This window comes from Variovorax nivicola (genome assembly GCF_051216475.1).
In the GTDB taxonomy this organism is placed as follows: Bacteria; Pseudomonadota; Gammaproteobacteria; order Burkholderiales; family Burkholderiaceae_C; genus Variovorax.
Genome location: NZ_JBPJZK010000001.1, coordinates 839,098 through 894,037, shown reverse-complemented (window position 1 = coordinate 894,037; position 54,940 = coordinate 839,098). Strand labels below are relative to the sequence as shown.

Genomic DNA, 54,940 nt, shown 5'->3' with positions numbered 1-54,940 from the left:
CGACGCGCTTTCGCGATCGCGCGGGGTCGCTGCGCAATGTGGCGGACATCATCGGCGCGCAGTTCGAGCGCCTGCCGGGCAACTACCTGGCTTTCTTCAGCAGCTTCGACTACCTCGAAAAAGCCTGCGCCGCGTTTTCGCTGCGACACCCCAGCGTGCCCGTGTGGACGCAGACGCGTGGCATGCGAGAGGCCGACCGCCACGGCTTCATTGCGCGCTTCGAAGAGGGCGGGCAGGGCATCGGCTTCGCGGTGCTCGGCGGCGCGTTCGGCGAGGGCATCGACCTGCCGGGCAGCCGACTGATCGGCGCCTTCGTCGCCAGCCTGGGCCTGCCGCAGTACAACGAACTCAACGAGATCACGCGCGAGCGCATGCAGACGCGCTTCGGCAAGGGCTATGAGTACACATACCTCTACCCCGGCCTGCAGAAGGTGGTGCAGGCGGCCGGCCGCGTGATTCGCACCGAGGAAGACCGCGGCGTGCTGCACCTGCTCGACGACCGCTTTGCGCGCGCCGAGATCCGTGAGCTGCTGCCGCGCTGGTGGCATGTGCAACTGGCAGGAGGCGAAGAGGATGCGCACCGTTAGACGCCTCGAACACGCGGGGCAGCCCGACTTGTTCGGCGAGGCACCCGTGGCAGCCATAGAGGGCTTGCGCTACGAGCGCGACTTCCTGTCAGCCGAGGAAGAAGCCGGCCTGCTGCACATCGTGCAGGGCTTGCCGCTCAAGGAGATGCGCTACAAGGAATACACGGCGCGGCGGCGCGGCACCAGCTTCGGCGGCAGCTACGACTTCGAGAACAACCGCCTTAAGCCCGGCGCGCCGCTGCCCGAAGTGCTGCACCCGCTACGCGCAAAGGCAGCCGCCTGGGCCGGCATCGGGCCCGAAGAGCTCACCCACATGCTGATTGCCGAATACCGGCCTGGCACTCCGCTGGGCTGGCACCGCGACGTGCCGGACTTCGAGAACATCATCGGTGTCTCGCTGCACGGCGATGCGGTGATGCAGTTCAGGCCGTACGTGCCCGGTGCGGCGGCTTCGGAGCCGGCCACGCTCGAATTCCTGGTCGAGCCGCGCTCGGTGTACCTGCTGCGCGGCCCGGCGCGCTGGGCATGGCAACATGCCATTGCACCGACCGAAGCCTTGCGCTATTCCATCACCTTGCGCACACGGAGAATCCGCGCCCCATGAACCGCACCACCTTTCTCAAGCTCCTCACGCAAAAACTCTTCCCCGTGCTGAAGGCCGAAGGCTTCGAGGGTTTGGGCCAGACGCTGCGGCGCATCGACGGGCCGTTGATCCATGTGTTCAACGTACAGGGCGCAAGCGGCGGGAAGGCGTGCTACCTGAACCTCGGCGCGCATCTCGACTTCCTGCCGACCGAAGGCGGCGCCCAGGTGGCGCCGGATGCGCTGGAAGAATCGCATTGCGTGTTTCGCGACCGGATGGAGCCCCCGCCCGGCGCCGCCTTCGGATGGGCCTATGGCGCGGCGAAAGAGCAGGCGGAAGAGAACGTCGAGTTCATCGTGAGCGAGTGGACGGGCCCGGGGCGTGCCTTCTTTGCACGGCATGGCAGCTACCCGCAAAGCTTCGAGCAGATGCTGCGCGAGACCGATCCGAACCAGATCCATGCGCGAACGGCCTTGCATCTCGCACGGATCGCGGTGCACCTGGGCGACCTCGCACGGGCGCGGGCCCTGGTCGATGCGGGGCTCGCGCGCGCGCCGGAGCGGGCCACGTCTTTGAAAGCGGACCTCGCGAAGGTCCTGACGGCTTAGCGCTCGGCTAGCTGCGCGCAGCAGTAGCTGAAACACCCCACATGCGCGGCTTGCCTTCCCACACCGCAAACCCGCTGATGCGCTTGCGCACGGCCCATGCGTCGAGGCCGTTGAACAGCATCACCATCGGCACCTGCTGGATCATCAGCGCGTGGATCTGGTCGAACAGGGCCTGGCGCTTCTTCGGGTCAGACTCGGCGAAGCTGTCGTCGATCAGCTTCAGCGCCTGCGGGTCTTCCCACACCTTGCGCGCCTGCTTGTCCTTCGGGCCGGCGAACTGTTCGTAGCTCAGCGCCGGGTCGAGCCGCGACGAATAGCTGAACGAGCTCATCTGGTAGTTGCCGCTGTTGTAGCGGTCGAGCTGCGTGGCCCATTCGAGCACTTCGATCTGCGCGTTGATGCCCACCGACTGCATCATGGCCTGCGCCAGCACCGCCACCGTGTAGCTGGGCACGTGCGCGCGTTTGTTGGTCTGGATGGTGATCTTCTCGCCCTTGTAGCCGGCCTCGCGCAGCAGCTTGGCGGCTTGCGCCGGGTCGTAGTGCCAGCCTTTCTTCTGCGCGGCGCTGTAGAAGGCCGAGCCCTTGTGGATGGCCGAGTTGTTGACCGAGCCCAGCCCTTCGGAGGCGGCCGCCACGATCTGCTCGATGTCGAGCGAGGCCGCGATGGCCTGGCGCAACTTCTCGTTCTTCAGCTGCGGGTCGCGCGTCTGGATCAGCAGCACGTTCTTGATGGCCTCGGGCGGCGCCTGCACAGTGAGGTTGCGATCGTTCTTGAGCTCCTGCGCATCGCTCGAAGTGATCTGGCCCGCGTCGATGGCGCCCGACTTCAGCCCGGCCGCCGCGGTGGCTGCGTCGGGCACGACGAGAAATTTCACCGTGTCCACCAGCGGCGCCTTCAGGCCGGTGTAGCCGTCTGACTTGGTGGCGCCGGCCGGTGAGGTGTAGCCCTTGAAGGCCGTCACCGTGACGTATTCGCCGCGCTTCCACTCGCCGAACTTGAAGGGGCCGGTGCCCACGGGCTTGTCCCAGCTGCCGTCGGCCTTCACCGAGCTCTTGTGCAGGATGGCCGTCATGCCGCAGTCGGTGCGCGCGAGTGTGTCGAGGAACACGGCCGAGGGCTTGTTGATCTTCATCACGAAGGTGCTGTCGTCGGGCGTGGCGGTCTCGACCACCTTCAGGCCGTTGCGGCCGTCGTACTCGCCGGTGCAGCGCCAGTCGGTCTTCGGGTCCATGTAGCGCTTCCAGTTCCATGCCACATCGGCCGAGGTCATCGGTGTGTCGTTGTGGAACTTCACGCCCTTGCGCAGCTTGAAGGTGTAGGTCATGCCGTCCTTCGACACGTCGATCGACTGCGCCAGCAGCGGGCCCACGCTGCCGTCCATGCGGTAGCCGACCAGCCCCTCGACGATGTTCAGCACCACGCCGTCGGTGGTGTTGTCGCGGTTCACGCCAGGGTTGGTGGAGCGGATGTCGGCAGGCTGGGCCACGGTGACGGTGGTCTGGGCGAAGGCGCCCGAGGCGGCCAGGCAGGCAGCGGCGATGGCGGCGTGGCGAAGGGTGAAGCGGGGCATGAAGAACTCCTGCGGTGCGATTACAAAAAGATCAGGCAAAGGCCGGGACTGGCGTTTCGGCCCCGAAGCGCCAGCGCAGCCGCACACCGCCACCGGCGGTCGGCTCCAGTGCCGGAATGGCCGACAGCAGCTTGCGCGTGTAGTCCTGCTGCGGCGCATCGAACACGGTGTCGCGCGAGCCCTGCTCGACGATGCGGCCGTCCTGCATGACGATCACGCGGTCGGCGACCTGCTCGACCACGCCGAGGTCGTGGCTGATGAAAAGGCACGAGAAGCCGTGGCGCTTCTGCAGCTCGGCGAACAGCTCCAGCACCTGCGCGCGCACCGTGACGTCGAGCGCGGACACGGGCTCGTCGGCAATCACGAACGCCGGCCGGCGCACGATGGCGCGGGCGATCGCCACGCGCTGGCGCTGGCCGCCCGACAGCTCGTGCGCATAGCGCGTCGCAAACGATGTGCCCAGCCCGACCTCGTCGAGCACTTCCTGCACGCGGCGCACCTTGTCGGCCGTAGACATGCCCTTGATAAGCCGCAGCCCTTCGCCCACCAGCTGGTCGATGGTCATGCGCGGATCGAGCGAGGCATACGGGTCCTGGAACACCATCTGGCATTGCAGCCGGTAGTCCGACCAGCCGGCATCGGAGCGCAGGATGGGCCGGCCGCGGAACAGGATGTCGCCGCCGCTGGGCTTCAGCAGCCCGGCGATGGTGCGGCCCAGCGTGGTCTTGCCCGAGCCCGAGCCGCCGACCACCGCGACCACTTCGCGCGGCCGCACCACCAGGTCGATGCCGTGCAGCGCGCGCTTGGGCGTTGCCTTCGTGAACAGGCGGCGGTGGCCCGCATAGTCGACCACCAGGTTGCGCACCTCGACCACGGGCGCTTCGTCGGTCACCTGCCGTGCGGGCAGGCGGCGCGGCATGGCCTGCAGCAGCTCGCGCGTGTATTCGTGCTTCGGCTGTTCGAGCATGTCGTCTGTGCGGCCGGTTTCCTTCACCTCGCCGTGCCGCATCACCACCATGCGCTGCGTGAAGCGCGCCACCATCGGCAGGTCGTGGCTGATCATCAGCACGGCCGTGTTGTGCTCGCGCGTAAGGCCGACCATGAGTTCCAGCACGTCGCGCTGCACCACGGCGTCGAGCGCGGTGGTGGGCTCGTCGGCAATCAGCAATGCAGGCTCCAGCAGCATCACCGAGGCCAGCATCATCCGCTGGCGCATGCCGCCAGAGAACTCGTGCGGCCAGGCGTCGAGCGCGCCTTTGGGGTCGCGGATGCCGACGCGCGCCAGCATGTCGAGAATGCGCGCCTGCCGCGCGGCCGGAGCCAGGTCACGCCGGTGCAGCGCCAGCGCCTCGCCGAGCTGCTTGCCGATGGTCATCGACGGGTTGAGCGAGGTCATCGGCTCCTGGAACACCATGCCCACGCGCGCGCCGCGCAGTTCGCGCAGCCGCGCCGGTTTTGCCAGTGCCAAGTCTTCACCCTCGAACAGGATGCGCCCGGCCGTGCGCACCAGCGGTGGCGGCGTGAGGCCCATGATGGCGCGCGCTGCCTGCGTCTTGCCGCTGCCCGATTCGCCGACGATGCCGACCATTTCGCCCGGCGCGATGTCGAAGGACACGTTGCGCACGATCTCCCGGCCGCCCATGCCGACGGCAAGCGTCAGGCCTTCCACGCTGACCAGTGGGGTGTTCGTCGTGGTGGTCGTCATTGCACGCCCTTCATGCGCGGGTCGAGCCAGTCGCGCACCGCGTCGCCCAGCAGGTTGATGCCCAGCAGCGTCAGCGCGATGCACAGGCCCGGAAGAATCGAGAGATAGCTGGCCTGCGCCATGAACGGACGGGCCGACGCGAGCATGTTGCCCCAGGTAGGCGCCGGTGGCGGCACACCCAGGCCGAGGAACGACAGCGCGCTCTCGGCCAATATGACCCAGCCGAACATCGAAGTGGCCAGCACCGTCAGCGGGGCGGTGCAGTTGGGCAGCACGTGGCGCACCATGGTGTAGAGCTCGGAGTTGCCCAGCACGCGCGAGGATTCGATGAACTCCTTTTCGCGCAGCGACAGCACCGTGCCGCGCACGATGCGCGTCACCGATGGCGTGTAGGCCAGCCCGAGCGCCAGGATGATCCCGTACTGGTTCGCGCCCACCACCGCGAGCAGGCCCAGCGCCAGCAGCAGGCCGGGGAAGGCCAGCAGCGCGTTGTTGAAGGCCATCACGATGCGGTCGGTCCAGCCGCGCAGGAAGCCCGTCAGCACGCCGACGATGCTGCCCACGACGATCGAGAAGCCGACAGTCAGCACCGCGATCCACACGCTGGTGGCGGCGCCGGCCATGAGGCGCGAGAGCTCGTCGCGGCCGAATTCGTCAGTGCCCAGCAGGAAGGCGCCGCCGGGCAGCTTGAGCCGCGAGCCGAAATTGATGCGCAGCGGATCGTGCGGCGTCCACACGAGGCTGATGAGAGCCGCGGCCACGATCAAACCGACGATGACGATGCCGATCAGGGCGTTGAGGGGAATGCGCTTCTTGCGTTTCATCGTGCTCATTCGACGGCGACTCTCGGGTCGAAGAAGGGATAACAGAGATCGATGACGAGATTCACCACCACGTAGATCACCGCCACGAACAGCAGGCAGCCCTGTATCACCGGGTAGTCACGCGCGAAGATCGCATCGACCAGCAGCCGGCCCAGTCCGGGAATGGTGAACACCGTTTCCACCACCGCGATGCCGCCGAGCAGGTTGCCCAGCACCAGGCCGATGAGCGTCCACGTTGGCCCGAAGGCATTCTTGAAGGCGTGGCGCATCAGCACCGCGCGCTCCGACAGGCCCTTGGCGCGCGCATGCGTGATGTAGTCCAGCCGCAGCACTTCGAGCGTGCTGGCGCGCGCCATGCGCATCAGCACGCCGATCTCGTGCAGGAACAGCGTGAGCACCGGCAGCACCAGGTAGAGCAGGCCGTTCTTCCAGTCTTCGGCGATGCCCACGTAGCCCACCACTGGCAGCCAGCCCAGCTTCAGGCCGAACAGCAGCAGCAACAGCAGGCCGAGCCAGAAGGTCGGAATGGACACCAGCAGCGTTGCCGCGCCGACCAGCAGCAGGTCGGGCGCGCGGTTCTGCTTCCACGCGGCGATCATGCCGGCGGGCACCGCCACCATCGCGGCCAGCGCCACGGCCACCAGCACGATGCGGCCGCTGATCAAAAAGCGGTCGGTCACGAGCGAGAGCACGTCCTGCCCGCTGTTGATAGAGGTGCCCAGGTCGCCCTGCAGCACGTGGCCGAACCAGATGCCGAACTGCGCCGGCAGCGAGCGGTCGAGCCCGAGGCGGGCACGCAGCTCGGCCAGGCTGGCGGGCGTGGCGAGATCGCCCAGCAGGAGCTGCGCGGGGTCGCCGGGAATCAGCCGTATCAGCACGAACACCGACACCGCCACGATGAGCAGTGTGGGTATCGCCATCGCGATGCGGGACGCTGCGAAACGGAACATAGGCCGTCTTCCTCGTTGTTGCTTGCGGTGGGCGTCAGGCCGAAGACGACACGGCGCGCGGCTCGCGCAGCGCATACAGCGCGTCGGCGAAGAAGTCTTGCACGTGCCCGACACAGGCCATGCCGTTGTGCGGCACGTTGTCGAGCAGGTCGAAGGTGACTTTGACGCCCGCTGCCTCGAAGGAACGGCGCAGCGTTTCGAGCCGCTCGGGCCGGGTGCGGCCGGCATCGTTGGCGCCGGGCATGTAGTACTTGCCGCCTTCGCGGTGCGTGATCTCCCAGGTCTCGATGTCGGCCTTGCCGGCGATCATGTGGACCGGCACGCGGCGCAGGGCCTCGAGGTTCATCGGCTTGCCGAAGCGGCCGGCAAAGTCTTTCGTGCCGACCCACCAGCCCTGCTCGGGGTCGATCAGCGTGACCGAGCCGGGCGCGCCTATCGACACGGCCCACAGGCGTTCGGGGTGCAGCATCGCGAAGCGGTTGGCGAACTGGCCGCCGCCCGAATAGCCGAAGAGCGCGAACTGGCTGAAGTCGCAGCCGAACTTCTCGCCCACCTCGGCCACCATGTCGAGCAGGATGCGGTCGTAGTGGATGTCGGCTTCGATCAGGTGCTTGAAGCCGTCGCGGTTGCCGTCGCCGCGCACGCCAGCCGGGAACAGCGGGCACAGCACGATGCAGTCGTTCCACTTGGCAAAGCCGCTGAAGGCCTCGCGGTAGTTGACGAAGCCGCGGCCGGTGCCGTGCATCACCACCACCAGCTGCATCGGCCGGGCGCCGGGCTTGCCGATGTGTTCGGGCACGTAGGTGCAGTAAGAAAAGCGCGGGTCGCTGCGCGAGGCGTAGATGGTGCTGGGGCCCAGGTCGTAGATGGCGCGGGCGCGCTGGTCGGCCAGGGCGGTGGGAGCTTCGGTGGAAGTGTTCTGGGTCATGGGAGCGGGGCGATTAAAGCGTGTATTCCTGGAAATTGCGGGCCTCGTAGGGCTTGCGCGCGACCCACATCACGCGGTTGGCCGCGTCCATGAGCGTGGTGGCCACGGTGGCCGAGATGCTGCTGAAGTCGGCCGGCTTCGGGGTGCGCAGCACGCCGTCGGGCTTGCCGAATTCGTCGGCGAGCGCGGCCTTCACGTCGGTCCAGTCGATACGGTCCTCGACGCGGCGCAGGGCGTTTTCCACGCGGTGCTGGCGGTAGATGCTGTCGGGTCGCTGCGGCAGGCCGGGGTCGCGCAGCTTGACGATGGCCGAGGGCGACATCCAGTGGTTGGCATGCACCAGCAGGTCGGTCTCGGGCAGCGTCCAGAAGATTTCGCCGGGCGAGGTCTCGAGGCTGATGCCCGAGCCGTCGTTGCCGCTGGACTGCGCCAGGATCATGTTGTTGGCGCAGTAGCGTTTCGAGGCCCAAATGGTCTTCATCGCCTGCGCGAGGTTGGTGGCTTCCAGCACGCGGCGGCGCAGCAGCACCAGCGGCACGCCGGCGCCTTTCTGGAAGTCTTCATGGCAGGTCAGCGAATTGCCGGTAAGCGACACGCCGTTGCTGTTGAAGCCGTGCCGTGCCAGCGCGCCGGCTTCGGTGAAGGTGAGCATGTCGGGGCCGTCCGCGTTGCGGATGCGCAGCACGATGCCGGTGTCCACGCATTCCTGGCGCCAGTCCCAGTTGTGGGCGTGCATCAGGCGGCCGGTGGCCGAGCGCGCGGGCAGCACGACGAGGCCGGTGCAGTCGCCGTCTTCGGAGGGTGCCGCGTCGGCCGAAGCCTGGGCGGGGCGCTTCATGTCGGCATAGCCGAAGAGCATCTCGGTGCGGCAGTTGATCATCACGATGTCTTCGAGCGGCACGCCGGCGCCTTCGGCGATGCCGCGCATCTCCTCGAGATAGCTCGCGTCGTAGGCCTCGATCAGCGGCAGCATCGACTGCGCCAGGTGGCGGATGGTGGCGTCGTCCAGGCCGCGGCGGCCGAGCTGGGCGCGGTAGAGCGCCACGCCGCCGGCCACGCGCTCAGGCACGGCACGGCCGTGCTGCAGGCCGCGCGCATGGGGCGTGCCGGAAACATCGACGAGGGGAAAGTATTCAGGGGTGGTCATGAGGTGAGTGGGCTGGGTGTTCCTGTCATCGGCCTGCCGCCTGAAGGCGCTAGGGCGATGACCATGGCCCGCATTCTTTTGCAGGTACAGGAAAAAATAAATTTAAAAATTATTTAGAATTAGTAAATAAATTCTTTTCCTTTGGCCTTGGCATGAGCAGCATCCGCTTTCTTCGCACTTTCGTGGCCGCGGCCCGTGGCGGCTCCTTTGCCGCGGCGGCCGACCAGGTTGCGCTGACGCAGGCGGCAGTGGGCCAGCAGATGCGCGCGCTCGAAGCGGAAATGAAGAAAACGCTGTTCGACAAGACCGGCCGCACCATGGTGCTGAGCCCCGCGGGCCATCTGCTGTTGCCGCGCGCCGAGGAACTGCTGGCGCAATACGAGTCGATGCGGCGCGACCTGCAAGACCAGCGGCAGATCGCCGGCACCATCAAGCTCGGCTCGCTGATCTCGGCCATGGGCTTGCTGTCGAGCACGCTGGCGCAGCTCAAGTCGCTGCATCCGAACCTCGAAGTCGAGCTGCGCGTGCGCGAGCAGACGCAACTGATGCAGGACGTGGTGAGCGGCGAGCTCGACGCGGCCGTGGTCGTCGAGCGGCAATGGCCCGAGGTGCCGGGCCTGCTGTGGACGCCGTGCTACGACGAGACGCTCACCGTCATCGCCAACTCGGGCATTGCCGCGCCCGACACGAGCATTGCGAGCCTGTTCGCCAGCCAGCCCTTCATCCGCTTCGATCGGCGCACACCGACTGGTGCGCGCATCGATCGCATCCTGCGGCGGCTGCAGCTGGTGCCGAAGGAATTCCTGGAGCTGAATTCGCTGCTGGCCATTGCCGAGCTGGTGCGCAAGAACGTGGGCTTCACCATGGCGCCGCTGCTGAAGAACTTCGACTGGGAAAGCGACCCCGCGCTGTGCGTGCTGCAACTGCCGGGTCGGCCAATAGCGCGGCGGCTGGGCATGCTGGAGAACGGGCGGCGCAGCCACATCACGGGCGTAGTCCGCGAGGAGATGCTGGCGCACCTGCGCCGCATGAAGCCCGGCTCCTGACACGCACGACAGACAAGGCTGACGCGCAGCGCTCGCGTCTTCCGACCCACGGCGCGCCTCGCGCGCCCAGCATGGAGGCTTCTCATCGAGCAGGAGCAATGCCATGCCAAGAGGCGACAAGTCGTCCTATACGGACAAGCAGAAGCGACAGGCCGAACACATCGAGAAGGGCTACGAGCACCGTGGCGTGGGCGAGGGCGAAGCCGAGCGTCGCGCCTGGGCCACGGTGAATGCCGAGACCGGCGGCGGCAAGAAGTCGGGCTCCGGTCGTGGCAAGGCCGAGAACCATGCGCCGGCGCGCAAGGGCGGCCGCCTTGGCGGTGCCGCCGCTGCGCATCGCCCCGCCGCCCAGCGCTCAGCCTCCGCGATGAAGGCCGCCGCCACGCGCAAGCGCAACGCCGAGAAGCGCGGCTGAGCGCGGAGGCAGCCGATGCACATCATTCTGGGAGCGACGGGCCACGTCGGCTCGGCGCTTGCGCAAGACTTGCTCGGGCGCAGCGAGCCGGTCACCGTGGTCACGCGCGATGCGCACAAGGCCGAAGCCCTGCGGACCAAGGGCGCGCACGTGGCCGTGGTCGACGTGTTCGACACGCATGCGCTGCACCGCGTGTTCATGGCCGGCCATCGGTTGTTCGTGTTGAACCCGCCGGCGGCACCCTCGACCGACACGGTGGCCGAAGAGCACAGGAGCCTGCGCGCCATTCTCTCGGCGCTCGAAGGCTGCAGGCTCGAGAAGATCGTCGCCGAGTCGACCTACGGCGCGCAGCCCGGCGAGGGCCTGGGCGACCTGGGCGTGCTGTACGACATGGAGCAGGCGTTGCGCGCCGGCCCGACGCCTTTCAGCGCCATTCGCGCCGCCTACTACATGAGCAACTGGGACGCCTCGCTGAAGACCGCGCGTGAAGAGGGCAAGGTGCACAGCATGTACCCCGCCGACTTCAGGCTGCCGATGGTGGCGCCGCACGATCTCGGCCAGTTCGCCGCCAGGTTGATGCTGGGCTCGCCCGAGTCCTCGGGACCGCATCACGTCGAAGGGCCTGAGCGCTATTCGGCGGGGGACGTGGCGCAGGCCTTCTCGCAAGCGCTGGGGCGGCCGGTGGAAGTGGTCGAAACACCGCGAGAGCAGTGGGAGCAGGCGTTCAGGTCGCTGGGCTTTTCCGATGCCGGAGCCAGGTCGTACGCGGCCATGACGCGCGTCACACTGGACCAGCACTACGAGCCGCCCGACAAGCCGGAGCGGGGCGTGATTTCGTTGGGCGAGTACATCTCCGCGCTGGTGAAGAAGAGTCCGGACTGCTGAAACCCGCCAATACGCTGTCCGATATCCGGGTCTCAGGCCGCGAAGCCGCTAAAACCGGACATTCGTGACCTGTTTCTGGCGGTAGCCGGACAACTTGCGTTTTCCCGGCATGGCGGCCCGGGTGCGAGAAGCCGTCTTGTTCCGTGACGTTGCTCTGAACGCGGCTTCTACGCCTGCAAACGTCGCTGATTTGTCCGTCATTTCGCAGGCCGTCTGGCGGTTTGCCGCATGGTGAGCGCGTCGATACGATCCCGCGCCTTGCCCTCACGAAAGGAATGCGCGGGTGCTTTCTACGACTGCTTCTTCCTCATCTTCCAATGCCGCCTTGCAGCAACGCAGCCGGCGCCATGTCTGGCATCCGTGCACGCAGAGCATCCGCCTCGAAGCGGTGCCGCCGTTGCCCATCGCGCGAGGCGAGGGCGTCTGGCTTTTCGATGCCGAAGGCCGCCGCTACATGGACGCCACCAGCTCGTGGTGGGTCAACCTCTTCGGCCACGCGCACCCCGCACTCAACGCTGCGCTGAAGGACCAGCTCGACAAGCTGTCGCACGTGATGCTTGCGGGCTGTACGCATGCCCCGGCCGTGGAACTGGCCGAGCGACTGTCTGCGCTGACGGGACACGCGCTGGGCCATTGCTTCTATGCCTCCGACGGCGCCTCGGCGGTGGAGATCGCGCTGAAGATGAGCTTCCACGCCTGGCGCAACGCGGGACGTGGCGGCAAGCAGCGCTTCGTGGCGCTGAAGCAGGGCTACCACGGCGAAACGCTCGGCGCTTTGCACGTGACCGACGTGCCAGTGTTCCGCGACGCCTACGCGCCCTTGCTCGCGAACGCGCACCTCGTTGCCTCGCCCGACGCTCGCAATGCCCGGCCGGGCGAAGACGCAACCGCCGTCGCCCGCCGCGCCGCCGCTGAGCTCGAAGTGCTGCTGGCCGAACAGCACGACACCATCGCCGCCGTGATCGTCGAGCCGCTGGTGCAATGCGCTACCGGCATGGCGATGCACGACCCCGAGTACCTGCGGCTCGTGCGCGCCCTGTGCGACCGCTACGGCGTACACCTCATCGCCGACGAGATCGCAGTGGGCTGCGGCCGCACCGGCAGCTTCTTCGCGTGCGAGCAGGCTGGCGTCTGGCCCGACTTCCTTTGTCTCTCGAAGGGCATCAGCGGCGGCTACCTGCCGCTGGCGCTGGTGATGACGCGCGACGCCATCTACGAAGGCTTTGTCGATGACGACGTGGCGCGCAGCTTTCTGCATTCGCATTCGTACACCGGCAATGCGCTGGCTTGTCGCGCGGCGGTGGCCACGCTGGATCTGTTCAAGAGCGAAGACGCGTTGCAGCGCAACCGCGGCCGGGCGGCGCGCCTGCTGCAGCGATTGCACGACGGGCTCGAAGGCCAGCCGGTCGATCACCTCCGCCAGCGCGGGATGATCACCGCCTTCGACGTGCGCGAGCCCGGTGCGCGCTTTGCTGAGCGTTTCCACATGGCGGCGCGCGCGCAAGGGCTGCTGATGCGGCCCATCGGCAACACCGTCTACCTCATGCCGCCGTATGCGATCAACGACGGCGAGATCGACCAGTTGGTCGAAGGCACGCTGGCCACGCTGAAAGCCACCATGGCCACGAGTTCAAAGGAAGGAGCCCGCGATGTCGCGCTTGCTTGACCGCCTGCAGGGCGAGATCCACGCGCTCGACGCCCAGTCGCTGCGCCGCCGCCGGCAGATCGCCGAGACTGCCTGCGCGCCCGAACAGAGCCTGACGCTGGCCGGCGCCACCGCACCGCGCACCATGCTCGGCTTCAGCAGCAACGACTATCTCGGCCTTGCCGCACATCCTGCCCTGGCGGATGCGTGGGCCGAAGGCGCGGCGCTGTATGGCACGGGCAGCGGCGGTTCGCACCTGATCCTCGGCCACTCGCGCGCCCACGCACTGCTCGAAGAACGGCTGGCCGGCTGGATGGCACCTTTCATTCCCGAGGCGCAGAGCCTGTTCTTCTGCACCGGCTACATGGCCAACCTCGCGGTGCTGTCGGCGCTCGGCGGAGCCGAGGCGGTCATCTTCTCGGAGTCGCTCAACCACGCCTCGCTGATCGACGGCGCGCGGCTGGCCAAGGCGCGCGTCGAGCGCTATCCGCATTGCGACGTGGCTGCGCTCGACGCGCAGCTCGCCGCTTGCGATGCACCGGTGAAGATCATCGTGAGCGACGCGGTGTTCAGCATGGACGGCCACATCGCGCCGGTGGCCGGGCTGCTCGCGCTGGCCGAGCGGCACGACGCCTGGCTGGTGATCGACGATGCGCACGGCTTCGGCGTGCTTGGCGCCACGGGGCGCGGCGTGCTACAGGCTCTGAGCCTGCGCTCGGAGCGCCTGGTGCTGGTCGGCACGCTGGGCAAGGCGGCGGGCGTGTCGGGCGCCTTCGTGGCGGCGCACCGCACCGTCGTTGACTACCTCGTGCAGCGCGCCAGGCCGTACATCTTCACCACGGCCGCGCCGCCGGCCGTCGCGCATGCGCTGCTCGCGAGCCTGGCGCTGATCGAGGGCGAGGAGGGCGCCGAACGCCGTGCGCGGCTGCGGGCCCGCATCGCGCAGCTGCGCCGGGGGCTGAAGGCCGTTCTGCCGGCGGACGGCAGCGCATGGCTGGCCGAGTCGCCCACCGCGATCCAGCCGCTGATCGTGGGCGACAACGCGCGTGCGATGCGGATGATGGCGCAGCTCGATGTGCGCGGCCTGCGCGTCGGCGCGATCCGCCCGCCGACCGTGCCCGCCGGCACGGCGCGGTTGCGCATCGCGCTGTCGGCCAGCCACAGCGAGGCCGATGTCGCACGGCTGGTCGATGCGCTAGGCGAAGCCCTCGCGCCGCCGGTGAAGGAAGCCGCATGACGCGCAAGGCCTGGTTCGTGACCGGCACCGACACGGGCATCGGCAAGACGCTGGTCAGCAGCGCCATGCTGAGCCTGCTGGCCGGCTCTGGCCTGCGCGCGGTCGGCATGAAGCCGGTGGCCGCGGGGCTGGAAGACATCGGCGGCGAATGGCGCAACGAAGACGTGGAGCAGCTGCACGCGGCCGGTAACGTCGATGCGCCGCTGGCGCTGCGCTGCCCATACCTGCTGCGCGCGCCGATGTCGCCGCATCTGGCGGCAAGGCAGGAGGACGTGCGCATCGAGTTGCAGCCGATGCTCTCGGCCTTCGCTGAGCTGTCGGCGCGTGCCGATGCGGTGGTCGTCGAAGGCGTGGGCGGCTTCTGCGTGCCGTTCGGCGATGACCTCGACAGTGCCGATCTGGCTGTGGCGCTGGGCCTGCCCGTGATCCTCGTGGTCGGCCTGCGGCTGGGCTGCCTCAACCATGCGCTGCTGAGCGCCGAGGCGATCCGCGCGCGTGGCCTCGTGCTGGCGGGCTGGGTGGCGAGCATGGTCGATCCGTCGATGCTCGCGCCGCAGGCCAACCTGCAGACGCTGCGTGCGCGGCTCGGTGCGCCCTTGCTCGGCATCGTGCCGCACCTCGAACATCCCGATGCGGCCAGCGCGGCCCGCCACATCGACCTGCGCGCACTGCGCGCGACGGCAGCCCATGCCGCACGCCGCGCTACTGCTTCGGAAGTGATCTCAGCCGCGCTGGCCTGATTCCGCCAGCCGCTTGCCCCGCACGCCGCCCTGGCGTTCCAGCATCCAGCCGGGGTACTCGGCTGGCAGCGCGCTCACCTTGTCCAGCGTGGCGAGCTCGTCGGCCGTGAGCTTGATGTTCGTGGCGGCGATGTTGTCGTCCAGCTGCTCGGCGCGCTTGGCGCCGATGATCACGCTGGTCACCACCTGCTGGTGCAGCAGCCATGCCAGCGCGATCTGCGCGACCGACACCTTGCGCGCCTCGGCCAGCTGGCGCATCACGTCGATGCAGTCGTAGGCGCGTTCGACGTTCACCGGCGGAAAGTCGAAGGTGGTGCGGCGGCTGCCTTTTTCCGCTTCGACGTTGCGGCCGAACTTGCCGCTCAGCAGGCCACCCGCGAGCGGGCTCCACACCATCAGCCCGACGTTCTCGCTGCGCAGCATGGGCGCCAGCTCGCGCTCCAGGTCGCGCCCGGCGATGGTGTAGTAGGCCTGCAGCGACTCGAAGCGCGCCAGCCGGTCGCGCTCCGCGATGCCCAGCGCCTTCGCGATCTGCCAGGCCGCCCAGTTCGACACGCCCACGTAGCGCACATGGCCCTGGCGCACGAGGTTGTCCAGCGCGTGCACGGTTTCCTCGATGGGCGTGGCCGGGTCGAAACCGTGGATCTGGTACAGGTCGATGTGGTCCAGCTGCAGGCGCTGCAGGCTGGCCTTGACGCCATCCATGATGTGAAAACGCGAGGCGCCGGCCGAGTTGACGCCCTTGCTGCCGGTTTCGCCCAGCACCTTGGTGGCCAGCACGAAGCTGTCGCGCGGCGCCTTGAGGTTCTTCAGCGCCTGGCCGGTGATGATTTCTGACTGGCCGTCGGAATACACGTCAGCCGTGTCGATGAAGTTGATGCCGGCGTCCATCGCCCTGCCGATCAGCCCTTCGGCCTCGGATTGCTGCAGGTTGCCGATCTGGCCCCAGATGCCGGAGGAGCCGCCGAAAGTCATGGTGCCGAGGCACAGCTCGGAAACGAAAAGGCCGGTGCGGCCGAATTTGCGGTATTGCATGGAGAAATTCCTTTGCGTGAATGGCGCCCGAAGGGGCCGGTTGGCCCCGGGCGACTGCAAAAAGTATCCTGCCGCGGCCCCCGGCGTGGCGAGCGCGTTCCTGCAAAGTATTTGCCTGATTCTCCAGACCTCCCTGCCGGCAGGTGCGAATCTGCGAGAGGCGCGCTAAGCTGTAAAACCGCTTATTCCTCCATGGTGGCCATCCTGGCCTCCAACCGCGACAAGGCCCCGAACATGTCCGACGAAACACCCGAAATCGCTGCCGTCATCGCACAGCCGATGCCGCTGGAACCCGAACTCGACGAAGCCCGCAAGGAACTGGTGGCGCTGATCGAGCACATCACCCAGGGGCAGGACGGCACCGTCATCACCGCCGTGCCCGGCCTGCAGGTGTTCTGCATCAGCAAGCCCGAAGGCCCCAAGCACGGCTTTGCATCCCCGGCGCTGGGCCTCATCGCACAGGGCTCCAAGCGGATCATCGTGGGCGACGACATCTACGTGTACGACCCCATGCACTACCTCGTCACCTCGGTCGACCTGCCGGTGTGCGGCCAGGTGTGCGTCACGAGCGAGAAGGAGCCGTACCTCGGCGTGCGGCTGGAGCTGGCCCTCGACGAAATCGGCGACCTCATCGGCGACGAGAAGCTGCCGGCCAAGGCCAATGCGCCGGCCTCGCGCGGCATGTACGTCAACCGCATCGCCATGCCGGTGCTGGAACCGGTGCTGCGCCTGCTGCGACTGCTCGACACGCCGGAAGACGTGCCGATCATGGCGCCGATGATCAAGCGCGAGATCATGTACCGCCTGCTGGTGAACGGCGAGGGCGCGCGGCTGCGGCAGATTGCCCTGCAGGACAGCCACACCCAGCGCATCGCCAAAGCCATCAGCGCGCTGCGCATGAACTACGCGCAGTCGCTGCGGGTGGAAGACATGGCGCGGGCAGTGCACATGAGCGTGTCGTCGTTCCACCATCACTTCAAGGCCGTCACCGCGATGAGCCCGCTGCAATACCAGAAGCAGCTGCGCCTGCAGGAGGCGCGCCGGCAGATGCTGATTGCCGGCGCCGACGTGGCGAGTGCCGCGCACAACGTGGGGTACGAAAGCCCGTCGCAGTTCGCGCGCGAGTACGGCCGCATGTTCGGCGCGCCGCCGCTGCGCGACAAGCGCCGGTGGCTCGGCGAGGCGGGCAACGATGCGATGGGCGCGGAGTCGATGGAAGCGGCATGAGCCGCATGAGCCCGCCGGAGCGCACGGTCGGCGCGTCGCATGGCTGAATCGAAGATCGCCATCTACGGCGCCATTGGTGCCAACGTGGCGATCGCGGTCACCAAGTTCATCGTCGCGGGCGTTACCGGCAGCTCGGCGATGCTGTCGGAAGGCATCCACTCGGCGGTCGACACCTTCAACGGCGTGCTGCTGCTGGTGGGGCTGCGCCTGAGCAAGCGGCCCGCGACGGTCGAGCATCCGTTCGGGCACGGCAAGGAGCTGTACTTCTGGAGCCTCATCGTCGCAGTGCTCATCTTCGGGCTGGGCGGTGGCATCTCGTTCTACGAAGGCATCCAGCACATCCGCCAGCCGGAGCCGATGCGCGACCCGACGTGGAACTACGTCGTGCTCGCGGCAGCGGCGCTGTTCGAGGGCACGAGCTTCCTCATCGCGCTGAAGCAGTTCCGCGCGCAGGCCCGTGGCCAGCCGTTCTGGCAGGCGCTCGACCGCAGCAAGGACCCGACCACCTATACCGTGCTGGCCGAAGACTCGGCCGCGCTGGTGGGCCTGGCGGTGGCCGCGCTCGGCATCTACCTCAGCCACGCGCTGGACATGCCGGCCCTCGACGGCGTGGCCTCGGTGGTCATCGGATTGCTTCTTGCGGGCGTGGCCGTTCTGCTCATCGCGCAGTCGCGCGGGCTGCTGATCGGGGAGGGCATCCGCCCAGAGACCGCACGCGCCATTCGCGCGCTGGCCATGGAGCAGCCCGGCGTGGAAGACGTGGGCCATGTGCTGTCGATGTACATCGGCCCGGAAGACGTGCTGGTGATCGTCGACGTCAACTTCAAGGACGACACGCCCACCGGCGACGCGGCCGAGGCCATCGCGGCCATCGAGAAGCAGGTGCGCGCGCGGTTCCCGATGATCAAGCGGATCTTCATCGAGGCGAGCGATGCGCCGTCGGCCAATGCCGGGGACGTGGGCGCCGAAGGAAAGAGCGGCGCAGCCTTGTAGCACTTGCTGCGATTTCTTGCGCTGACGTGACCATGCACGTTTTACGAAACTTCGCTATTGTTTTGTTCGCTGCAGCAGCCCGTTCATGTGATCGGGAGAACCAAACAACACGGAGAAATGCATGCTTTGGGAAAAGAAGCTGGCGCAGTGGAGCGCCGCCGTTCGCGCACGCGCCAACCTGCCTGCGCGGCTCACCTTGTGGGACGGCCAGTCGTATGACTTCGGCACCTTCAGCGGGCCTTCGGTCACGCTGCACGTGAAGTCGCCCGCGGCGCTGTCGCTGATGCTGCAGCCCACGCTCGACAACCTGGGCGAGGCCTACGTCAAGAGCAAGATCGACATCGAAGGCAAGCTCAGCGACGTCATCGACATCGCCTACGGCCTCGCCAAGACATCGATGGACAAGCCCGGTGGGGCGCTGCGGCACATGGCGCGCTACTTCGCGCACACCAAGTCGTCGGACAAGAAGTCCATCGAGTACCACTACGACGTCTCCAACGATTTCTACCGGCTGTGGCTCGACCCGAACATGGTCTATTCGTGCGCCTACTTCGAGAACGGCGACGAAGACCTCGCCACCGCGCAGCTGAAGAAGATCGACCACATCCTCACCAAGATCGAGCTGAAGCCGGGCCAGACCCTGCTCGACATCGGCTGCGGCTGGGGCGCGCTGGTGATCCGCGCGGCGCAGAAGTTCGGCGCGCGCTGCGTGGGCGTGACGCTGTCGCAGAACCAGTTCGACCTGGCGACCGAACGCGTGAAGGCCGCCGGCCTGCAAGACCGCATCGAGATCCGCCTGCAGGACTACCGCGACGTGACCGGCCAGTTCGACCGCATCACCAGCGTCGGCATGTTCGAGCACGTGGGCCGAAAGAACCTGCCCGCGTACTTCAAGCGCGTGCAAGAGCTGCTGGCCGACGACGGCGTGGTGATGAACCACGGCATTACCTCGTCCGACCCCGAGGGCGGCGGTGTGTCTTACGGCGGCGGCGACTTCATCGACCGCTACGTGTTTCCCAACGGCGAACTGCCGCACATCAGCCTGGCGCTGCAGGCCATGCAGCAGGGCGGACTCGAAGCATTCGACGTTGAAAACCTGCGCCGCCACTACGCGCAAACGCTGCGCTGCTGGAGCGACGCCTACGAAGCCAACAGCGAGAAGGCGCACGCCTTCGTCGACGAGGAGAAGTTCCGCATCTGGCGCATCTACCTCGCGGGCTGTGCCTATGCCTTTGAGAACGACGACGTGGCCATCTACCAGATCGTCGGGCGCAAGGCGGGGAGGTCGGCGAAGACGCTGCCGTGGTCGCGCCGCTATATCTACGACGGCACTTCGGCGTTGAACGCCGGCTGACTGACGGTGAAGCCGCTTCAGTAGCCCAGAAGACCGTCCCAGATGGCGAGTTGCGCCAGCTTGGGCACCGTGCCGACGACCACGCTTCCGCTGACGCCTTCGCCCATGCGCACCGCATTCGCCAAGGGGCCTGTGTAGCGCGGCCACGCAGTGCCGGCGCCGAATGCCGTGGCCTGCGGCTCGCGCGCGAAAGACACCAGCGCCGCTGCCATGCTCGCCGACAGCTGCGCTTCCGCGGCGCCGTTGCCGACCTTGTCCTTGTAGTAGTCCAGCCCGTAGGTGCCGAAGAGCAATGGCAGGTCGGCGCAGTGCGGCACGCCGTGTCCCGGTGCCTTGAGGGCGTGCGCATAGGTGCCGAAGCGCACGTCCTTGCCTTCGCTGGCGAGCCTGCCGGCGTAGTGCACCGAATGGACGCGAATGGCGTAGTCGCCATAGATCTCCACCAACAGGTCGCCGGCGCCCGTCGGCCGTCCCTCATCGGCCGCGGCCTGGCGGTAGTTTGCGAGCACCTGGCTGCTTGCCGTGGCCGAATTGGTCAGCGATGTGATGTATGCCAGCAGTTGCGTGTCGTTCTGCGGCAGAGGCGCCGTCAGCGCCTTGCCGGTGGCGGGGTCGATCAGGTCGACGAAGAAGCTGCCTTCGGTCAGCGTGGTCGTGATGATCACTGGCAGGTTGGCCGGCCATGCGGCGCGCGTCCAGTCCGCGAGGCAGAACTGCGCATCCACGACCGGAACGAACTTCGAACTGCGTCCGGTCGTGATGGTGGCTGGCAACGGCTGCGCGTTGAGCGCTATCTCCGCCGCATGGAGCGTGGCGGCCGGCACGTCGCGCAGGCCCCGCGGCGTGGTGTTCAGGCGGGCGGCCAGCAGCTCGGTGTACGCCGCCGCGTCCTTCAGGCTGAAGTTGTTCGGCGCCGCGTTGCTGCCCGGGCTCAGCAGCACGACTTTGCGAAGGAACTTCCGGGAGGCGGGGTTCTGCGCAATGACCGCCGCGCTGGTGCCACCGGCCGATTGCCCCATCAGGCAGATGTTGTCCGGGTCGCCCCCGAAAGCGGCGGCGTTCTGGTGCACCCATTGCAGCGCGGCCATCTGGTCTTGCAACTGCCAGTTGGCGACGCTGCCGGTGTCGGCATCGACAAGGTCCGGGTGCGAAAGGCCGCCCAGCGCGCCCAGCCGGAAGTTGACCGTGACCACCACCACGCCGAGTGCCGCGAGTGCTGCGCCGTTCATCAGCGGCATGCTGGTGGCGCCGGTGCGCCAGGCGCCGCCGTGCAGCCACACGATCACCGGCGCCTTGGCGGCGTCGGCGGCATTCGCGGGTGCCCACACGTTGACCGTCAGGCAGTCTTCGCTCTGCTGCGCCGGCACGGGATAAATCCATGTGACGTACGGCGGCAGCGTCTGCAGGCTGGCAGCGCCGAACTTGTCGGCATTCACCACGTCGGACGCGGGCTTGAACGGCTTCGGCGACTGAAAGCGCAGCGCGGCGACGGGCGGCTGGGCATATGGAATGCCGAGGTACGACGCAACGCTGCCGCTGACTTGTCCCTTGAACCGCCCCGAGGTGGTGTCGGCGACCGGCGCGGCGGCCTGTTGTCCGGTGCCTGTGCCATTGCCGGCAAAAGGTGTCGAGAAGCCGCCACCGCCTCCGCCGCCGCAACCGGCCAGCGGCAGCGCGATCAACGCGCCGGCCGCCTGGATGAACTGCCGCCGGCCTTCGGGCCAGATAGAGACAGGGAAAGAACTCTTCTTCTCGTGATGCGCCATCGTCGTCCTCGGGTGGCCGGTTCCACAGCGGACCCGACTTGCGGCCGATGCTAGGAGCGATGACCGTGCGATGACACCCGGGCGAATGAAACGCAGCTTTCTGAATATGCAGTTTCGAACGACGCTACCGCACCGTTTTCGAATAGGGCTCGGTGGCCTCCACCAGCATCGCAAGAAACTGCCGCCCCGCCAGCGTGAGGTCGCGGCGCGAGGGATACAGCGCGTGGATCGAGATGGTCGGCGGTGCCCACCCCGGCGCCACCACGCGCAGGCGACCCTGTTCCAGGTCTTTGGCGCACAGGCTGAGCGGCAGCCGCGCAATGCCGATGCCCGCGAGCGCCGCCTGGTGGATCTGCAGCAGGCTGTCGCTGGTGAAACGTGGATGCACATTCAGCTCGACCTCGGCATCGCCGGGCCCGCGCAGCAGCCAGCGCGAGGGATGCGGGCCGAAGGTCCAGCCGATGGCGGGGCAGTCGTCCAGCGCGGCAAGCGCTTGCGGCGTGGCCGGCTCGCCCAGCGATTCGAACAGCGCCGGCGCGGCTGCAAGCAGGTACGGAAAATCGCCGAGCTTGCGCGACACCATGCTCGAATCGGGCAGCGTGTCGATGATCGGGCGAATCAGCAGGTCGGCGGCCTCGCTCCAAGGGGAGGGGCGCCCGTCGGTGGAGTCCAGCGTCAGCGTCACCTTCGGATGCCGCTTGACGAACTCCACGCACAGCCGCCCGACCAAGCCCGTGGCCATGGCAACGGGGCACGACACCCGCAAATGGCCCGACGGCTCGTTGAGCGTGTCCTGCGCCACGGCGAGCGCGTTGCGGGTTTCGGCGCGAATCGCCAGGCCGTGCTGGTACAGGCGTTCGCCGATCTCCGTCACCTTGAAGCGCCGGGAGCTGCGCACCAGCAGGCTCACGCCCAGGCGCTTTTCGAGGCCCGCGATGCGGCGGCTCAACCGGGACACGGGAATGTTGTGGCGCGTGCTCGCGGCGTTGAACCCGCCGGCTTCCACCACCAGCACGAGCGCGATCAGGTCGTCGACGACGCCGTTGAGTTCATCCATTCGCAGCTTTCTGAAGCGCCGGGCGTCTGGATGACGCCGGCCGGCAGCACCGGACTGTAGCCAACGAACGGCGCCGAGAGCTTGAGCTGAGGACAGGGGCTCATGCCGTCTATAGCATGCACGGCTCATGACCTCTCCCAATAGAACAACAAACCGCCCGCTGGTCATCGCCTCCATCATGGCCTCCATGGCGATGGTGGCCATCGAAGCCACCATCGTCTCCACCGTGATGCCGCAGATCGCCTCGGAGCTGGGCGGCCTGCATCTCTACAGCTGGGTGTTCGCCTCCTTCCTACTCGCGCAGACCGCGATGACGGTGGTGTTCGGCAAGCTCTCCGACCTGTACGGCCGCAAGCCCATCATGTTCGTGGGCATCGCCGTCTTCGTCATCGGCTCGGTGCTGGCGGGCTTCTCGTGGTCGATGCCGGCCATGATCTGCTTCCGTCTGATCCAGGGCATTGGCGCGGGCGCCATCCAGCCCGTGTCGCTCACCATCGTGGGCGACCTCTATCCGGTGCGCGAGCGCGGCAAGGTGCAGGGCTGGCTCGCAAGCGTGTGGGCCGTGTCGGCGGTGGTGGGGCCGATGATCGGCGCGCTGATCGTGCAGAAGCTGTCGTGGGCCTGGATCTTCTGGGTCAACGTGCCCATCGGGCTGGCCGCGGCTGCAGGCTTCTGGTTCTTTCTGCACGAGGCGCCTACGGTGCGGCGCTCGTCCATCGACATGGTGGGTGCGGTGCTGTTCACCATCGGCATCGCGGCGCTGATGATTGCGCTGACCGAGTTCGGCGTTGGCAATTCGGGCGTGGCGCTCGCGTGGGCCGGGTTGTTCGTCGTCACGCTCGTGCTGTTCATCGCACAGGAGCGCCGTGTGGCCGACCCTATGGTATCGCTGCGCCTGTGGGGCGCGCGGATGATCGCCACCGTGAACGGCGCGGCCATGCTCGCCGGCATGGTGCTGATCGGCATCACGACCTTCCTGCCGATGTACGTGCAGGTGGTGCTCGAGCGTTCTTCGGTCACGGCCGGCCTCACGCTCACGATGGTGATGCTCGGCTGGCCCATTGGCGCCACGCTGACCTCGCGCACCTTCCATCGCATCGGGCTTTGGCGCATGGTGGTGGCAGGTGCGGCGCTGATTCCGGTGGGCACATCGACCTTCGCCTTGCTGGGGGCCGGCAGCTCGCCGGTGTTGCCGGCCGTGGGCTCTTTCATCATCGGCCTCGGTATGGGCGTGATGAGCCTGAGCTCGCTGATCCTGATCCAGGAGGGCGTGGAGCTTTCGCAGCGCGGCGTCGCCACGGCATCGAATGTGTTTTCGCGCAACCTCGGCAGTGCGCTGGGCGCTGCCTTCTTCGGTGCGGTCTTCAACTTCGGGTTGACGCGCGGGGACGGCACGATGATGTTCACCGACGACCAACTGCGCCTGCTGCTGCAGGGCGTGCACGGCTCCGTCGCGGGGGATGCGGGCATCAGGCTGGCGCTGGGCGGCTCGCTGCATCTCACCTTCATGGCGATGCTCGTCGTGAGCCTGGGCGTGATCGCGCTGGCGTTGCTGCTGCCCAAGGAAGGGCTGGAGAGTCATGCGGTGGGAGCGGGCGAGGCCGCGCCGAAGTAGCCGGTTTCAGGGCCCCAGCAGAGACTTCTTCATGTACGCCAGGTAGAAGCCGGGCGAGTAGTCGTCGATGCGGGCGTACTCCTCGTAGCCGTGCTTCAGGTAGAACGCCCGCGCCTGCCATTCGAAGGTGTCGAGCTTCGCGTTCTTAGCGCCCAATGCAATGGCCTGCCGCTCGGCTTCGACGAGCAGGCGGCTGCCGAGGCCCGCGCCTCGCGCGTCTTCTTCGACGAAGAGCACTTCGACGTTGAGCCAGTACAGGAACACGAAGCTGCGAAGTCCGCCGAGCAGTCGCCCGTTTTCGTCCCGTGCGTCGAGGCGGATGTACTGCTGCTCGGGGTACTCGCCGACGAAGCCGTAGTTGTAGTGGCGCAGCTTGAGGCCGAGCTCGCCAGAGCGGACTTCTTCGGGCGTGGGGGTCGAAATGGTGATGCTTGTCATGGCGTGTGGGCTGGGCAAGGACCGGGCAACTGTACCGGCCCCGAACCGCCACCCACTCAGGAATGACAGACGAACCCATCCTTGAGCAGCGTGATCTCGAACTGCAGGTTGCCTGCGCGCGCACCGCGTGCCTGTGCCAGCGTGCCGTCCGCGCGCCATTGGCGCAACGCGGCGGCCAGGTAGTCGCGCGAGGCGGCATCGCCCTGTGGCAGGCGGATGGCGGCGTCTGACGGCGGGCGCAGGCCGCTTGCCAGTGGCTTGTAGAAACGCCATTCGTCGTTCTTCAACAGGCGTTCCAGCACTTCGGCGTCTTCGGCCAGCGCCGCGCATTCGCCAGCCATGAAGGCCGACACGGCATGCACGGAAGACGGATAGCTGCGCGGCTCGGCCCCGTAGCGCAGCGACACCGCACCGGCATAGCCCGAGCCTTCGCCCACGCAGACCGGTGCGCCGCGCAGTGCCTCCGCATCCTGCACGCGGCCCTTGCGCAGCGCGACCACGAGGCCGCTGCCGGTGTCGTAGCTGCCGGGAGCCGCGTCGATGCCTTTCGGCGCGGCGGCAGACGGCACTCCCGCGATCAGCAGATCGACGCGGCCTTCGCGCAGCGCTGCATCTTGCGCGGCAGCGTCCAGCCCTACCAGTTCCAGCGTCACGCCCAGTGAGCGGGCCAGTTCGCGCGCCAGTGCGGCGTCGAAGCCATCGGGCTCCGGTGGCGTGGGTGCTTCGGGCGGCGCAGGGCGCGGATAGCGGCGCACGCCGACGACCAGCGTGCCACGCTCGATGGCCTTGGCCAGCACCGGCCCCTTGGGCAGTGCGCTCAGGCGGCTACCCGAAGCCCACGATGCGCCCAGGCCGGCCAGCGCAGCGGCTGCGACGAGCGAAGCGCCGGCCAGTGCAAGCCGGCGAGGGCGCGAAGCCGCAGGGGAAGCCGCGTCACTCATCGAGGCTCAACCCCCTTCGCCAGCGCAGCAACCGCCGCTCAAGCAGCGCAAGCAGGTAGTTGAGCACCAGCCCCAGCACCGCCAGCAGCAGGATGCCCGCATACATGGTCGGTATCTGGAAGGTCTCCTGCGAATTCAGCGTGAGAAAGCCCAGCCCCGAATGCGCGCCGATCATCTCGGCCGCCACCAGCGCGGTGATGCTGTACGCCCCCGCCAGCCGCACGCCGGTGAAGATCGACGGCAGCGAAGCCGGCAGCACCACCTTGAAGAAGATGAAGCGCTGCGACGCGCCCATCGACAGCGCCGAGTTCACGAGCAGCCGGTCGACCTGCTTCACACCGCTCACCGTGCTCAGCAGCACAGGCCAGAACGAAGCCCAGAAGATGATCGCCACCTTCGACAACTCGCCGATGCCCAGGAACAGGATGAACACCGGGAACAGCGCGAAGGCCGAAGTCTGCCGAAAGAGCTGCAGCACCGGATCGACGATGGCCGCCAGCCGCCTTGAACTGCCGATCAGCAGGCCCAGCACCACGCCGAAGAAGCTCGCAAGCACCAGCCCCCACAGCGAGCGCTGCAGGCTGGCCGTCATGTGCTTCCAGAGCTGGCCGGTGTCGACGAGCTGGGCAATGCTCGCGATCACGGCGGAAGGCGGGCTCAGGTAGGCATCGCTCACGGTGCCCAGGCGCGGCAGGGCCTCCCACAGCGCCAGGAAGATCACGATGCCGATGCCGCGTTCGGCCACCCGGCCGAGGCCGCGAGCGAACTTCCTGAAGAAGCTGCCCGGCTGGCGAGCTACAGGCGCGTCGAGCACGGCGCTCATGACACGACTCCTTCAAGCGACCTGGGCCGCAGGCCGATCTGCACTTCGTCCTTCAGCACCTCCCACGCCCGCTGGCGCAGCGCGGCGAACTCGGCCGAGTGACGAAGCTCCGCCGAGCGCGGGCGCGCGAGCGGGATGTCGATGATGTCCTTGATGCGGCCGGGCCGCTGCGTCATCACCGCCACGCGGTCCGACAGGTACACCGCTTCTTCCAGGCTGTGCGTGATGAAGACGATGGTCTTGCGGTACTGCTCCCAGATGCGCAGCAGCTCGCCCTGAAGAATCTCGCGCGTCTGCGCATCGAGCGCGGCGAAGGGTTCGTCCATCAGCAGCACGTCGGGCTTGTAGGCGAGCGAGCGCGCAATGGCGACGCGCTGCTTCATGCCGCCCGAAATCTCGTGCGGATAGCGGTCCGCAAAGCCATGCAGGCCGACCAGCTCGAGGTATTCGTGCGCGGTGCGACGGCGCTCGGCCTTGCCGATACCGCGTATCTCGAGCCCGACCGCGATGTTGTCGAGCACCGAGAGCCACGGAAACAGCGCGTAGCCCTGGAACACCACGCCCTGGTTGCGGTTGATGCCCGCGAGCGGCTGGCCGTTGATGGCGATGCGCCCGCCGGTGCGCTCGGTCAGCCCCGCCAGGATGCCGAGAAAGGTCGACTTGCCGCAACCCGACGGGCCGAGCACCGAGAGGAATTCGCCCTCGCGCACGTCGAGGTCGAAGCCTTCGAGCACGCGCACGCGCTCGCTCGCACCGCGTGCCGCGTAGTCCATCCGCACATCGCGGGCAGAGATCTTGATGGTCATCGGCGCGTGCTCAGGTCTTCGCGGCGATCTTGGCGGCAAAGGGGTTGAACTCGTTCGTGTACACGTCCTTCACCGCCACCTTGCCGGCGGCGAGCTTGCCTTCGGACTGCAGGATGTCGATGTAGTACTGGATCGGCGGCTCGGTCACCACCAGGTCGTCGACGTAGGCATAGCGGTCGACGTTCTTCAGATCCATGTTGATGCGCTTGGCCACCAGCTTGCGCGCTTCCTCGGTGTTGGCGTTGACCCAGTTGCCGGCCTTGGCCAGCGCAACGACCACGTCGCGCACCGCCTCGGGGTGCTGGCGGATGAACTGGCCGTGCGCGCTGTAGGGCGCCATGCCGCCGAGGCCGCCGTCGAGGTCGAAGTCGCTCCACAGCCGCACGAGCTGGTCGGCGTTGTCGGCGCGGCCGGAGAAGGGCGCGTGGATGATCGCCAGGTCGGTGTTGCGCGTTACCAGCGTCTGCTCGGCCTGCTCGTCGGGAATGACGACGAAGTTGATCTTGTTCACGTCCACGCCATGCTGGCGCAGGTACTTCTTGGTGACGAATTCGGCGCAGGCGCCGAAGCTGTTGAAGCCGATGGTCTTGCCTTCGAGGTCCTTCGGTTCGCGGATGCCCGAGTCCTTGCGAACGAAGTACTTCATGTGCGGCGCTTCCTGCAGCGTCTTGCCGCCTGCTGCCACCACCTTGAGGTCGGCGCCCGAGGCAATGGCCGAGATCACCAGGGGCACCATGCGGCTGCCGAAGTCGATCTCGCCCGTGCCCACCAGCGGAATGATCTGCGGCGCGGCGATCTTGCCGACGTACTCGGGGCGCGTGTTCGTGCCCTCGAAGTAGCCGAGCTCGTCGGCCAGGTAGATCAGGTCGAACGAAGGGTTGTTCGGGTACTTGAAGGCAACCTTCTCGCCCGTCTTCTTCACCACCGCCGGTGCGCCGCCGGCCGATGCGGTCTTGCCTTCTTCACGCGAGCAGCCCGCCAGCAGCAAGCCGCCGAGGCCGCCGGCCGCGGTCAGCGAGGCAAAGGTCTTGAGCGCAAGGCGGCGTGAAGGGAGGGAGGTGGCTTCGATGGACATGGCGGCGCGCTCCGGCAGGGGAGCGGTCTGGGAGTTGGCGGAGCGCCGATGCTAGAAAGCGCCTCGCGCCGCGCCAACGAAGAAAACCGCCTATGCATATGCGGCGACGGATAAGCGCGACAGCGGCGTGGAAATGCTTGCCGCGCCGCATCTGCGGGGGCATCCTCGACGGCTCTTTTCCCGTTCTTCATCCACCGTCAAGACAAGACACACCCATGACCTATCACGCCGACTCCAAGCGCTACGACGCCATTCCTTATCGCCGCGTCGGGCGCAGCGGGCTCGTGCTGCCCGCCATCTCGCTCGGGCTCTGGCACAACTTCGGGGACACCACCTCCATCGCCACGCAGCGCCAGCTGCTGCGCACGGCCTTCGACCTGGGCATCAACCACTTCGACCTGGCCAACAACTACGGCCCGCCGTACGGCAGCGCCGAAACCAACTTCGGCCGGCTGCTGCGCGAAGACTTCAAGTCATACCGCGACGAACTCATCATCTCCAGCAAGGCCGGCTGGGACATGTGGCCGGGCCCGTACGGGCAGGGCGGCGGCTCGCGCAAATACGTGCTCGCGAGCCTCGACCAGAGCCTGCAGCGCCTGGGCGTGGACTACGTCGACATCTTCTATTCGCACCGCTTCGACCCGCACACCTCGCTGGAAGAAACCGCCTCCGCGCTGGCCCAGGCCGTGCAGCAGGGCAAGGCGCTGTACATCGGCATTTCGTCTTACTCGGCCGGCAAGACGCGCGAGATCGCCGCGCTGCTACGCGAGTGGAAGGTGCCGCTCCTGATTCATCAGCCGGCCTACAACCTGTTCAACCGCTGGATCGAGAAAGACCTGTTGAACGCGACCGATGAACTGGGCGCCGGCGTCATCGCCTTCACGCCGCTCGCGCAGGGATTGCTGACCGACAAGTATCTGAAGGGCATTCCGGCCGATGCGCGCATCAACCGACCCGGCGGCGGCTCGCTCAAGCAGGAGCACCTGTCCGAAGCCAACGTGGAGCGTGCCCGTGCGCTCAACGAGATCGCCAAGCGCCGCGGCCAGACGCTGGCTCAGCTCGCGCTGACGTGGACGCTGCGCGACCCGCGCGTCAGCTCTGCGCTGATCGGTGCGAGCCGGCCCGAGCAGATCGTCGACAACGTCGCGGCGCTGTCGCATGCACCCTTGAGCACGGAGGAGCTGGCCGAGATCGACAAGTACGCGGTGGAAGGCGGCGTCAATCTGTGGGAGAAGCCTTCGACCGATTTCGCCTGAGGGCCCGCGATTCACGAACCGCATCAGGAAACTTGGAATCCGTCTTTGGCAAAGGCGGTGGTGCTCAGCAGAATCGGCGAAAGAAAGCATTTCCCGATTCATTGCCATGCAACTGCGCACCCACTACGTTTCTCCGGCCGCCCAGGCGCGCCATGTGCTCGACCTGACGGCGAAGGCATGGCGCATTCCCCAGAGTTCGCCGCATGCCCTGGCACGCCGCGCGCCGCACGGCTATGTGCCGCTGAGGGTGCTGCGGCGGCTGCAGGCGGCGGCGATGCTGACCCTGCTGCCGCACTCGTGGTGAGCCGGCCCGTTCAGAACGACCAGTTCAGGCTGACCTTGAGCCCGTGGTCCTGGAGCCCGTCGCCGAACTGGCCAGAGTAGGAGGCGTTCAGCGAGAGGTTCGGACGAAGTTGGGTCTCCATGCCGGCTTCAAGCACCGCGACGTTTTTCGCCAATGGCACCCCAGCCAGCGTGAACGGCAGGCTGCCTGCGAATGCGAGCGTGCTCTTCGGCGCTGTGTCGCCGAACGCATGGCGCCAGCCCAGCACGCCGCGCAGGCGTGTGCTGTCGCTCAGCTGCATGCCGGCCCGCAGGCCAATGGTGGAGAAGGTGGTCTCGATGCTGCCGCCGAAGCCGTACAGCGCGGCGGCACCGCCTTGCTCGAGGAACGCATCGCTGCGCAGCCGCACATGGGCCAGGCCCGCGAACGGCTCCAGAGTGGTGCTTCCCAGATCGATCCGCTGGCCGACTTCGCCGAACACCTGCGAGGTGGTGCTGTCGTACTTGCTGGCCATGTTGCCGGCAAAGCCCGCGAAGGCGACGGAGCGGTTGGTGTCGTTCTTGTTCCAGCTCTGGCTGGCGCCAAGGCGCAGTGCCGTCGCTCCCCACTGCGTGCCGCCATAAATGCCGAGGTGGTAGCTGTCGGTCTTGCTGCTGCTGTTGTTCGAGCTGGTGTCCGCGCTTGCACGGCTGTAGCCGCCGAGCGCGCCGACGCGCCAGCCGCCGCCAATGCCGGTGTCGAAGCCGGCCATGAAGCCGCCGATGTCGCGCTTGAGCTTTGCCGCGTTGCCGTCGCTGTCGATGTGCCCCCAGGAGCCGAACACCTGGGCCCAGCCGGCGCGTGCCTGGCTGTCTTCGGGCGTGCACTCTGCCTGCGACTGTTGCGGCATCGGCATCGGCATCGGCTTCACGCTGCCCGGCGCGCACGCCGCGCTGCGCAGCCGGTCGATGGCGGCCTCGCGCACGAACCGGCTGTCTTCCAGCGCCGCAGTCTTCGAGGAGGCATGGATGTCCGCCGACAACTGGTTCAGCGCGTCGCGCGCCGCGAAGTCGTTGGGCAGCCAGGCCATCGCGGTGACAAGGCTGTTGTTGTTGGGCATGGTGTCGAGCGCCGCGCCAACCGCCACCTGGTTGGGCGTGCCGCCCGCTTCGACAAAGCCGCGCACCTTCTCGGCGGTCAGGTAGACGTGGTTCGCGTCGTAGCTGTCGGCCAGGCGCACGAAGGCGCTCTGGATGTCGCCCGTCAGGCTGTAGGTGCCGGTGATGCCGCCATCCGCGCTCAGCACGGTATATCGGGTGCCCAGGCCGTAGGCAGCGCTGCCGGTGCGCACCACCTGCAGGTTCGAACCGCTGCCGATGCTCGCGGTGCCGCTCACGCGGATAAGGTCGGAGGCGCTGGAGGCGGGATCGACCTCCACCTGGTACGTGGAGCCCGAGGACTGGGCGAAGTTGCCGTTGATGCTGAGGGTGCCGATCGAGTTGCCGGGCGCGATGATGCCCGCGACTGTCGTACTGCCCACCGTGCCCGATCCCTGCAGTCGCCCGAGGGCCAGCACGTTCACGCTGCCGTTGAGCGTGCCGTTGACCGCGAGCGTGCCGCCTTCGACGGATGTCATGCCCACGATGGCTGCGCTGCCGCCGAGAACGAGCGTGCCGCCTTTGACGTTCAGGGTGTTCGCTGCAACGCTGCCGTTGAGTTGCGCATTGCCCGAGTTCATGACGATGGAATCCATCCCGCTGATCGTGTAGGGCGCGCCGTGGATGAAGCTGTTCGCACCGAGGTTGAAGTTCAGCGCGTCGACGCCATCGCCCGTGATGTTGCCGTTGATCGTGCCGCCGGTGACAGTCACCGTGTCGGTGCCCGTGCCGAGCACGATCGAGCCGTTGATGCGGCCAGCAGTGGTGATGGCGACATTGCCGCCGGTCTCGTCGGTGCCGTCGCGGTTGGCATCGCCGTCCCTGATCGCGACGCCGGAAGCGCCTGCATTGATGACCGCGCCCGCGCCGATGTTGACAGTACCGCCGGCCGCAGCCGAAGTGTGGATCGCGGCGCCGAAGCTGTCGCCCCCGGTCACGGTGCCACCAGACACATCCACTGCGAAAGTACCGCCGCTGCTCGCAGCGAAGATGCCGTCGCCGTTGGTCCCGCTGGCAGTGACCGTGCCCCCGGTCATCTGCAGCTGGGCCAACCCTTTGCCGCTCTGTTGCACCCACAAACCGATCGGCCCCGTGGACAGAACAGAACCACCACTCATGGTGATGCTTGCCGTACCAGTGTGGTTGGGGCCCGTGATCTGCGACCTGACGGCTGCACCGGATGCCTGGACCGTGCCGCCAGTTATCACGACGGTCGCGTTGCCTGTTCCGTTGACGCCGGCCGTCGACGCGATGATCCCGTTCCCTGTCCCGGTGTTCAAGACCTGTCCGCCGGTCAGCGTCACCTGGGCACCTCTGCTGGAACTGGCGCCCGCGTTCGCTGATACGGTGGCGGCCGTGCCAGTCGAAGTGAGCGTTCCGGCGCCGATGTTCACGGAAGCGAGCCCGCCAGTTGCGCTGTTGTTCACCGTCACTGCCGAACCCGTAGCCGTGATCGACTGGACATCGGTCACATTGACGGTGAGTTCAGGGTTCACCGGGCCGAGAATCGACTGAAGCGATACGCCTTGCGTGCCCGAAATCACCATGCCCGGGTTGGCGAGGTTGATCGTCAATCCGTTGGACCCGGCGTAGGAAATCCCTGTCGCATAGCTCGCGGCAGAGCAGGTGACGGTGTCGTTCCCCGCTCCATCTGCTCCGCACTCGTTGGCAGCACGCGCGCGCTCGGGTGCTGCGGCAAACAGCGCCACCGCCAGCGCGATCGTCGTTGCAGGGAACGTACGGACGTTGACCGCGGCAGATCCTTTGCAAAACGCAGGCGCCACGTTCTGGGGTTGGGCGAGCAAGCGCTTCTGCGACGCACGGCTGGTGCACGATTTCATTTGACATTCCGTCACGAATTGAAACGTCTTGCATCATCCTCGTCGATGTGCATTCGTACAACTCGGCGCATACGACGAAATCATTCAGTGCGCTGAATTTCTTGCAATCGTTGGTGGACCGCGACGTGCCGCGAACGGTCGAGCGCGAGCACTCAGCAGATATCGATATAGAAATTCGGCGCAAACGGTGCGCGCGATGCCCAAGAGAATTTGACGCAATTCTTTCAAGGGCGCTTGGCGCCTTACACCGTGTCCTATCCGCGGTCCCTACTACGCAGGCTCGGCGCCCGAAGTGCTGGCTACGAACATCGAGAAGGAAACGAGAGGAAGCAGGAGTCAGGAGTTGAGTTCGAGGTGAGTCGGAGTCGGGTTGCGTTTTTTTGTGCAATTCGATGGACGACTTTGGGCGGGCCCTTGGGCCCGTTTTTTTTTAGCCTCGCGCTGTGGACGCACCGAGCAGGAAGTCCGTGACCTCATCGGAGAACACATAGCGCTGCCCGCCGATGAGCACGCTGTCCGGGCTCGCGGGGTCCGGCCGCGCTGTGGGCATGCCGTGCGCGACCAGCGCTTCGGCACAGCCGAGCCAGTCTCCTTCGCCCTCCGGCTCATTGCATGAAGCCCACGAGAGGCCGCCGCAGGCGCTGTCGTCGAAGCCGTGCCGTTCTTCCCAGCTTGCGCCGTGCGCCAGCAGGAATCGGACGAGCCCGGCATCGCCGCGGAACACGGCCTTGTTCAGCGCCGAGGCATCCCAGTCGCCGCCGCGAGTCGCGATGGGCCAGCCGAGTTCGACCATCAGCTTCACTGCATCGCTGCAGCCCTGCGCCGCGAGCTCCGGCAGCAGGCGCAGCTGCGCTTCGGAGAGCGAGGCGACAAGGCCCGGGTGCGCCGCGTGGATTCGGCGGGCCGTGGCTTCGTCGCCTTGTGCGCAGGCGGTGATGAAGGCTTCGTCCACGGGAAGCGGGGTGCCACCTCCTGCAGCCTGCAGCAAGCGCGCAACCTCCGGCTGCCCGAACCGCAGGGCGACGGTGTACGCGCTCGTGCCATCGCGCGTAGTGGTCGAGGGATCGGCACCCGCTGTCAGCAAGGCTTCGATGTGCGCAGGCGACCTGCGACGCCGAATGGCCCACAGCAGCAGCGAACCCCAGTCGGACGTGGGAGGGCCCATGGGCGGCTCGTTCGCGTTGCCGCCGTGCGCGAGCAGGAGGCGCAGCGTTTCCACGTCGTCGAGATCGAGCACGCGATAGAGCGCATTCGTGCCCGCGATGCGCGCGCCGGCGCTGAGCAACAGCCGCGTGCAGGCCGGGTTCTCGAGCGAGTGATAGAGCGATTCACCGTCGTTCGGATTGGCACCTGCGTCCAGCAGCAGTTTCGTGAGTTCGGGGTCGCGGTTCTGGCCGGCGGCGCCGTAGAGGGCGGACAGCCGCTCGGTGTCGGAGGGCGTATCGACAGACACCGGAGGCCAGCGGTTGCCGACTGACTGATCGGGATCAGCACCGGCATCGAGCAGCAGCTTCGCGCAGGCATGCAGGCGTTCACGGAATTCGGGCAATTGCATCAGGCCGGAATGGGCCAAGGCAACAAGCGGCGGGAGAGCGAGCGGGCCTCCCGCGCGGTGCACCCAGCCCGGGTCTTGCTCGATCGTGCGGCGCAGCAGCGCTTCGTTGCCGACCGCACAGGCAAGGATGGGGTCGTCACCCAGCAGGCCGGGGCTTTCGTCGAGCAGGCGCAGGGCCACCGATGGCCGCGCGCGGTTCGTTCCACCGGCGATGTCGCCCGCGTAGACAAGGCGCAGCCAGTAGAGGACGGACTTTGCCGGGTCGTCGGCCTGCGACCGTCGCGCGAGAACAAAACCCTGCAGGTCGGCCCAGGATGCGAAGCCGTATTCGCGCGCCACGCACGACTGCGCGTCGTGCAGGCGCAGGTCAAGGGCTGCGATCACAGGGTCGCTCTTGCCGGCAGCGGCCGGCAAGGCTTCGCGGAACCGGGCGGTGGCGGTGGGGTCGTTGCTTCGGTAGAGAGCAAGCAGCTCCTTGGCTTGCTTCTTCAGATGGCCCAGGTCGGGCCGGGCGGGCATGCGCTTCATGTGAACCTCCGTGCATCAGACGCCGATGACCCGCAAATCCGGCTGCACAAAAGGCGTGTGGATCGGCAAATGAAGGCAAGTGGGTTCAACCCTTCCCGCGGGTCCGGGCGCGGCTTGCACCGCGGGCGGGATGTTAGGGCACGATGCGCGCGCCGGTCAACGGACAGACAGCGAGCGGCTACAGTGGCGCGCACATCCATCTTCCCGATATCCGACGCAAACCATGCTGCCCCGATTCATCCAGCGGCTCGCCGCACGCCTTGGTGGTTCGACCTCGACGCCCGACTCTCCGATAGAGGGCCGGCTCGCGGTAAAGCCGGGCGATTTGCTGACCCGGCGCGACCGGCGAGCTTGGCGGGCTGTCTGGATTCTCGAGGTCGACCCGTGGCCCGATGGAACGTCGGCCGCCCACTGCCTGAACTACAAGCCGATGGACGCGAAGCCCACGGCCGATTCTCTGAAGCAGACTGAGGTGTCGATATGGCATGCCCCCATCGACGCGGGCAGCTTCGGCGAAGGCTGGGAGCTGATCGGCAACCGGCCGCCCACCGAAGAAGACCTGATCGGCTTTGCTGAGTACTTGAGGCTCACCGACTTTCCGCGCTACCTCGAAGTGACCGGCAAGGGCAGCAAGGAGATCGTCCACGAGGCCAACGCGCACTACCTGCGCGGGAACGAACTCTGCGAACAGGGAAAGAAGCAGGAGGGCATCGCCGAATACGACGCGGCGGTGGAGCTGTTTCCGCTGTTCTTCGAAGCCATCGACAACCGGGCGTTCACCCACATGGAGCTCGGGAATTTCCGTGAAGCGCTGAACGACTTCGAGCAGTCGCTGCAGGTGAATCCCGATGGGCCTGCCGCTTTCTTCTCGAAGGGCGAGTGCCTCATGCGGCTGGGTGAGCTGGCCGCCGCAGAGGCCGTTTTCACGGAAGGAGTGGAACGGTTTCCCGAGAAGAAGGCGCTCTTCCAGGACTTCCTGAAGCGCGTGCGGGCGCAACGCTCGGCAAAAGGATAGCCGTGGTCAGCGCGGCGGCTGCGAACGCAGCTGCTCCCTGAGAATCCGCCGAATCTCCAGAATCGCCAGCGGGTTCTCCTGCACGCTATGCGCCGACGGAATCACCAGCTCCGACGCCGCGCCGTCCAGGTGCGAGCTTGCATACGGCACGATGCCGTCGCTCGACAGTGCCTGCGCCACGCCGGGCGTGTCGTTGCCGATGATCGAATGAAAGCGCACGCGTGGATTCATCGGCAGCCCCGACGACAGCCGCACGAACGGGTCGCGGTCGCTCAGGTTGTCGATGCTGTTGGGAATGCGCAGCGGCTCCTGGCCCTGCGTGCTGGGCGCGATGCGGATCAGCTCGCGCGAGATGTCGCCCAGCTGCCCCAGCATTGCCACCGGCAGCGTGATGAGGTTGGCCACCCAGCGCGAGACGCGGTTGTTGGCAAAGTCGGTGCCGCGGTGCGGCGAGGCGATGAAGATTGCGTCGCTCACCTGCGGCAGCGGCTCGAAGCGCAGATAGGGCGCGAGCTTTTCCTCCATGCGCTGCTGTTGCGCGCCCTGCATCGGGTAGCTGGCGAGCAGCGCGTCCCAGAGCTTGTCTTCCGACGACGACACCATCAGCCGTGACAGCACGCCGCCCATGCTGTGGCCGATCAGCGTGATGTTGTTCGAAGCCTCGGCCTTGCCGGTGGGGTCAAAGTGCGCCAGCGTCTGCGTGACGGCTTCGCGGATCGCGAAGTTGTTGATCGGCAGCGGTGCGTTGGTGGGGTAATACACCTGCCAGATCTGGTAGCGGCGGCGCAGCGTTTCGTCGCCGAGCACTTCGTTGGCCACGTTGATCCACGCCTCGGGGCTGCTCGCGAGGCCGTGCAGCATGATGACCGTGCGTCGGTTCGGGTCGTAGGGCTGCATCAGGTAGATGCGCGGCTGCGTGAGCCCGTCGCGGCCGCCGAACAGGCTGCGCAGGGCCTGCAGCGCGAAGTCGGAGCGCGCGAGCCACAGGCCGTAGCCGGAGGTGAAGTTGGCGGCCAGCGGCACCTCCTGCCCGGCCAGTTGCACGTTGGCGGTGCGGTACGGGTCGTAGGCCGCGATGCGCAGCGTATGCGTGCTCAGGATCTCGCCGAGATTGGCGCCGTCGAACAGCAGCAGCGCGGTGACGGCGGGGAACGGCATCTCGCGGTAGGGCGGCCGGGGCGGGCGCTTGTCGTCGGCTGGGGCGGACATTGCCTCCTCATCCGTGCGCTTGGCGTTCGCCGCCACCAGTTCCGCGCCGAAGCCGTCGCGCCGGTAGGTGTTGCGCAGGCCCGAGAAGGTCAGCGAGGCGGCGGGAATCAGCTCGTCCGGCAGCGGCGCGCTGGCGGGCAGGCGCAGGGCCGACACATCGGTTTCGATGTGCCAGTCGCCCACCTGCGGCACCTCCGGAGGCGCCGTGTCCGATGGCGAACCGGTGCGCCGATACGTCTTGAAGAGGCCGGTAATGGCCTGCTGCACCGCGTAGTTGTAGTAGTCGCGAACCTGCGTCTGCCGGTCTTCGAAGGCTCGATCGCGCGGCTTGCGAGCGGTGTAGAACAGGTAGGCGTAGGCATGGCGCGCGGTTTCGAGCCAGGCTTCGATGGCCGTGGTGGACGACGCGGCCGGCTCCGCGGCGGTGCCGCCTTTCTCCGCCGCGAGCGCCACCTGGAGCCACACCTCCGACAGTGCGGACAGCCGCTGTTCGTCGCTCAGGCCCGACGAGTCGGCCAGCGCGTTGCGGCAGGCCTGGCCGTCCTTGCGGCACAGATCGGCGTCGGAGCCGATCACGCGCAGCACTTCCTGCGCGGAGGTGCTGAGCTTGCCGGTGGTCAGCACGTCGCCGCGGCGCTGCGCGAGGTACTCGGCCGGCGAGATCGAACCGACCTTCACGCCCGCGCAACCGACCATCAGTGCAGCGGTGCACAGAAGGGAAAGAAGGCGCACGCGCATCACGGCTTCGCCTTGGGTGCCTTGGACTCCTCGAGGCCCGGCAGGCCTTGCCGGATCGCCTGCGAGAAGTTCGCGCCTGGCGCTTTGTCTGCGGCGATGGCGCGGTCGGTGATGCGGCCCGCCGCGCGCAGCGCTTCCATGCTGTAGCCAGGCGTGAGGCCGCCCACGTCGTAGAGGTAGTCGGGCAGGTAGCCCGAGGCCAGCAGCCGCCAGTCCATCGGCAGGCCGGGCACGATGCGCTTGGCCAGGGCGTACACGATGGTGGTGCAGTTGGCGGTGAGCGTGTTGTAGTAGCTCGGCGCGCGCACCAGCGCCGCTCCTTCGCCGAGGTAGGCCATGAACAGCGAGCGCATTTCCTGCTGCGGCAGGCGCACGCGGTACATGTAGACGTCTTCGCCGCGTACGTTGGTGCGCACGCGCATGATGTCGTGCTCGTCGGCCGCAATGAGGCTGGTCTCGAACTGCTTGAAGAAGCCGCCGACAGATGAAAAACTCTCGCCGCGTTCCTTGCGGATCTCGATGGAGAAGGTAACGAACTGCCCGTCGTCGAACCCGAAGGACACCAGCGTGTGCGCGATGGCCGGGCCGCTCCAGTACGACAGCGCCACGTCGACAGAGCGCAGGCGGTCGAGGTCGTAGCTGCGCGTTTCCCAGCGCTGGGTGTAGTCGGTGTCGCTGCGCCATTCGAAGTTGCGCACGTTGTCCATCGTCACGATGTTGCCGTCTACGTGGGCGCGTAACTGGCGTGCCACGTCGTCGGCCCACACGCGGTTCTGCGAGGGCAGGATGCTGCTCCACCAGACCATGAACACGGCAAAGCCCACGACATAGGAGAGCAGGGCGCGCGCGGCACGACCGCGCCACAGCAGCGCGATGGCCGCGAGGCCGAAAGCGCCCCACAGAACGCCTGCGCCGATCTTGACGGCGGCCGGCCCGGGAAACTGGTACCAGAGGGCAAGGCAGGCCCACATCGCCGAGAGCAATACGACGAGCGATGCCGCGAGGCGGCCGAGGAAGCGCAGGATCATTCAGGTCAACGGAGAGTGAGGCGCGATTATCTCCGCCCGACCTGGGCGCCCCGGGGCGTCTACAACATGTAGGTCACGAGCTTGAAGTCCGGGTCTTCGGGGAAGGGCTTCACGGTGAAGCCCAGCCGGCGCACCAGCTTCAGCATGTCGGGGTTGTTGGCCAGCACCAGTCCGTCGATCTCGGCCAGGCCCTTGTCGCGCGCCACGTCGATGATGCTTTCCATCAGCCGCGAGCCGATGCCCTTGCCGCTGAATTCGTCGGCCACCACCAGCGAGAACTCGCAGCTGGTCTGGTCGGGGTTGGTGATGTAGCGCGACACGCCCACGATGTGCTCGCTTTCGAGCACGGTGCCGTCGGGCGACACGCTGCGCTCCATCACCACCGCCACCAGCGCCATCTCGCGGTCGTAGTCGATCAGCGTGAAGCGCGACAGCATCGACGGTGGCAGCTCGTGGAAGCGCGAGACGAAGCGGAACCAGCGACTTTCGGGCGACAGGCCCTGCACCAGCGCCTGCAGCATCTGCGCGTCGTTGGGGTGCACCGGCCGCACGATGTACGTGCCGCCACCAGGCAGCGGCCATTCGCGCCGGTAGCGCGCCGGGTACGGCATGATGGCCAGGTGCTGGTAGCCGTTGACCGCATTGCCGACGTGGGCCGCCACCGCCTGCGTGGTGCTGCCGACCACGATGCGCGCATCGACCGAAATGGCGCCGTTCTCGTCCACGATGATGGGGTTGATGTCCATCTCGCGCAGCTCGGGCAGCTCGCACACCATTTCCGACACGCGCAGCAGCACGTCTTCGAGTGCTTCCATGTTCACCGCGTGGGCGCCGCGCCATTCGCCCAGCGTCTCGGCCACGCGCGAGCGCTCGATGAGCCGATGCGCAAGAAACTGGTTGAGCGGCGGCAGCTCCATGGCGCGGTCGTTCAGCAACTCGATCATGGTGCCGCCCGCGCCGAACACGATGACGGGGCCGAAGGGCTCGTCGGTGACCATGCCCACGTAAATCTCGCGCCCGCGCCGCGCGCGCACCATCTTCTGTACGGTCACGCCGTTGATGCGGGCCTCGGGCGCGAGGCGGGCCACGCGCTCCATCATCTCGACGTAGGTGTCGCGCGCGGCGGTGCCGTTCAGCACGTTGAGCGCCACGCCTTCCACGTCGGACTTGTGCGCGATGTCGGGCGAATCGATCTTCAGCGCCACCGGAAAGCCCAGCTGCGTCGCGATCATCATGGCCTCGCTGGCGCTGCGCGCGAGCAGCGTGCGCGTGATCGGAATGTGGAAGGACGACAGCAGCGACTTCGACTCCATCTCCGTCAGCACATGCCGCCGCTCGGCCAGCACGCTTTCGATGATCAGGCGCGCGCCCTCGATGTCGGGCTTGGCCAGCGCCGACAGCGGCGGCGGCGTCTGCTGCAGCAACTGCTGGTTCTGATAGAAGGCCGCGATGTTGCCGAAGGCGCCCACCGCAGCTTCGGGCGTGCGAAAGCTCGGAATGGTCGCGTCAGCCAGCACCGAGCGCGCCTTGCCTACAGACGAGTCGCCCATCCAGCAGGCCAGCAGCGGCTTGTTCATCGGCCGCGGAATGTCGGCCAGCGCTTTCGCTGTGGCGGCCGCATCGGCACCGGCCTTGGGCGAGAAGATGGCGAGCACGCCGTCGACCTGGCTGTCGGCCGAGGCCGCTTCGATGGCGGCGCGGTAGTGCGCGGGCAGTGCCTCTTCGGAAAGGTCGATCAGGTCGGCCAGCGACGCGAGCGGGGGCAGGGTGGGCTGCAGCAGCTTCTGCGCGGGCGGGGAAAGCTTGCCCAGGTGCAGCCCGATCTCATTGATCCAGTCGGCCGCCAGCACGCCGGGGCCGCCGCCGTTGGTGACCACGGCCAGGCGCTTGCCCACCGGCCGGTAGCGCGAGGCCAGGCACTTGGCGGCAGAGAACAGCTCGACGAAGGAGCGAACCCGCACCGCGCCCGCGCGACGCAACGCGGCGTCGAATACGTCGTCGCTGCCGACGATGGCGGCGCTGTGCGTCTGCGCGGCCTCGTTGCCCGCCGGCTTGCGCCCGGCCTTGAGCACCACCACCGGCTTGGCATGCGAGGCCGAGCGCAGCGCGCTCATGAAGCGGCGCGCATCGGCAATGCCTTCGAGGTACACGATGATGCTGTGCGTGGCCTGGTCGTTGGCGAGGAAGTCGAGCACTTGCGGAATGTCGACCGAGGTGTGCGGGCCCAGCGACACCACGCTCGAAAAGCCGACGCCGTTCTGGCGTGCCCAGTCGAGCATCGAGGCCGTGAGCGCGCCGGACTGCGCCACCAGCGCGAGCGGCCCCGGCCTGGCCAGCGGGCCGGCCACGCTCGCATTCAGATGCAGCAGCGGCCGCTGGAAGCCCAGCGAGTTCGGCCCCAGCAGGTGCACGCCTTCGCGGCGCGCGATCTTGCGCCATTGCGCTGCCTCATCGGCGCCGATGCCGCTCGAAAGAACCACTGCCGCCTTGCAGCCGATGCGCCCCGCGATTTCAAGGGCGGCAGCTACGTCGCGCGGCGCCAGGGCGATCAGCGCGAGGTCGGCATGGGTCTGGGCCAACTCTTCGAGCGTGCCCTTGGTGCGCACGTCCAGAAAGCGCAAGGTGCCGTCGAAGCGGTCGGCGCGAAAGGCCTCGCGCAGCGTACGGCCAGCAGGGGTCTGGCCGCCCGGGTCGTCGGCGTGGCCGACGAAGGCCACGATGGAGGCGGGCGCGAAAAGCGGGGTCAGGAAATGCTTGTCCATGCCCCCAAGTCTGCACCGTTCCGCACCTTTCGGGGGCGGCTGGACAGAGTGTTGACCTAAGTCATGACGTGGTCAGCGCGCTTGGCTATATTCAAGGCTCCATGCAAAAACGTATTGGCGTGATCTTCGTCTCACGACGAAATTCATTGCGCAGCATCCTGGCCGAAGCGTGCCTCGCGCACCTGGACCCCAAGCGGTTCTCGGTATCTTCCTGCGGTCAACCCGGGCACATTGCCCGTGAGCTCCATCCCGCGGCCATTGCCGCATTGAAGAGCGCCAGCATTCCCCCTCCCCAACGGCCGCCGCGCAGCTGGGACGAACTGGTGCGCGCCAATGCCTCCCCGGCGGATTTCGTCATCACGCTGGACGCGGCCAACGAATCCCGCCAGCCGTCATGGCCCGGCCAGCCCGACGCGGCGCTGTGGGCCTACCCCGACATAGCCGACGGCGACGACCTGGAGAAGACCGCGCACGACGCCATCCAGATGCTGTTCTCGCTGCGTCGCCGGCTCGAACTTCTGGTGAGCCTGCCGATGCAGGGAGCAGACCGCTCGGCCGTTCGCTCCGACGTGCGGGACTTAGGGTATCTGCGGTAGGTGCAAAAGTGGATACTCCGGCCCACCATCAAACAGACTTCTAACTACCAGATGACCAAGGAAGAGATCTCCAAAGCATTTGAGAATGACGTGCGAGAGATTGCAAGGCGGTTGATCGCTGCATTCGATCTTGCACATGCTGAAGCCAATGCAACAAGTCTTGACGACCCGCTAATTCGATGGCTCGATTTCCGGCTCCGTTACATCGAGCCTAAGGTGCGTAGGATTGAGCGATCAAATCGGTTTCCCGTGCAGCTCCCCGCCGAAATGGAAAAAGCCTTGCGGGATATGGAGCAAAGAGTCTTGCAAGGAGAGGACCTGAATCCTTACCAGAGTAAGACTATCGCCAAGAACGATACAAGCGGCCTCAAGCGCCAGCAGCGTACCGACGGCCTTTGGGCAGACTGGGGCATTCATCACCTTCATTTGGCCGAGACGTCCGCGGCTCCTGACGAAAGATTCTCTGTCCGCTCGGGCTGGCTTCTGTTTGTGATGGTCTACGACGATGTTCTCGCATTTGTCGACGTGCGGGATCACGGCGAAGCAAGCCTCTGGACGCAAGAGGATCTGGTCAAGACGTTCATCGACAGCTGGCCCGAACAAGCGGAGCGCTTCAGGTTGCGCGGGGTAATCGCCTCTACCGGGAGTCACACTCCTGAGGAGCTTGCCAAGCTTCGGGGAGCCGGAATCAACCGCTTCATTACCCATGCCGGGGCTACCTATATGGGCATGGGACAAGGCGTGAGTTCAGCTTCGACCGCGACGAAAGCGACACTCTTCAGCAACAAGATTCTTGCAAACGTACGGCGTCTGGCCGAATGGGCTGCAGATCACAGTGGACCGATCATGACCGACCTCAGGCACGCCGGCATCACTCAACCGAAGCTTTCGCTTTTCGTACATCCTCAAGGACTAATGTTCTTTGAGGAAGGAGCGCAGATGGGCTGGCCTCTTAGACGGGAAACCGAACATGCGGACGGCGTTCTGCACGACGCATTGCTACCGCCATGGGCAGTGGCGCCGCTCGTACGACATTGGGGAGCGAACCCTTAGCAGCAGGCTAACTCCGGCTTTCGTGCCTCTAAACGAGTGCAGGTGAGGCGCTTGTGCCAGCTCACTCCAGCGTGAAGCCGATCTTCAGCGTCACCTGCCAGTGCGCGACCTTGCCCTCCACCACGTGCCCACGCGTCTCGGTGACGGTGAACCACTGGATGTTGCGCAGCGTCTCGTGTGCCTTTGCGATGGCGGTCTGCACGGCGTCTTCGATGCTGGTCGGGGAGGAGCCCGTCAGCTCCAGCGATTTGTAGACGTGGTTGGACATGGGTTTGTCTCCTTTGGTTGGTTGAACGGGCAGCGGCGAGGCGCCCGGAAAACATCGTAGTCCTGTTGTGGGCGTCAGTGGACGAATCCGCCCTTCACGAAGCGCACAGGTTCGGCGTCCATGCGCGCGATGAGTGCTCCGAGGCCATCTGGCGCCAGCGGCCGCGTGCCAGCCGATGCAGGCTGTTCGGTGCGGCACAGCAGGTCGTCATCGCTCCATGCGCCCTTGCCGGGTTCGCCGCGCGCGCGCAGCCAGCCGTCGCGGTCGACGATCAGCTGCGTGCCCGCGAGCTGCGAGGTCGCGGCGACGAGCGAGAAGGCGGCCCATGCGGCGGGCGATGCGGCGATGCAGTCGCCAGTCTGCGATGCGGCTGCCGTGGCATCCGGTGCGAGAAACACAGTGACGAGGCGCGGGTCGTCGAGCAGCGGCGGCGCGCTTGCACCCGCAGCCACGATCCGCAAGCGCTGCCCGCGCCAACTGCTCAGACTGCGTGGCGGCTTGCCCTTGCATTGCACAGCCACATCGGGCGGTGCGATGGGCTGCGTCCATAGCCCGGCCGCGCGCAGGCTTTCACCCGCGCCCTGCGCTTTCATGAAGTCGATCAGCGCCCATGCATCCGCGTCGCGCAGCACATCGCCGAAGCCGGGCATCGTCGGGGCGCCGCGCCGGTCGCGCATGCCGTTCATCACATGCCAGAGCACATCGCCGTCGGCGCGCCGCCACAGCAGCGGCCCGCCGAGATTGGGCGGCCACACGGGTTGTGAAGCGGCCAGCGGCCCTTGTCCGCGTCCATCGGTGCCGTGGCACGCCATGCACTGAGCCGCATACAGCACGCGCCCGCGCTCGATGCTGTCGGCGGTAAAGCCCGTGGATGATGTCTGGAAGCTCGTCGGGTACGCGGGCACCAGCACCACGTTGGCTTCGGGCCAGGGTGCAACCACCACCAGCAGCACGGCCGCCGCAACGAGCCACACGCGGCGGCGACGCCAGAACAGGGCGAGCACCAGGGTCAGCAGCACCACCGCAAGCACGACCACCGTGAGCCCGAGCCGTCGCGCCTGGCCAAGATCGATCAGCAGGTTCTCGCCCGACAGCCGCAGTGCCCACGGCCATGCCGGCTGGCCGTGCGCTTGCGAGACCAGCCCCAGCGCATCGAGCAGGCGCAGCAGCTGCAGTTGCGCGCCCTGCAGCAGGCCGATCAGCAGATTGAGCCAACCGGCCTCGGGTGGACCGCTCATGTCACCACGTGGCGTCGAGTCCCAGGTGCTTGAGCGCTTCGTGCCGCAGTTCGGCCAGCCGCGGGTCGCCGCGATGGCGCGGGTAGGGCAGGTCGACCACCAGCTCCGCCGCAATGCGCGCCGGCCGGTCGCTCAGCACGATCACGCGGTTGGCGAGGAACAGCGCCTCTTCCACGTCGTGCGTCACCAGCAGCGCCGAGAAGCCGGCGCGCTGCCACAGGTTGACCAGCTCGCTCTGCATCGCAATGCGCGTGAGCGAGTCGAGCTTGCCCAGCGGCTCGTCGAGCACCAGCAGCTGCGGGTCGTTGACCAGCGCGCGCGCCAGCGCCACGCGCTGCGCCATGCCGCCGGAGAGATGGTGCGGAAAGGCCTTCGCGAATTCGGTGAGGCCCACGAGCTTGAGTGCTTCATCGACGCGGGCGCGCTGTTCCTTCAGCACGCCGCGCGCCTGCAGGCCCAGCGCCACGTTGTCCCACACGCTGCGCCACGGGTAGAGCGTCGGGTCCTGGAACACGACGATGCGCGACGGATCGGGCCGCGTGATGGTTTCGCCGTTCTGCGTGATGGCGCCGGCGGTTGCGGGTTCGAGCCCGGCCACCAGTCGCAGCAGGGTCGACTTGCCGCAGCCGCTGGGCCCCAGCAGCGCGACGAATTCGCCGGGGCGCACCTGCAGGTCGATGCCGTCGAGCACCTGCAGCACGCCGCCGGACACCTCAAACCAGTGGCTGACGCCGCGGATGTCGATGTGGGCGCCGCCGGTGGTCTTGGCCGGCGCGGGCGCGCGAGGAAGCACTGCATTCACCATTTGACGGTTCCTTTCTGCCACGACAGCACGCGGTCGCGCACCTTGAACAGCAGCGTGATGAGGCCCGAGCACAGCGCGGCCATGACGAACAGCGCCGCGTACATGTTGGCGTAGGCGGCCCAGCCCTGGGCCCACTGCAGGTACCAGCCGAGCCCGGCCTTCACGCCCATCATCTCGGCCGTGATCAGCACCGAGAACGAGGCGCCCAGCCCCATGAACAGGCCGACGAACACCTGCGGCAGGGCTGCCGGAATCGCCACGCGCAACACCAGGAAGCGCTCCGACGCACCCAGCGTGCGCGCCACGTCGTAGTAGCTCTTGTGGACCGAGGCCACACCCGACCACGTGAGCACCGCCACCGGGAAGAAAGTGGCCAGCCCCACGAGAAACACGGCGGCCGAATAGCTCGACGGTGCAAAGAAGAAGGCCAAAGGCAGCAGTGCCGACGCCGGCACCGGCCCCAGGAAGCGCAGCAGCGGATGCACCCAGTACCCCGCGATGCGCGACCAGCCGATCGACACACCAGTGACGAAACCGATCAGCGCGCCCAGCACGAAGCCGTTGGCCAGCAGGCGCAGCGAATACGCGGTCGACAGGCCCAGCCGTTGCCAGTCTTCATGCACCACGTCGATCAGGCTTTGCGGCGGCGCGAAGAAGGGCGAGGGCAGCACGCCGAGCTTGGCGGTGCTGATCTCCCACAGTGCGAGCACCACGGCCAGCGCGACCAGCCATTGCCCGGCCGGCCGCAACGTTCGCGCCAGCTTGCCCGCGCGGTGGCCCAGCAGCGAAATGGCGAAGAGCAGGGCGGCGACCACCAGCGTGGCAATGCCGAACTCGCGGGTGAAAGCCCAGTCATTGAAGCCGACTTCCTTGTTCGGCCACAGCAGCGTGAGCAGGCCCAGGGCGAACCAAGCGGCAGTGGCGAGCAGGCCGGTGGGCCAGATGCCGGTGGGGGCGGGAGGGCGCAGCGCTACTGTCTGCGAGGTTTTCTGCCGCGGTGTGTGAGGTGTGGGCGCATTGCCCGGCAAGCCGAGCGGCGCGTCGAGGATCTGTTCGGCCGTGGTCATGCGAGAACGTCCAGCGACACGTGGTTGGCGAAGCGCGCCACGTCGGTGCTCTTCTTCAGGATGCCCGCGTTGCGGAAGTCGGTGGCGAAGACCTCCACCTCGTTGCGCAGCGCCTTGCCGGCCGGGTGGTGCTTGTAGGTGAGCTCGGCCAGCAGCTTCTGCAGGTCTTCCAGCGGCACCTTGGGTGCGTACTTCGAATAGGTCCTGGCGGCTTCGTTCGGGTTTTCCGACACGTAGTCGGAGGCCTGCGCGAGCGCGCGCACCACGGCGGCGGCGCGTGGCTTGTCGTTGCGCGCCAGTTCGCCGCGGGCACCGACGATGCAGCACAGGCGCTCGGCGTATTCGCCTTTGGCGCTGTTGGCAATCTCGGTGAAGACGCCGGGGTTGCGCTTCTCTATGAGGAACACGTTCGGGTCGCCGTCGGCAATCGCGTGGATCTCGCCCTTCTTCACGGCCACGTCGAGCAGGTCCGCCGGGTAGACGCGCCAGTCGACGTCCTTCTCGATGTCGATGCCTTTCTTCGCAAGGTGAATGGCATAGAACTGCCTGGCCGGGCTGTTCTGGTCCGACACGCCGATGGTCTTGCCCTTGAGGCTGGCAAGGTCGGTCGTCACGCCCGAAGCCTTGGCCCCCACCAGCCGCAGGCAGCCGCCGTGCACGCTGCCCACCACCTTGACGTCGAAGCCCGCTTCGAGCGGCTTGACCCAGCGGTGGATCAGGCCCACGCCAACGTCGGCCTTGGCTGTGGCCAGGGCCTCCAGCATCTGGTCGGACGAGCCGGCCCAGTTGAGCAGCTCGACGTCGAGCCCGTTCTTCTCGAAGAAGCCGCGCTCCAGCGCCACCGGCACCGGGGCAAGGCAGAAGCCGGCCTGGCTCCAGGCAAAGGTGAGCTTGCGCGGCTGCGAGCGCGCCACGGTGGCGAGCAGGGCGCCGGAGCCCACGATGGCTGCCGCCGCCCCGGCCTGCAGCACGCTGCGGCGCGAAGGCGGTAAGTGATCGAGAGGAACGGTCATCGCAGGCTTCTCCACCGAAAAATTGGAAGCTGCGAGTGTTGGCGTGCGAGGCCCGCGCGGCCAACGAAGGAATGCGGCTATGGATATGCGCGCAACTACTTTTCCCTGGCGCCGAAGCTCTCCGCCAGGAATTCGACGATGGCCTGCACCCGCGCCGTGCGCCCCTTGCGGCTGGGCACCAGCAGCGTGACCGGCGCGCTGTCGAACTGCCAGTCGGCCAGCACGCGCACCAGCGTGCCGCGTGCCACGGCGTCGGCCGCGTCCCATTCGGAGCGCAGCACGAGTCCCATGCCTTGCTCGGCCCACTGGCGGGCCACGCCGCCGTCGTTGGTGACGTAGGCGGGCGAGATGCGCAGGGTCTCGCGCTTGGCTTTGGAGGAGGCCGCGCGGCCGGCCGGGCGCACGTGCCACAGCGTCACGTCTTCGTCGTTCTCGCGGATGCAGATGCAGGCGTGCGCCATCACGTCGCGCGGCACGCGGGGCGCGCCGTGCAGGCGCAGATATTCCGGGCTCGCGCACAGCCAGCGCTCGTTGGCGCTCAGCGTGCGCGCTACCCACGACGAGTCGCGCACCGTGCCGATGTGGATCACCGCGTCGGCGTCGTGCCGGTCGGGCCACGGGGTTTCGCGCAGGTCGAGCTGCACGCTCAGCCCCGGGTGCAGTCGGGCGAAGCGCGCGAGCATGGGCGCTATGTACTGCCGGCCGTAACCGAAGGGCGCGGCGATGCGCAGCGTGCCGGTGAGCCGCTGGTCGTCGCGCTGCATCGATTCGCGCAGCCCCTCGATCTGGCCGAGCAGCGAGGCTGCTTCGCGCGCAAAGCGTTCGCCTTCCGGCGTGAGGCTCAGCCGCCGTGCAGTGCGGGTGGCGAGCGACAGGCCCAGCGTGGCTTCGAGCTTGCGCAGCCGCATCGACAGCGCGGGCGGCGTGACGTCGAGCGCGCGCGCCGCGGCGCTCAGCGATGGTTCGCGCAGCAGGGCGGCCGCGAGCTGCATGTCTTCGATCTGGATCATTAACTTGTGCTTAACGATTGATGACCGTGCATTGAAGCACAAGCATGGCCTCGGAACGTACAGTCGGTGTCCATGCACCCCCCGAACGCCTATCCACGCGCAGTGCTTTTCGACCTGCTCACAGCGCTGCTTGATTCCTGGACCGTCTGGAACATCGCCGCAGGTTCCGAAGAGAAAGGCCGCACATGGCGCGCCGAATACCTGCGGCTCACCTATGGCTGCGGCGCCTATGTGCCCTACGAGCAGCTGGTGAAAGACGCCGCGCGCCACACCGGCATGGCCGACTCCGCACCCGACGCGCTGGAAGCGCAATGGGACACGCTGCCCGTGTGGGACGGCGCACGCGAACTGCTGCTGGCGCTGAAGCCGCACTGCAAGCTCGCCGTGGTCACCAACTGCTCGAAGCGGCTCGGCCATCGCGCGGCTGCTCGGCTGGGCATCGATTGGGACGTGGTCGTCACCTCGGAGGAGGCAGGCTTCTACAAGCCCGATCCGCGTCCCTACCGCATGGCGCTCGACCGGCTGGGCGTGAAGGCGGAAGACGCGGCCTTCGTTGCCGGCTCGGGCTACGACATGTTCGGCACCTCGGCGGTCGGGCTGCGCACCTACTGGCACAACCGCGTCGGGCTGGCGTTGCCGCAGGGCGCTCCCACGCCCGAACTGCAGGCGGCAACACTGGCACCCGCGCTGCCCTGGCTGCAATCCTTCGGCAAATGAAGAACCCGCTATGAACAACACCCTCGCCACCATCGACACGCCCGCTGCCCTCATCGAGCGGACGCGCATGCAACACAACATCGCGCGCATGCAGCAACGCATGAACGAACTCGGCGTGCGCTTTCGCCCGCACGTGAAGACCAGCAAGTGCATAGCCGTTGCCAAGGCACAGCGCGACGCGGGTGCGCAGGGCATCACCGTTTCCACGCTGAAGGAGGCCGAGCAGTTTTTCGCCGAGGGCTTCACCGACATCCTCTACGCGGTTGGCATGGCGCCGCACCGGCTGGCGCATGCGTTGGACCTGCGCCGGCGCGGCTGTGCGCTGGGCATCCTCACGGACGGTGTCGAGTCGGCGCGTGCGATCGTGGAATTCGGCCGCGCGAACGGCGAGGTGTTCGACGTACTGATCGAGGTCGACACCGACGGCCATCGCTCCGGCATCCGGCCCGAAGAAGACGCGCTGCTCGAAGTGGCGCACGTGCTGCACGACGGCGGCATGCGCCTCGGCGGCGTGATGACGCACGCCGGCTCCAGCTACGAGCTCGACACGCCCGAAGCCCTGCGCGCCATGGCCGAGCAGGAGCGCTCCGGCTGCGTGCACGCTGCACAGCGGCTGCGCGAAGCGGGCCTGCCGTGCCCGGTGGTCAGCGTGGGCTCCACGCCCACGGCGCTGATGGCCGAAGCGCTCGAAGGCGTCACCGAGGTGCGAGCGGGCGTCTACGTGTTCTTCGACCTCGTGATGCGCAACATCGGCGTTTGCACCGAGGACGACATAGCCCTGAGCGTGCTCACCACGGTGATCGGCCACCAGGCCGACAAGGGCTGGGCCATCGTCGACGCGGGCTGGATGGCGATGAGCCGCGACCGTGGCACGCAGAAGCAGAAACGCGATTTCGGCTACGGGCAGGTCTGCGATGTCGATGGGCGGGTGCTCGACGGCTATGTGCTCAGCGGCGCCAACCAGGAGCACGGCATCCTCTCGCGCGAGGGCGCGCCGGACACGGGCATTGCGGCGCGCTTTCCCATCGGGACGCGGCTGCGCATCCTGCCGAACCATGCGTGTGCGACCGGCGCGCAGTTTCCCGAATATCAGGCGCTGTCTGAAGACGGCTTGCTGGAGACCTGGGGGCGCTTCCACGGTTGGTGAGTATCCGGGGCGCCTGACTCAAGCGGCACTCAGGGCCGGATAGTCGGTGTACCCCTGCGCCGTGCCGCCGAAGTAGGTGTTGTGATCGGCCGCGTTCATCGGCGCGCCGGTCTTCAGGCGGGTGACGAAATCGGGGTTCGCCAAGACCATCTGGCCGTAGGCCTCCAGGTCGGCCAGCCCCGATGCCACGTCGGCTCCGATCCGGTCGCGCGCCTGGCCCGGCCGATTCAGAATCAGCGAGCCCTTCCAGAGCTTGCGGATGTCGCCCAGCAACGCTTCGTTGCCCAGGTGCATGAGGTGCAGATAAGCCAGCCCCAGCTTGTCGAGTTCGGCGACCACGTGGCGGTAAAGATCCGGTCCTTCGGCGCCTTCGTCGATGCCCCACATGGCGGTGCCGGGCGAAAGGCGGATCGCCGTGCGGTCCGCGCCGATTTCCTCGGCTATTGCGGTGGCGACCTCGATGGCGAAGCGCGCGCGGTTCTCGATCGAGCCGCCGTACTGATCGCTGCGCGTGTTGGCGCTGGGCGCAAAGAACTGATGGACCAGGTAGGCGTTCGCGCCGTGGATCTCGACGCCGTCGGCGCCAGCCTCGATCGCGCGGCGTGCAGCAAGGCGGAAGTCGGCCACCGTCTGGCGCACTTCATCGGTCGTCAGCGCGCGCGGCGCGGGAATGTCCTGCATACCCTTGGCTGTGAACATCTGCGTACCCGGTGCAATGGCCGAAGGCGCGACGCCCTGGCGGTGATGCGGCGTGTTGTCGGGGTGTGACATGCGGCCCGCGTGCATGAGCTGGATGAAGATGCGGCCGCCCCTGGCGTGCACGGCCGCGGTGGTCTTCTTCCAGCCGGCGACATGCGCGTCGGTGTAGATGCCCGGCGTGGTGAGGTAGCCCTGTCCGTCGTCCGACGGCTGGGTGCCTTCGGTGACGATCAGGCCGACGCCGGCGCGCTGGGCGTAGTAGTCGACTGCCAGTTCTCCGGGGGTGCCGTCGGGCTGGGCACGGCTGCGGGTCATGGGCGCCATGACGAGGCGGTTGGGCAGTGAATGGCGCCCGACATGGACGGGGCTGAAAAGTTGGCTCATGGCGAAATTCCTTGGCTTGCGGATTGCGATGAGCGAATCTTCCTCTGCTTACCACGCGGGATAAATATGGTAGTTTGCAGAACATTGATCCATCAATGGAGCAGTCTGCATGGAACTGTTGAACGACATGGCCCTGTTCGTGGAGGTCGTCAAGGCCAAGGGCTTCCGCAGTGCCGGAGAGGCGATGGGAATTCCGAACTCGACGCTGTCGCGGCGCATCAGTGCGCTGGAGAAGGCGATCGGCCTGCGCCTGCTGCATCGCACGACGCGCAAGATCGAGCTCACCGAGGCCGGCCTTGTCTACTTCGAGCGATGCAAGCGCATCGTCGACGAAGCGCGCCTGGCGCACGAGCAGCTCGGCGACATGCTCGCGCAGCCCAGCGGCGTGCTGCGCGTCTCGCTGCCGGTGGATTTCACCGTCACCTACCTCGCGCCCCTGATCGCCGAGTTCGCGAGCCTCTATCCCGGCATCAACTTCGATTTCGACCTCACGCCGCGGCGGGTCGACCTGGTCAGCGAACCCTTCGACGTGGCGATACGCATCGGCGAATCGGAAGACTCGCAACTGATCGCGCGGCTGCTGGCGGCGATCACGCCGCACCTCTATGCGTCGCCCGGCTATCTCGAACGCTCGGGCGAGCCGACGAAGCCCGCCGAGCTCGAGCGGCATCAATGCCTGGGCATCCTGAGGGCGAGTTCGTGGACTTTGCTGGACGGCAAGCGAACGGTCACGGTGCCGGTGGGTGGGCGCTTCGTGCTCAACAGCGTGGGCATGATCCGCCGGCTGGCGATGCTCGACATGGGCATCGTCCTGATGCCGGAGGAAGTCGTGGCCGACGATCTGGCCAGCGGTGCGCTGCGCCGCATCATGCCCGGGTGGCACGGCACGCCGACGCCGGTCTATGCCATCACCGAAACCCGGCTGCTGCCGGCGAAGACGCAGCGCTTCATCGAATTCCTGCGCGACCGGCTGGGCCAGCGGTGAACGCGGGCCGTTTCGCTCAGAAAGACTGCTCCCCGACCACCCGCCGCACGGTCTGCAACGCGTTGCGCAGGCTGTCCAGCCCGACGGAGCCGAGCGCGAGGCGCAGTGCATGCGGCACATGCTGCGACGTGGCAAAGGGCTCGGCGGTAGATACCGAAACACCTTCGCGCATCAATGCCGCCGCGACCCGGTCGGCGCGCGTTTCTTCCGGCAAGGGCAGCCAGACGAAGTACGACGCCGGGTGGCGCACGCACCGCAGACCGGCCAGCGCTTCGCCGGCGATGACCTGTCGCGCCGCTGCGTCCTGACGCTTTTCAGATTCGAGACGGGCGACAGTGCCGTCCTCCAGCCATGCGCAAGCGATCGCCGTCGTCACGCCCGGCGTGCACCAGGTCGTGGCCCGTATCGCCCGTTCGATCTTCGGCACCCACGCCTCTGGTGCAACGACGAAGCCCACGCGCAGGCCGGTCGCCACGTTCTTGGACAAGCCCGAGACATACACCGTCGTCTCCGGTGCCAGCGTTGCCAGCGGCGGCGGTGGATCGTCGGCCAGAAAGGCGTAGGCCGCGTCCTCGATGACGAGCAGGCCATGCCGCCTTGCGATGGCGGCCAGTCGCCGGCGCCGGCTAGCGCTCATCACCCAGCCCAGCGGGTTGTGCAGGGTCGGCATCGTGTAGACGGCCCGCACGCGGCGGCGCTCGCACAGGCGTTCCAGCGCGTCCAGGTCGGGGCCCTGCCCGGATGCGGGAATGGGCGCCAGTTCCCGCCGATGTGCCTCGGCGAGCACCTTGAAGCCGGGGTAGGTGAGTGCATCGACCGCGACCACGTCGCCCGGTTGCAGCAGCGCCATCACCGTTACTGCCAGGCCATGCTGCGCGCCGTCGACCAGCATCACCCTCGACGGCTCGGCTGCCAGCCCCCGCGACGCGAGGTGCCGGGCGACGCAGGCGCGCTCGTGCATTCGCCCGCCATGGGGTGCGTAACGCAGCATCGCTTCCAGCTCTCCGCCGGCGGCGAGCTGCCGCAGCGCGCCGCGCAGCAGCTCGGCCTGCCCGGGCAAAGACGGGTAGTTGAAGTTCAGGTCGACCAGGTCCGGCGCCATGGTCCGTTGGTCGACACCTGCGCCGCCGTGCAGCGTCGTCTCTCGCACGAAGGTGCCGCGGCCGACCTCGCCGCTGACCAGCCCCATGGCCTCCAGCTCCGCATAGACGCGCGATGCAGTGACCAGGGCCAGGCCGTGGCGCTCGGCCAGCCGCCGGTGCGTGGGCAGGCGGGTGCCCGGCTTCAGGCGCCCCGCGCGGATCTCGGCGGCGAGTTCATCGACCAGTTGCTTGTAGCGGGCTTCGGCCATCGTGCGATGTATCCATGACAATTCTTTGATTGTATTGATGGGCCCGTCTACGATGAGTGCATCCCACCCCCACGAACGAACACCATGCACATCGCGATCCTCACCTTCGACGGCTTCAACGAACTGGACTCGCTCATCGCGCTGGGCGTGCTCAACCGCATCAAGAAGCCCGATTGGCGCGTGACCATCTGCTGCCCGACCCCGGAAGTCACGTCGATGAACGGCGTCACCATTCGTGCCCAATCCATGCTGGAAGACGCGCGCCTCGCAGACGCCGTCGTCGTCGGCAGCGGCGTGAAGACGCGAGAGGTCGTCGCCAGCCCCGAGCTGATGGGGCGCCTGGCGCTCGACCCGGCCCGCCAGCTGATCGCAGCGCAGTGCTCCGGCACTTTGATCCTGGCGAAGCTCGGCCTCGTGGGCGGCATACCGGCCTGCACCGATCTGACCACCAAGCCCTGGGTGCAGGAGGCCGGCGTGGAGGTCTTGAACCAGCCCTTCTATGCGCGCGGCAACGTCGCAACCGCAGGCGGCTGCTTTGCCTCGCCTTACCTGGCCGGCTGGATCATCGCCCGCACCGAAGGGCTGGAGGCTGCCGCAGCGGCGCTCCACTACGTCGCCCCCGTGGGCGAGAAGGAAGCCTATGTGGCCAATGCGTTCGGAAACATCACGCCGTACCTGCCGCAATGAGCTCTTGCGTGCTCAGCGCCTTATGGGCGCATGCAGCACCGCATTCGCCCCCGACCCGGCCGAAGCCTGCGTCGGCGATGCGTCAGCCAGCGTCCTGACCGGCCCGCAGCGTCCGTAGGTGTCGTCGAAGCGCACGATGTCGTCTTCGCCCAGGTATCCGCCGGTCTGCACCTCGATCACTTCGAGCACGGTCTTGCCCGGGTTCTCCAGCCGGTGGATGGCGCCAGAGGGCAGGTAGATCGATTCGTTCTCGCGCACCAGCGTGACTTCGCCGTTGCAGGTGGCGCGCGCCGTGCCCTTCACCACGATCCAGTGCTCGGCGCGGTGGTGGTGCATCTGCAGCGACAGCTTGCCGCCGGGTTTCACGGTCAGGCGCTTGACCTGGAAGCGCTCGCCCAGGTCGATGCTGTCGTATGCACCCCAGGGTCGCACCACGCGGCGGTGCTCGGTGGCCTCGGCGCAGCCCTCCAGAGAGAGCTTGCGCACAACGTCGGCCACCTGCTCGGCGCAGCCAGCGCCGGCCACCAGCACTGCGTCGGGGGTGTCCACGATGATGAGGTTTTCGG

At 67.2% G+C, this 54,940-nt stretch carries 50 protein-coding genes (2 of these 50 running past the window's edge); 22 read left to right on the top strand and 28 right to left on the bottom strand.

Going from position 1 to position 54,940, the window contains the following annotated elements:
• The 3 genes in view from ACSFBF_RS04175 to ACSFBF_RS04165 are tightly spaced (each overlapping or abutting the next) and all read left to right on the top strand, a layout consistent with a single transcriptional unit that may run on beyond the window.
• Positions 1-587, top strand: the end of a protein-coding gene (locus ACSFBF_RS04175) for an ATP-dependent DNA helicase (RefSeq protein WP_435465064.1). Its footprint begins 1,735 nt before the window's first position; only the last 587 of its 2,322 coding nucleotides appear in the window; its start codon lies off the left edge, out of view; it ends in the stop codon at positions 585-587.
• The gene (locus ACSFBF_RS04170; protein WP_435465063.1) at positions 574-1,191 is read left to right on the top strand and encodes an alpha-ketoglutarate-dependent dioxygenase AlkB; all 618 of its coding nucleotides are present in this window, start codon (positions 574-576) and stop codon (positions 1,189-1,191) included. The genes ACSFBF_RS04175 and ACSFBF_RS04170 overlap by 14 nt, the downstream gene beginning before the upstream one ends.
• On the top strand, positions 1,188-1,778 hold the full coding sequence (locus tag ACSFBF_RS04165; protein WP_435465062.1) for a DUF4304 domain-containing protein: 591 nt from the start codon (positions 1,188-1,190) through the stop codon (positions 1,776-1,778). The genes ACSFBF_RS04170 and ACSFBF_RS04165 overlap by 4 nt, the downstream gene beginning before the upstream one ends.
• A gap of 7 nt (positions 1,779-1,785) precedes the next feature.
• On the opposite strand, the gene ACSFBF_RS04160 is transcribed toward ACSFBF_RS04165, so the two are convergent.
• The 6 genes from ACSFBF_RS04160 to ACSFBF_RS04135 are packed head-to-tail and all read right to left on the bottom strand — an operon-like array spanning position 1,786 to position 8,905.
• Positions 1,786-3,351, bottom strand: a complete 1,566-nt coding sequence (locus ACSFBF_RS04160; RefSeq protein ID WP_435465061.1) for an ABC transporter substrate-binding protein — start codon at positions 3,349-3,351, stop codon at positions 1,786-1,788.
• A 31-nt stretch (positions 3,352-3,382) separates the two neighbouring features.
• The gene (locus ACSFBF_RS04155; protein WP_435465060.1) at positions 3,383-5,056 is read right to left on the bottom strand and encodes an ABC transporter ATP-binding protein; all 1,674 of its coding nucleotides are present in this window, start codon (positions 5,054-5,056) and stop codon (positions 3,383-3,385) included.
• A complete protein-coding gene (locus ACSFBF_RS04150; protein ID WP_435465059.1) occupies positions 5,053-5,880 on the bottom strand; it encodes an ABC transporter permease in 828 nt (275 codons plus the stop codon). Before ACSFBF_RS04150 ends, ACSFBF_RS04155 begins: the two co-directional genes overlap by 4 nt.
• 5 nt (positions 5,881-5,885) lie before the next feature.
• Positions 5,886-6,830 (bottom strand): ABC transporter permease, encoded by a 945-nt coding sequence (locus ACSFBF_RS04145; RefSeq protein ID WP_435465058.1) that lies wholly within the window; start codon positions 6,828-6,830, stop codon positions 5,886-5,888.
• Positions 6,831-6,864: 34 nt separating this feature from the next.
• Entirely contained in the window at positions 6,865-7,758 is an 894-nt protein-coding gene (locus ACSFBF_RS04140; protein ID WP_435465057.1) for an alpha/beta hydrolase family protein, read from the bottom strand.
• Between the two features lie 13 nt (positions 7,759-7,771).
• Complete coding sequence (locus ACSFBF_RS04135) at positions 7,772-8,905, bottom strand: C45 family autoproteolytic acyltransferase/hydrolase (RefSeq protein WP_435465056.1); 1,134 nt, start codon at positions 8,903-8,905, stop codon at positions 7,772-7,774.
• Positions 8,906-9,057: 152 nt separating this feature from the next.
• Here ACSFBF_RS04135 and ACSFBF_RS04130 point away from each other — a divergent pair, with 152 nt between their 5' ends.
• The 6 genes from ACSFBF_RS04130 (at position 9,058) to bioD (ending at position 14,873) form a co-directional block, all read left to right on the top strand.
• A complete protein-coding gene (locus ACSFBF_RS04130; RefSeq protein ID WP_093054870.1) occupies positions 9,058-9,951 on the top strand; it encodes a LysR substrate-binding domain-containing protein in 894 nt (297 codons plus the stop codon).
• A gap of 103 nt (positions 9,952-10,054) precedes the next feature.
• Positions 10,055-10,366, top strand: coding sequence for a plasmid stabilization protein (locus ACSFBF_RS04125; RefSeq protein ID WP_435465055.1), 312 nt, complete (start codon positions 10,055-10,057; stop codon positions 10,364-10,366).
• 15 nt (positions 10,367-10,381) lie between these two features.
• Complete coding sequence (locus ACSFBF_RS04120; RefSeq protein ID WP_435465054.1) at positions 10,382-11,251, top strand: NmrA family NAD(P)-binding protein; 870 nt, start codon at positions 10,382-10,384, stop codon at positions 11,249-11,251.
• A 283-nt stretch (positions 11,252-11,534) separates the two neighbouring features.
• Positions 11,535-12,917, top strand: a complete 1,383-nt coding sequence (gene bioA, locus ACSFBF_RS04115; protein ID WP_435465053.1) for an adenosylmethionine--8-amino-7-oxononanoate transaminase — start codon at positions 11,535-11,537, stop codon at positions 12,915-12,917.
• Entirely contained in the window at positions 12,901-14,133 is a 1,233-nt protein-coding gene (gene bioF / locus ACSFBF_RS04110; RefSeq protein ID WP_435465052.1) for an 8-amino-7-oxononanoate synthase, read from the top strand. Before bioA ends, bioF begins: the two co-directional genes overlap by 17 nt.
• A complete protein-coding gene (gene bioD / locus ACSFBF_RS04105) occupies positions 14,130-14,873 on the top strand; it encodes a dethiobiotin synthase (protein ID WP_435465051.1) in 744 nt (247 codons plus the stop codon). Before bioF ends, bioD begins: the two co-directional genes overlap by 4 nt.
• Here the strand turns inward: bioD and ACSFBF_RS04100 are convergent.
• On the bottom strand, positions 14,856-15,908 hold the full coding sequence (locus ACSFBF_RS04100; protein WP_435465050.1) for an aldo/keto reductase: 1,053 nt from the start codon (positions 15,906-15,908) through the stop codon (positions 14,856-14,858). The two genes, bioD and ACSFBF_RS04100, sit on opposite strands and share 18 nt — an antisense overlap.
• A gap of 234 nt (positions 15,909-16,142) precedes the next feature.
• Between ACSFBF_RS04100 and ACSFBF_RS04095 the strand changes: the two genes are divergently transcribed.
• The 3 genes from ACSFBF_RS04095 to ACSFBF_RS04085 all read left to right on the top strand — a co-directional run bounded on the left by ACSFBF_RS04095 (position 16,143) and on the right by ACSFBF_RS04085 (position 19,482).
• Positions 16,143-17,135 (top strand): AraC family transcriptional regulator, encoded by a 993-nt coding sequence (locus tag ACSFBF_RS04095; protein ID WP_435465917.1) that lies wholly within the window; start codon positions 16,143-16,145, stop codon positions 17,133-17,135.
• 39 nt (positions 17,136-17,174) lie between these two features.
• Positions 17,175-18,128, top strand: a complete 954-nt coding sequence (locus ACSFBF_RS04090) for a cation diffusion facilitator family transporter (RefSeq protein WP_435465049.1) — start codon at positions 17,175-17,177, stop codon at positions 18,126-18,128.
• Positions 18,129-18,249: 121 nt separating this feature from the next.
• Positions 18,250-19,482 (top strand): SAM-dependent methyltransferase, encoded by a 1,233-nt coding sequence (locus ACSFBF_RS04085; protein ID WP_258355008.1) that lies wholly within the window; start codon positions 18,250-18,252, stop codon positions 19,480-19,482.
• Between the two features lie 17 nt (positions 19,483-19,499).
• Here ACSFBF_RS04085 and ACSFBF_RS04080 read toward each other — a convergent pair whose 3' ends face one another.
• Both ACSFBF_RS04080 and ACSFBF_RS04075 read right to left on the bottom strand, forming a co-directional pair.
• Complete coding sequence (locus ACSFBF_RS04080; RefSeq protein ID WP_435465048.1) at positions 19,500-21,248, bottom strand: carboxylesterase family protein; 1,749 nt, start codon at positions 21,246-21,248, stop codon at positions 19,500-19,502.
• 124 nt (positions 21,249-21,372) lie between these two features.
• Complete coding sequence (locus ACSFBF_RS04075) at positions 21,373-22,305, bottom strand: LysR substrate-binding domain-containing protein (protein ID WP_435465047.1); 933 nt, start codon at positions 22,303-22,305, stop codon at positions 21,373-21,375.
• A 127-nt stretch (positions 22,306-22,432) separates the two neighbouring features.
• On the opposite strand from ACSFBF_RS04075, the gene ACSFBF_RS04070 reads away from it, so the two are divergent.
• The gene (locus ACSFBF_RS04070) at positions 22,433-23,920 is read left to right on the top strand and encodes an MFS transporter (RefSeq protein WP_435465046.1); all 1,488 of its coding nucleotides are present in this window, start codon (positions 22,433-22,435) and stop codon (positions 23,918-23,920) included.
• 6 nt (positions 23,921-23,926) lie between these two features.
• On the opposite strand, the gene ACSFBF_RS04065 is transcribed toward ACSFBF_RS04070, so the two are convergent.
• Genes ACSFBF_RS04065 through ACSFBF_RS04045 form a run of 5 tightly spaced genes read right to left on the bottom strand, consistent with a single transcriptional unit; the run spans position 23,927 to position 28,003 of the window.
• Positions 23,927-24,358: a GNAT family N-acetyltransferase gene (locus ACSFBF_RS04065; RefSeq protein WP_435465045.1), complete on the bottom strand. Its 432-nt coding sequence runs from the start codon at positions 24,356-24,358 to the stop codon at positions 23,927-23,929.
• A gap of 56 nt (positions 24,359-24,414) precedes the next feature.
• Positions 24,415-25,299: a substrate-binding periplasmic protein gene (locus tag ACSFBF_RS04060; RefSeq protein ID WP_435465044.1), complete on the bottom strand. Its 885-nt coding sequence runs from the start codon at positions 25,297-25,299 to the stop codon at positions 24,415-24,417.
• On the bottom strand, positions 25,292-26,122 hold the full coding sequence (locus ACSFBF_RS04055; protein ID WP_435465043.1) for an ABC transporter permease: 831 nt from the start codon (positions 26,120-26,122) through the stop codon (positions 25,292-25,294). Before ACSFBF_RS04055 ends, ACSFBF_RS04060 begins: the two co-directional genes overlap by 8 nt.
• Positions 26,119-26,928: an ABC transporter ATP-binding protein gene (locus ACSFBF_RS04050; RefSeq protein WP_435465042.1), complete on the bottom strand. Its 810-nt coding sequence runs from the start codon at positions 26,926-26,928 to the stop codon at positions 26,119-26,121. Before ACSFBF_RS04050 ends, ACSFBF_RS04055 begins: the two co-directional genes overlap by 4 nt.
• A 10-nt stretch (positions 26,929-26,938) precedes the next feature.
• Positions 26,939-28,003 carry an ABC transporter substrate-binding protein gene (locus tag ACSFBF_RS04045; RefSeq protein WP_435465041.1) on the bottom strand — a complete coding sequence of 355 codons (1,065 nt, stop codon included), beginning with the start codon at positions 28,001-28,003 and terminating at the stop codon, positions 26,939-26,941.
• A gap of 215 nt (positions 28,004-28,218) precedes the next feature.
• On the opposite strand from ACSFBF_RS04045, the gene mgrA reads away from it, so the two are divergent.
• Both mgrA and ACSFBF_RS04035 read left to right on the top strand, forming a co-directional pair.
• Positions 28,219-29,259: an L-glyceraldehyde 3-phosphate reductase gene (mgrA, locus tag ACSFBF_RS04040; protein WP_435465040.1), complete on the top strand. Its 1,041-nt coding sequence runs from the start codon at positions 28,219-28,221 to the stop codon at positions 29,257-29,259.
• A 106-nt stretch (positions 29,260-29,365) separates the two neighbouring features.
• Complete coding sequence (locus ACSFBF_RS04035; protein WP_435465039.1) at positions 29,366-29,563, top strand: hypothetical protein; 198 nt, start codon at positions 29,366-29,368, stop codon at positions 29,561-29,563.
• A gap of 10 nt (positions 29,564-29,573) precedes the next feature.
• On the opposite strand, the gene ACSFBF_RS04030 is transcribed toward ACSFBF_RS04035, so the two are convergent.
• Together ACSFBF_RS04030 and ACSFBF_RS04025 are read right to left on the bottom strand one after the other, a co-directional pair.
• Complete coding sequence (locus tag ACSFBF_RS04030; protein WP_435465038.1) at positions 29,574-32,519, bottom strand: autotransporter outer membrane beta-barrel domain-containing protein; 2,946 nt, start codon at positions 32,517-32,519, stop codon at positions 29,574-29,576.
• Positions 32,520-32,949: 430 nt separating this feature from the next.
• The gene (locus ACSFBF_RS04025) at positions 32,950-34,602 is read right to left on the bottom strand and encodes an ankyrin repeat domain-containing protein (RefSeq protein WP_435465037.1); all 1,653 of its coding nucleotides are present in this window, start codon (positions 34,600-34,602) and stop codon (positions 32,950-32,952) included.
• 79 nt (positions 34,603-34,681) lie between these two features.
• Between ACSFBF_RS04025 and ACSFBF_RS04020 the strand changes: the two genes are divergently transcribed.
• Entirely contained in the window at positions 34,682-35,617 is a 936-nt protein-coding gene (locus ACSFBF_RS04020; RefSeq protein ID WP_435465036.1) for a tetratricopeptide repeat protein, read from the top strand.
• Between the two features lie 6 nt (positions 35,618-35,623).
• Here ACSFBF_RS04020 and ACSFBF_RS04015 read toward each other — a convergent pair whose 3' ends face one another.
• From ACSFBF_RS04015 to ACSFBF_RS04005, 3 genes are read right to left on the bottom strand one after another with little or no spacing between them, the layout of a single operon-like run.
• Complete coding sequence (locus ACSFBF_RS04015; protein ID WP_435465035.1) at positions 35,624-37,564, bottom strand: esterase/lipase family protein; 1,941 nt, start codon at positions 37,562-37,564, stop codon at positions 35,624-35,626.
• On the bottom strand, positions 37,564-38,592 hold the full coding sequence (locus ACSFBF_RS04010; protein ID WP_435465034.1) for an Lnb N-terminal periplasmic domain-containing protein: 1,029 nt from the start codon (positions 38,590-38,592) through the stop codon (positions 37,564-37,566). The genes ACSFBF_RS04015 and ACSFBF_RS04010 overlap by 1 nt, the downstream gene beginning before the upstream one ends.
• A 59-nt stretch (positions 38,593-38,651) precedes the next feature.
• Positions 38,652-41,354 carry a bifunctional acetate--CoA ligase family protein/GNAT family N-acetyltransferase gene (locus ACSFBF_RS04005; protein ID WP_435465033.1) on the bottom strand — a complete coding sequence of 901 codons (2,703 nt, stop codon included), beginning with the start codon at positions 41,352-41,354 and terminating at the stop codon, positions 38,652-38,654.
• A 101-nt stretch (positions 41,355-41,455) separates the two neighbouring features.
• On the opposite strand from ACSFBF_RS04005, the gene ACSFBF_RS04000 reads away from it, so the two are divergent.
• Together ACSFBF_RS04000 and ACSFBF_RS03995 are read left to right on the top strand one after the other, a co-directional pair.
• Positions 41,456-41,950 (top strand): arsenate-mycothiol transferase ArsC, encoded by a 495-nt coding sequence (locus ACSFBF_RS04000; protein WP_435465032.1) that lies wholly within the window; start codon positions 41,456-41,458, stop codon positions 41,948-41,950.
• Positions 41,951-42,001: 51 nt separating this feature from the next.
• On the top strand, positions 42,002-43,003 hold the full coding sequence (locus ACSFBF_RS03995) for a hypothetical protein (RefSeq protein ID WP_435465031.1): 1,002 nt from the start codon (positions 42,002-42,004) through the stop codon (positions 43,001-43,003).
• 61 nt (positions 43,004-43,064) lie between these two features.
• Here ACSFBF_RS03995 and ACSFBF_RS03990 read toward each other — a convergent pair whose 3' ends face one another.
• The 6 genes from ACSFBF_RS03990 to ACSFBF_RS03965 form a co-directional block, all read right to left on the bottom strand.
• Positions 43,065-43,271, bottom strand: a complete 207-nt coding sequence (locus ACSFBF_RS03990) for a dodecin (RefSeq protein WP_435465030.1) — start codon at positions 43,269-43,271, stop codon at positions 43,065-43,067.
• A gap of 74 nt (positions 43,272-43,345) precedes the next feature.
• Positions 43,346-44,509: a c-type cytochrome gene (locus tag ACSFBF_RS03985; RefSeq protein WP_435465029.1), complete on the bottom strand. Its 1,164-nt coding sequence runs from the start codon at positions 44,507-44,509 to the stop codon at positions 43,346-43,348.
• A gap of 1 nt (position 44,510) precedes the next feature.
• The gene (locus tag ACSFBF_RS03980; protein ID WP_435465028.1) at positions 44,511-45,314 is read right to left on the bottom strand and encodes an ABC transporter ATP-binding protein; all 804 of its coding nucleotides are present in this window, start codon (positions 45,312-45,314) and stop codon (positions 44,511-44,513) included.
• A complete protein-coding gene (locus ACSFBF_RS03975; protein ID WP_435465027.1) occupies positions 45,308-46,381 on the bottom strand; it encodes an ABC transporter permease in 1,074 nt (357 codons plus the stop codon). The genes ACSFBF_RS03980 and ACSFBF_RS03975 overlap by 7 nt, the downstream gene beginning before the upstream one ends.
• Entirely contained in the window at positions 46,378-47,394 is a 1,017-nt protein-coding gene (locus ACSFBF_RS03970) for an ABC transporter substrate-binding protein (protein WP_435465026.1), read from the bottom strand. Before ACSFBF_RS03970 ends, ACSFBF_RS03975 begins: the two co-directional genes overlap by 4 nt.
• A 95-nt stretch (positions 47,395-47,489) precedes the next feature.
• Positions 47,490-48,404, bottom strand: coding sequence for a LysR family transcriptional regulator (locus ACSFBF_RS03965; protein WP_435465025.1), 915 nt, complete (start codon positions 48,402-48,404; stop codon positions 47,490-47,492).
• Positions 48,405-48,476: 72 nt separating this feature from the next.
• Between ACSFBF_RS03965 and ACSFBF_RS03960 the strand changes: the two genes are divergently transcribed.
• A complete protein-coding gene (locus tag ACSFBF_RS03960) occupies positions 48,477-49,121 on the top strand; it encodes an HAD family hydrolase (protein WP_435465024.1) in 645 nt (214 codons plus the stop codon).
• 10 nt (positions 49,122-49,131) lie between these two features.
• Positions 49,132-50,268 carry a DSD1 family PLP-dependent enzyme gene (locus ACSFBF_RS03955; protein WP_435465023.1) on the top strand — a complete coding sequence of 379 codons (1,137 nt, stop codon included), beginning with the start codon at positions 49,132-49,134 and terminating at the stop codon, positions 50,266-50,268.
• 18 nt (positions 50,269-50,286) lie between these two features.
• Here the strand turns inward: ACSFBF_RS03955 and ACSFBF_RS03950 are convergent, their stop codons facing one another.
• Positions 50,287-51,351 (bottom strand): alkene reductase, encoded by a 1,065-nt coding sequence (locus ACSFBF_RS03950; protein ID WP_435465022.1) that lies wholly within the window; start codon positions 51,349-51,351, stop codon positions 50,287-50,289.
• Between the two features lie 109 nt (positions 51,352-51,460).
• On the opposite strand from ACSFBF_RS03950, the gene ACSFBF_RS03945 reads away from it, so the two are divergent.
• On the top strand, positions 51,461-52,336 hold the full coding sequence (locus ACSFBF_RS03945) for a LysR family transcriptional regulator (RefSeq protein WP_435465021.1): 876 nt from the start codon (positions 51,461-51,463) through the stop codon (positions 52,334-52,336).
• Positions 52,337-52,352: 16 nt separating this feature from the next.
• Here the strand turns inward: ACSFBF_RS03945 and ACSFBF_RS03940 are convergent, their stop codons facing one another.
• Positions 52,353-53,687: an aminotransferase-like domain-containing protein gene (locus ACSFBF_RS03940; RefSeq protein WP_435465915.1), complete on the bottom strand. Its 1,335-nt coding sequence runs from the start codon at positions 53,685-53,687 to the stop codon at positions 52,353-52,355.
• An 84-nt stretch (positions 53,688-53,771) separates the two neighbouring features.
• Here ACSFBF_RS03940 and ACSFBF_RS03935 point away from each other — a divergent pair, with 84 nt between their 5' ends.
• Complete coding sequence (locus ACSFBF_RS03935) at positions 53,772-54,374, top strand: DJ-1/PfpI family protein (protein ID WP_435465020.1); 603 nt, start codon at positions 53,772-53,774, stop codon at positions 54,372-54,374.
• Positions 54,375-54,386: 12 nt separating this feature from the next.
• Here the strand turns inward: ACSFBF_RS03935 and ACSFBF_RS03930 are convergent, their stop codons facing one another.
• Positions 54,387-54,940: the 3' portion of a mannose-1-phosphate guanylyltransferase/mannose-6-phosphate isomerase gene (locus ACSFBF_RS03930; protein ID WP_435465019.1), read on the bottom strand. It continues 943 nt past the right edge of the window; the window shows 554 of its 1,497 coding nt (coding positions 944-1,497); its start codon lies beyond the right edge, outside the window; the stop codon is at positions 54,387-54,389.

What these genes read in the sequence shown, in the direction of transcription:
- ACSFBF_RS03995 (WP_435465031.1), top strand. Translation starts at nt 42,002, where the DNA reads ATGACCAAGGAAGAGATCTCCAAAGCATTTGAGAATGACGTGCGAGAG.
- ACSFBF_RS04070 (WP_435465046.1), top strand. Translation starts at nt 22,433, where the DNA reads ATGACCTCTCCCAATAGAACAACAAACCGCCCGCTGGTCATCGCCTCC.
- ACSFBF_RS04130 (WP_093054870.1), top strand. Translation starts at nt 9,058, where the DNA reads ATGAGCAGCATCCGCTTTCTTCGCACTTTCGTGGCCGCGGCCCGTGGC.
- ACSFBF_RS04055 (WP_435465043.1), bottom strand. Translation starts at nt 26,122, where the DNA reads ATGAGCGCCGTGCTCGACGCGCCTGTAGCTCGCCAGCCGGGCAGCTTC.
- ACSFBF_RS04160 (WP_435465061.1), bottom strand. Translation starts at nt 3,351, where the DNA reads ATGCCCCGCTTCACCCTTCGCCACGCCGCCATCGCCGCTGCCTGCCTG.
- bioF (WP_435465052.1), top strand. Translation starts at nt 12,901, where the DNA reads ATGTCGCGCTTGCTTGACCGCCTGCAGGGCGAGATCCACGCGCTCGAC.
- ACSFBF_RS04135 (WP_435465056.1), bottom strand. Translation starts at nt 8,905, where the DNA reads ATGACCACCCCTGAATACTTTCCCCTCGTCGATGTTTCCGGCACGCCC.
- ACSFBF_RS04075 (WP_435465047.1), bottom strand. Translation starts at nt 22,305, where the DNA reads ATGGATGAACTCAACGGCGTCGTCGACGACCTGATCGCGCTCGTGCTG.
- ACSFBF_RS03945 (WP_435465021.1), top strand. Translation starts at nt 51,461, where the DNA reads ATGGAACTGTTGAACGACATGGCCCTGTTCGTGGAGGTCGTCAAGGCC.
- ACSFBF_RS04045 (WP_435465041.1), bottom strand. Translation starts at nt 28,003, where the DNA reads ATGTCCATCGAAGCCACCTCCCTCCCTTCACGCCGCCTTGCGCTCAAG.
- ACSFBF_RS04100 (WP_435465050.1), bottom strand. Translation starts at nt 15,908, where the DNA reads ATGCAATACCGCAAATTCGGCCGCACCGGCCTTTTCGTTTCCGAGCTG.
- ACSFBF_RS04005 (WP_435465033.1), bottom strand. Translation starts at nt 41,354, where the DNA reads ATGGACAAGCATTTCCTGACCCCGCTTTTCGCGCCCGCCTCCATCGTG.
- mgrA (WP_435465040.1), top strand. Translation starts at nt 28,219, where the DNA reads ATGACCTATCACGCCGACTCCAAGCGCTACGACGCCATTCCTTATCGC.
- ACSFBF_RS04065 (WP_435465045.1), bottom strand. Translation starts at nt 24,358, where the DNA reads ATGACAAGCATCACCATTTCGACCCCCACGCCCGAAGAAGTCCGCTCT.
- ACSFBF_RS04145 (WP_435465058.1), bottom strand. Translation starts at nt 6,830, where the DNA reads ATGTTCCGTTTCGCAGCGTCCCGCATCGCGATGGCGATACCCACACTG.
- ACSFBF_RS04155 (WP_435465060.1), bottom strand. Translation starts at nt 5,056, where the DNA reads ATGACGACCACCACGACGAACACCCCACTGGTCAGCGTGGAAGGCCTG.
- ACSFBF_RS04095 (WP_435465917.1), top strand. Translation starts at nt 16,143, where the DNA reads ATGTCCGACGAAACACCCGAAATCGCTGCCGTCATCGCACAGCCGATG.
- ACSFBF_RS04140 (WP_435465057.1), bottom strand. Translation starts at nt 7,758, where the DNA reads ATGACCCAGAACACTTCCACCGAAGCTCCCACCGCCCTGGCCGACCAG.
- ACSFBF_RS03975 (WP_435465027.1), bottom strand. Translation starts at nt 46,381, where the DNA reads ATGACCACGGCCGAACAGATCCTCGACGCGCCGCTCGGCTTGCCGGGC.
- ACSFBF_RS04030 (WP_435465038.1), bottom strand. Translation starts at nt 32,519, where the DNA reads ATGAAATCGTGCACCAGCCGTGCGTCGCAGAAGCGCTTGCTCGCCCAA.
- ACSFBF_RS04010 (WP_435465034.1), bottom strand. Translation starts at nt 38,592, where the DNA reads ATGATCCTGCGCTTCCTCGGCCGCCTCGCGGCATCGCTCGTCGTATTG.
- ACSFBF_RS04015 (WP_435465035.1), bottom strand. Translation starts at nt 37,564, where the DNA reads ATGCGCGTGCGCCTTCTTTCCCTTCTGTGCACCGCTGCACTGATGGTC.
- ACSFBF_RS04050 (WP_435465042.1), bottom strand. Translation starts at nt 26,928, where the DNA reads ATGACCATCAAGATCTCTGCCCGCGATGTGCGGATGGACTACGCGGCA.
- ACSFBF_RS03960 (WP_435465024.1), top strand. Translation starts at nt 48,477, where the DNA reads ATGCACCCCCCGAACGCCTATCCACGCGCAGTGCTTTTCGACCTGCTC.
- ACSFBF_RS04170 (WP_435465063.1), top strand. Translation starts at nt 574, where the DNA reads ATGCGCACCGTTAGACGCCTCGAACACGCGGGGCAGCCCGACTTGTTC.
- ACSFBF_RS03955 (WP_435465023.1), top strand. Translation starts at nt 49,132, where the DNA reads ATGAACAACACCCTCGCCACCATCGACACGCCCGCTGCCCTCATCGAG.
- bioD (WP_435465051.1), top strand. Translation starts at nt 14,130, where the DNA reads ATGACGCGCAAGGCCTGGTTCGTGACCGGCACCGACACGGGCATCGGC.
- ACSFBF_RS03950 (WP_435465022.1), bottom strand. Translation starts at nt 51,351, where the DNA reads ATGAGCCAACTTTTCAGCCCCGTCCATGTCGGGCGCCATTCACTGCCC.
- ACSFBF_RS03935 (WP_435465020.1), top strand. Translation starts at nt 53,772, where the DNA reads ATGCACATCGCGATCCTCACCTTCGACGGCTTCAACGAACTGGACTCG.
- ACSFBF_RS03985 (WP_435465029.1), bottom strand. Translation starts at nt 44,509, where the DNA reads ATGAGCGGTCCACCCGAGGCCGGTTGGCTCAATCTGCTGATCGGCCTG.
- ACSFBF_RS04120 (WP_435465054.1), top strand. Translation starts at nt 10,382, where the DNA reads ATGCACATCATTCTGGGAGCGACGGGCCACGTCGGCTCGGCGCTTGCG.
- ACSFBF_RS04125 (WP_435465055.1), top strand. Translation starts at nt 10,055, where the DNA reads ATGCCAAGAGGCGACAAGTCGTCCTATACGGACAAGCAGAAGCGACAG.
- ACSFBF_RS04150 (WP_435465059.1), bottom strand. Translation starts at nt 5,880, where the DNA reads ATGAAACGCAAGAAGCGCATTCCCCTCAACGCCCTGATCGGCATCGTC.
- ACSFBF_RS03970 (WP_435465026.1), bottom strand. Translation starts at nt 47,394, where the DNA reads ATGACCGTTCCTCTCGATCACTTACCGCCTTCGCGCCGCAGCGTGCTG.
- ACSFBF_RS04035 (WP_435465039.1), top strand. Translation starts at nt 29,366, where the DNA reads ATGCAACTGCGCACCCACTACGTTTCTCCGGCCGCCCAGGCGCGCCAT.
- ACSFBF_RS03990 (WP_435465030.1), bottom strand. Translation starts at nt 43,271, where the DNA reads ATGTCCAACCACGTCTACAAATCGCTGGAGCTGACGGGCTCCTCCCCG.
- ACSFBF_RS04025 (WP_435465037.1), bottom strand. Translation starts at nt 34,602, where the DNA reads ATGAAGCGCATGCCCGCCCGGCCCGACCTGGGCCATCTGAAGAAGCAA.
- ACSFBF_RS04090 (WP_435465049.1), top strand. Translation starts at nt 17,175, where the DNA reads ATGGCTGAATCGAAGATCGCCATCTACGGCGCCATTGGTGCCAACGTG.
- ACSFBF_RS03980 (WP_435465028.1), bottom strand. Translation starts at nt 45,314, where the DNA reads ATGGTGAATGCAGTGCTTCCTCGCGCGCCCGCGCCGGCCAAGACCACC.
- ACSFBF_RS03965 (WP_435465025.1), bottom strand. Translation starts at nt 48,404, where the DNA reads ATGATCCAGATCGAAGACATGCAGCTCGCGGCCGCCCTGCTGCGCGAA.
- ACSFBF_RS04080 (WP_435465048.1), bottom strand. Translation starts at nt 21,248, where the DNA reads ATGGCGCATCACGAGAAGAAGAGTTCTTTCCCTGTCTCTATCTGGCCC.
- ACSFBF_RS04165 (WP_435465062.1), top strand. Translation starts at nt 1,188, where the DNA reads ATGAACCGCACCACCTTTCTCAAGCTCCTCACGCAAAAACTCTTCCCC.
- ACSFBF_RS03940 (WP_435465915.1), bottom strand. Translation starts at nt 53,687, where the DNA reads ATGGCCGAAGCCCGCTACAAGCAACTGGTCGATGAACTCGCCGCCGAG.
- ACSFBF_RS04000 (WP_435465032.1), top strand. Translation starts at nt 41,456, where the DNA reads ATGCAAAAACGTATTGGCGTGATCTTCGTCTCACGACGAAATTCATTG.
- ACSFBF_RS04060 (WP_435465044.1), bottom strand. Translation starts at nt 25,299, where the DNA reads ATGAGTGACGCGGCTTCCCCTGCGGCTTCGCGCCCTCGCCGGCTTGCA.
- ACSFBF_RS04085 (WP_258355008.1), top strand. Translation starts at nt 18,250, where the DNA reads ATGCTTTGGGAAAAGAAGCTGGCGCAGTGGAGCGCCGCCGTTCGCGCA.